Annotated in this window: 57 protein-coding genes (2 of these 57 running past the window's edge); 26 read left to right on the top strand and 31 right to left on the bottom strand. The window is 67.7% G+C overall.

Features of this window, described 5'->3' with window-relative positions:
• Nucleotides 1-33, top strand: the end of a protein-coding gene (locus tag C566_RS0103465; RefSeq protein WP_018772941.1) for an SDR family NAD(P)-dependent oxidoreductase. It extends 1476 nt beyond the left edge of the window; the window shows 33 of its 1509 coding nt (coding positions 1477-1509); its start codon lies beyond the left edge, outside the window; the stop codon is at nt 31-33.
• 96 nt (nt 34-129) lie between these two features.
• The gene (locus tag C566_RS0103470; protein ID WP_018772942.1) at nt 130-597 is read left to right on the top strand and encodes a pyridoxamine 5'-phosphate oxidase family protein; all 468 of its coding nucleotides are present in this window, start codon (nt 130-132) and stop codon (nt 595-597) included.
• 24 nt (nt 598-621) lie between these two features.
• Here C566_RS0103470 and C566_RS0103475 read toward each other — a convergent pair whose 3' ends face one another.
• Nucleotides 622-1071: a universal stress protein gene (locus tag C566_RS0103475; RefSeq protein ID WP_018772943.1), complete on the bottom strand. Its 450-nt coding sequence runs from the start codon at nt 1069-1071 to the stop codon at nt 622-624.
• A gap of 300 nt (nt 1072-1371) precedes the next feature.
• On the opposite strand from C566_RS0103475, the gene C566_RS0103480 reads away from it, so the two are divergent.
• Entirely contained in the window at nt 1372-2103 is a 732-nt protein-coding gene (locus tag C566_RS0103480) for a response regulator (RefSeq protein WP_018772944.1), read from the top strand.
• A 51-nt stretch (nt 2104-2154) separates the two neighbouring features.
• Here C566_RS0103480 and C566_RS0103485 read toward each other — a convergent pair whose 3' ends face one another.
• The gene (locus C566_RS0103485) at nt 2155-3855 is read right to left on the bottom strand and encodes a GAF domain-containing sensor histidine kinase (RefSeq protein WP_051082215.1); all 1701 of its coding nucleotides are present in this window, start codon (nt 3853-3855) and stop codon (nt 2155-2157) included.
• Nucleotides 3856-4012: 157 nt separating this feature from the next.
• Here C566_RS0103485 and C566_RS0103490 point away from each other — a divergent pair, with 157 nt between their 5' ends.
• A complete protein-coding gene (locus C566_RS0103490) occupies nt 4013-4510 on the top strand; it encodes a pyridoxamine 5'-phosphate oxidase family protein (RefSeq protein ID WP_026266337.1) in 498 nt (165 codons plus the stop codon).
• Nucleotides 4511-4604: 94 nt separating this feature from the next.
• On the opposite strand, the gene C566_RS0103495 is transcribed toward C566_RS0103490, so the two are convergent.
• Genes C566_RS0103495 through C566_RS0103505 form a run of 3 tightly spaced genes read right to left on the bottom strand, consistent with a single transcriptional unit; the run spans nt 4605 to nt 7970 of the window.
• Nucleotides 4605-5456, bottom strand: coding sequence for a transglutaminase family protein (locus tag C566_RS0103495; protein WP_018772947.1), 852 nt, complete (start codon nt 5454-5456; stop codon nt 4605-4607).
• Nucleotides 5453-6379, bottom strand: a complete 927-nt coding sequence (locus tag C566_RS0103500; RefSeq protein WP_026266338.1) for an alpha-E domain-containing protein — start codon at nt 6377-6379, stop codon at nt 5453-5455. Before C566_RS0103500 ends, C566_RS0103495 begins: the two co-directional genes overlap by 4 nt.
• Nucleotides 6372-7970 (bottom strand): circularly permuted type 2 ATP-grasp protein, encoded by a 1599-nt coding sequence (locus C566_RS0103505; RefSeq protein ID WP_018772949.1) that lies wholly within the window; start codon nt 7968-7970, stop codon nt 6372-6374. Before C566_RS0103505 ends, C566_RS0103500 begins: the two co-directional genes overlap by 8 nt.
• A gap of 132 nt (nt 7971-8102) precedes the next feature.
• Here C566_RS0103505 and C566_RS0103510 point away from each other — a divergent pair, with 132 nt between their 5' ends.
• Nucleotides 8103-9128 (top strand): YeiH family protein, encoded by a 1026-nt coding sequence (locus C566_RS0103510; RefSeq protein WP_018772950.1) that lies wholly within the window; start codon nt 8103-8105, stop codon nt 9126-9128.
• 34 nt (nt 9129-9162) lie between these two features.
• Nucleotides 9163-11817 carry an aminopeptidase N gene (gene pepN / locus C566_RS0103515; RefSeq protein ID WP_018772951.1) on the top strand — a complete coding sequence of 885 codons (2655 nt, stop codon included), beginning with the start codon at nt 9163-9165 and terminating at the stop codon, nt 11815-11817.
• 133 nt (nt 11818-11950) lie between these two features.
• Here the strand turns inward: pepN and C566_RS0103520 are convergent, their stop codons facing one another.
• From C566_RS0103520 to C566_RS0103540, 5 genes are all read right to left on the bottom strand, one after another.
• Nucleotides 11951-13054: a lipoate--protein ligase family protein gene (locus tag C566_RS0103520; RefSeq protein WP_018772952.1), complete on the bottom strand. Its 1104-nt coding sequence runs from the start codon at nt 13052-13054 to the stop codon at nt 11951-11953.
• Nucleotides 13055-13184: 130 nt separating this feature from the next.
• The gene (locus C566_RS0103525; RefSeq protein WP_018772953.1) at nt 13185-13442 is read right to left on the bottom strand and encodes a type B 50S ribosomal protein L31; all 258 of its coding nucleotides are present in this window, start codon (nt 13440-13442) and stop codon (nt 13185-13187) included.
• A gap of 170 nt (nt 13443-13612) precedes the next feature.
• Nucleotides 13613-14422 (bottom strand): TrmH family RNA methyltransferase, encoded by an 810-nt coding sequence (locus C566_RS0103530; RefSeq protein ID WP_018772954.1) that lies wholly within the window; start codon nt 14420-14422, stop codon nt 13613-13615.
• A 34-nt stretch (nt 14423-14456) separates the two neighbouring features.
• The gene (locus tag C566_RS0103535; RefSeq protein ID WP_018772955.1) at nt 14457-15242 is read right to left on the bottom strand and encodes a sulfite exporter TauE/SafE family protein; all 786 of its coding nucleotides are present in this window, start codon (nt 15240-15242) and stop codon (nt 14457-14459) included.
• 18 nt (nt 15243-15260) lie between these two features.
• Complete coding sequence (locus C566_RS0103540) at nt 15261-16046, bottom strand: ABC transporter ATP-binding protein (RefSeq protein WP_026266341.1); 786 nt, start codon at nt 16044-16046, stop codon at nt 15261-15263.
• Nucleotides 16047-16178: 132 nt separating this feature from the next.
• Here C566_RS0103540 and serB point away from each other — a divergent pair, with 132 nt between their 5' ends.
• A complete protein-coding gene (serB, locus tag C566_RS0103545) occupies nt 16179-17060 on the top strand; it encodes a phosphoserine phosphatase SerB (RefSeq protein ID WP_018772957.1) in 882 nt (293 codons plus the stop codon).
• 97 nt (nt 17061-17157) lie between these two features.
• On the opposite strand, the gene C566_RS0103550 is transcribed toward serB, so the two are convergent.
• From C566_RS0103550 to fabG, 3 genes are all read right to left on the bottom strand, one after another.
• On the bottom strand, nt 17158-17934 hold the full coding sequence (locus tag C566_RS0103550; RefSeq protein WP_018772958.1) for an SDR family oxidoreductase: 777 nt from the start codon (nt 17932-17934) through the stop codon (nt 17158-17160).
• Between the two features lie 181 nt (nt 17935-18115).
• Nucleotides 18116-18535 (bottom strand): Hsp20/alpha crystallin family protein, encoded by a 420-nt coding sequence (locus C566_RS0103555; protein ID WP_018772959.1) that lies wholly within the window; start codon nt 18533-18535, stop codon nt 18116-18118.
• 230 nt (nt 18536-18765) lie between these two features.
• Entirely contained in the window at nt 18766-19491 is a 726-nt protein-coding gene (gene fabG, locus C566_RS0103560) for a 3-oxoacyl-ACP reductase FabG (protein ID WP_018772960.1), read from the bottom strand.
• Between the two features lie 150 nt (nt 19492-19641).
• Between fabG and C566_RS0103565 the strand changes: the two genes are divergently transcribed.
• The 4 genes from C566_RS0103565 to C566_RS0103580 are packed head-to-tail and all read left to right on the top strand — an operon-like array spanning nt 19642 to nt 21743.
• Nucleotides 19642-20091, top strand: coding sequence for a DUF3099 domain-containing protein (locus tag C566_RS0103565; RefSeq protein WP_026266342.1), 450 nt, complete (start codon nt 19642-19644; stop codon nt 20089-20091).
• On the top strand, nt 20088-20381 hold the full coding sequence (locus tag C566_RS0103570) for a hypothetical protein (protein WP_018772962.1): 294 nt from the start codon (nt 20088-20090) through the stop codon (nt 20379-20381). The genes C566_RS0103565 and C566_RS0103570 overlap by 4 nt, the downstream gene beginning before the upstream one ends.
• Entirely contained in the window at nt 20382-21260 is an 879-nt protein-coding gene (locus C566_RS0103575; protein WP_018772963.1) for an SURF1 family cytochrome oxidase biogenesis protein, read from the top strand. It begins immediately after the preceding gene.
• 3 nt (nt 21261-21263) lie between these two features.
• Nucleotides 21264-21743 carry a YbaK/EbsC family protein gene (locus C566_RS0103580; RefSeq protein ID WP_043465694.1) on the top strand — a complete coding sequence of 160 codons (480 nt, stop codon included), beginning with the start codon at nt 21264-21266 and terminating at the stop codon, nt 21741-21743.
• A gap of 70 nt (nt 21744-21813) precedes the next feature.
• Here C566_RS0103580 and C566_RS0103585 read toward each other — a convergent pair whose 3' ends face one another.
• Nucleotides 21814-23412, bottom strand: a complete 1599-nt coding sequence (locus tag C566_RS0103585; RefSeq protein WP_018772965.1) for an ABC-F family ATP-binding cassette domain-containing protein — start codon at nt 23410-23412, stop codon at nt 21814-21816.
• Nucleotides 23413-23727: 315 nt separating this feature from the next.
• Here C566_RS0103585 and C566_RS0103590 point away from each other — a divergent pair, with 315 nt between their 5' ends.
• From C566_RS0103590 to C566_RS0103600, 3 genes are read left to right on the top strand one after another with little or no spacing between them, the layout of a single operon-like run.
• On the top strand, nt 23728-24375 hold the full coding sequence (locus tag C566_RS0103590; protein ID WP_018772966.1) for a biotin transporter BioY: 648 nt from the start codon (nt 23728-23730) through the stop codon (nt 24373-24375).
• On the top strand, nt 24372-25121 hold the full coding sequence (locus C566_RS0103595; protein WP_018772967.1) for an energy-coupling factor ABC transporter ATP-binding protein: 750 nt from the start codon (nt 24372-24374) through the stop codon (nt 25119-25121). The genes C566_RS0103590 and C566_RS0103595 overlap by 4 nt, the downstream gene beginning before the upstream one ends.
• The gene (locus tag C566_RS0103600) at nt 25118-25750 is read left to right on the top strand and encodes an energy-coupling factor transporter transmembrane component T family protein (protein WP_018772968.1); all 633 of its coding nucleotides are present in this window, start codon (nt 25118-25120) and stop codon (nt 25748-25750) included. Before C566_RS0103595 ends, C566_RS0103600 begins: the two co-directional genes overlap by 4 nt.
• Nucleotides 25751-26246: 496 nt before the next feature.
• Here C566_RS0103600 and C566_RS0103605 read toward each other — a convergent pair whose 3' ends face one another.
• Both C566_RS0103605 and C566_RS0103610 read right to left on the bottom strand, forming a co-directional pair.
• Nucleotides 26247-27455, bottom strand: a complete 1209-nt coding sequence (locus tag C566_RS0103605; protein WP_051082252.1) for a thiolase family protein — start codon at nt 27453-27455, stop codon at nt 26247-26249.
• 40 nt (nt 27456-27495) lie between these two features.
• Entirely contained in the window at nt 27496-28908 is a 1413-nt protein-coding gene (locus C566_RS0103610) for a class I adenylate-forming enzyme family protein (protein WP_026266344.1), read from the bottom strand.
• A gap of 58 nt (nt 28909-28966) precedes the next feature.
• Here C566_RS0103610 and ypfJ point away from each other — a divergent pair, with 58 nt between their 5' ends.
• Nucleotides 28967-29854 (top strand): KPN_02809 family neutral zinc metallopeptidase, encoded by an 888-nt coding sequence (gene ypfJ / locus C566_RS0103615; RefSeq protein ID WP_018772971.1) that lies wholly within the window; start codon nt 28967-28969, stop codon nt 29852-29854.
• Between the two features lie 30 nt (nt 29855-29884).
• Here the strand turns inward: ypfJ and C566_RS0103620 are convergent, their stop codons facing one another.
• The 7 genes from C566_RS0103620 to C566_RS0103650 all read right to left on the bottom strand — a co-directional run bounded on the left by C566_RS0103620 (nt 29885) and on the right by C566_RS0103650 (nt 35938).
• Nucleotides 29885-30481: a hypothetical protein gene (locus C566_RS0103620; protein ID WP_018772972.1), complete on the bottom strand. Its 597-nt coding sequence runs from the start codon at nt 30479-30481 to the stop codon at nt 29885-29887.
• Nucleotides 30482-30690: 209 nt separating this feature from the next.
• Nucleotides 30691-31023 (bottom strand): metal-sulfur cluster assembly factor, encoded by a 333-nt coding sequence (locus tag C566_RS0103625; RefSeq protein ID WP_018772973.1) that lies wholly within the window; start codon nt 31021-31023, stop codon nt 30691-30693.
• A gap of 13 nt (nt 31024-31036) precedes the next feature.
• Entirely contained in the window at nt 31037-31834 is a 798-nt protein-coding gene (sufC, locus tag C566_RS0103630) for a Fe-S cluster assembly ATPase SufC (protein WP_018772974.1), read from the bottom strand.
• An 88-nt stretch (nt 31835-31922) separates the two neighbouring features.
• On the bottom strand, nt 31923-32282 hold the full coding sequence (locus tag C566_RS0103635) for a non-heme iron oxygenase ferredoxin subunit (protein WP_018772975.1): 360 nt from the start codon (nt 32280-32282) through the stop codon (nt 31923-31925).
• Between the two features lie 31 nt (nt 32283-32313).
• Nucleotides 32314-33600: a Fe-S cluster assembly protein SufD gene (gene sufD, locus C566_RS0103640; RefSeq protein ID WP_018772976.1), complete on the bottom strand. Its 1287-nt coding sequence runs from the start codon at nt 33598-33600 to the stop codon at nt 32314-32316.
• Nucleotides 33600-35063, bottom strand: a complete 1464-nt coding sequence (gene sufB, locus C566_RS0103645; protein WP_018772977.1) for a Fe-S cluster assembly protein SufB — start codon at nt 35061-35063, stop codon at nt 33600-33602. The genes sufD and sufB overlap by 1 nt, the downstream gene beginning before the upstream one ends.
• Nucleotides 35063-35938, bottom strand: coding sequence for a helix-turn-helix transcriptional regulator (locus tag C566_RS0103650; RefSeq protein WP_043466017.1), 876 nt, complete (start codon nt 35936-35938; stop codon nt 35063-35065). The genes sufB and C566_RS0103650 overlap by 1 nt, the downstream gene beginning before the upstream one ends.
• Nucleotides 35939-36053: 115 nt before the next feature.
• On the opposite strand from C566_RS0103650, the gene C566_RS0103655 reads away from it, so the two are divergent.
• The 5 genes from C566_RS0103655 to C566_RS0103680 all read left to right on the top strand — a co-directional run bounded on the left by C566_RS0103655 (nt 36054) and on the right by C566_RS0103680 (nt 41026).
• Nucleotides 36054-37022 (top strand): ABC transporter ATP-binding protein, encoded by a 969-nt coding sequence (locus C566_RS0103655; protein WP_018772979.1) that lies wholly within the window; start codon nt 36054-36056, stop codon nt 37020-37022.
• Complete coding sequence (locus C566_RS0103660) at nt 37019-37831, top strand: ABC transporter permease (RefSeq protein WP_018772980.1); 813 nt, start codon at nt 37019-37021, stop codon at nt 37829-37831. Before C566_RS0103655 ends, C566_RS0103660 begins: the two co-directional genes overlap by 4 nt.
• A gap of 7 nt (nt 37832-37838) precedes the next feature.
• Nucleotides 37839-38783, top strand: coding sequence for a COX15/CtaA family protein (locus C566_RS0103665; protein ID WP_018772981.1), 945 nt, complete (start codon nt 37839-37841; stop codon nt 38781-38783).
• Nucleotides 38784-39081: 298 nt separating this feature from the next.
• Nucleotides 39082-39585 (top strand): hypothetical protein, encoded by a 504-nt coding sequence (locus C566_RS20685; RefSeq protein ID WP_231386236.1) that lies wholly within the window; start codon nt 39082-39084, stop codon nt 39583-39585.
• A 280-nt stretch (nt 39586-39865) separates the two neighbouring features.
• Nucleotides 39866-41026 carry an acyltransferase family protein gene (locus C566_RS0103680; RefSeq protein ID WP_081627241.1) on the top strand — a complete coding sequence of 387 codons (1161 nt, stop codon included), beginning with the start codon at nt 39866-39868 and terminating at the stop codon, nt 41024-41026.
• A 93-nt stretch (nt 41027-41119) separates the two neighbouring features.
• Here C566_RS0103680 and C566_RS0103685 read toward each other — a convergent pair whose 3' ends face one another.
• Both C566_RS0103685 and C566_RS0103690 read right to left on the bottom strand, forming a co-directional pair.
• Nucleotides 41120-42067: a threonine/serine dehydratase gene (locus tag C566_RS0103685; protein WP_026266345.1), complete on the bottom strand. Its 948-nt coding sequence runs from the start codon at nt 42065-42067 to the stop codon at nt 41120-41122.
• A 134-nt stretch (nt 42068-42201) separates the two neighbouring features.
• Nucleotides 42202-43164, bottom strand: a complete 963-nt coding sequence (locus tag C566_RS0103690; RefSeq protein ID WP_026266346.1) for a heme o synthase — start codon at nt 43162-43164, stop codon at nt 42202-42204.
• A gap of 495 nt (nt 43165-43659) precedes the next feature.
• Here C566_RS0103690 and tkt point away from each other — a divergent pair, with 495 nt between their 5' ends.
• From tkt to pgl, 6 genes are all read left to right on the top strand, one after another.
• Complete coding sequence (gene tkt, locus C566_RS0103695; RefSeq protein ID WP_026266347.1) at nt 43660-45777, top strand: transketolase; 2118 nt, start codon at nt 43660-43662, stop codon at nt 45775-45777.
• Between the two features lie 63 nt (nt 45778-45840).
• Complete coding sequence (gene tal / locus C566_RS0103700; RefSeq protein WP_018772988.1) at nt 45841-46956, top strand: transaldolase; 1116 nt, start codon at nt 45841-45843, stop codon at nt 46954-46956.
• Nucleotides 46957-46962: 6 nt separating this feature from the next.
• On the top strand, nt 46963-48597 hold the full coding sequence (locus C566_RS0103705) for a glucose-6-phosphate isomerase (RefSeq protein WP_018772989.1): 1635 nt from the start codon (nt 46963-46965) through the stop codon (nt 48595-48597).
• 15 nt (nt 48598-48612) lie between these two features.
• The gene (zwf, locus tag C566_RS0103710; RefSeq protein WP_018772990.1) at nt 48613-50175 is read left to right on the top strand and encodes a glucose-6-phosphate dehydrogenase; all 1563 of its coding nucleotides are present in this window, start codon (nt 48613-48615) and stop codon (nt 50173-50175) included.
• Nucleotides 50172-51113: a glucose-6-phosphate dehydrogenase assembly protein OpcA gene (locus C566_RS0103715; RefSeq protein WP_018772991.1), complete on the top strand. Its 942-nt coding sequence runs from the start codon at nt 50172-50174 to the stop codon at nt 51111-51113. Before zwf ends, C566_RS0103715 begins: the two co-directional genes overlap by 4 nt.
• Nucleotides 51103-51915, top strand: a complete 813-nt coding sequence (gene pgl, locus C566_RS0103720) for a 6-phosphogluconolactonase (protein ID WP_026266348.1) — start codon at nt 51103-51105, stop codon at nt 51913-51915. Before C566_RS0103715 ends, pgl begins: the two co-directional genes overlap by 11 nt.
• Here pgl and C566_RS0103725 read toward each other — a convergent pair.
• From C566_RS0103725 to C566_RS0103750, 6 genes are all read right to left on the bottom strand, one after another.
• Nucleotides 51874-52269 carry an RNA polymerase-binding protein RbpA gene (locus C566_RS0103725; RefSeq protein WP_018772993.1) on the bottom strand — a complete coding sequence of 132 codons (396 nt, stop codon included), beginning with the start codon at nt 52267-52269 and terminating at the stop codon, nt 51874-51876. The genes pgl and C566_RS0103725 overlap by 42 nt on opposite strands.
• 118 nt (nt 52270-52387) lie before the next feature.
• Nucleotides 52388-52645, bottom strand: a complete 258-nt coding sequence (gene secG / locus C566_RS0103730) for a preprotein translocase subunit SecG (RefSeq protein WP_018772994.1) — start codon at nt 52643-52645, stop codon at nt 52388-52390.
• A gap of 48 nt (nt 52646-52693) precedes the next feature.
• A complete protein-coding gene (gene tpiA / locus C566_RS0103735; protein ID WP_018772995.1) occupies nt 52694-53509 on the bottom strand; it encodes a triose-phosphate isomerase in 816 nt (271 codons plus the stop codon).
• Between the two features lie 108 nt (nt 53510-53617).
• On the bottom strand, nt 53618-54844 hold the full coding sequence (locus C566_RS0103740) for a phosphoglycerate kinase (protein ID WP_018772996.1): 1227 nt from the start codon (nt 54842-54844) through the stop codon (nt 53618-53620).
• A gap of 10 nt (nt 54845-54854) precedes the next feature.
• On the bottom strand, nt 54855-55865 hold the full coding sequence (gene gap, locus C566_RS0103745) for a type I glyceraldehyde-3-phosphate dehydrogenase (RefSeq protein WP_018772997.1): 1011 nt from the start codon (nt 55863-55865) through the stop codon (nt 54855-54857).
• Between the two features lie 287 nt (nt 55866-56152).
• Nucleotides 56153-56627: the 3' portion of a superoxide dismutase gene (locus tag C566_RS0103750; RefSeq protein ID WP_018772998.1), read on the bottom strand. 149 nt of this gene lie beyond the right edge of the window; 475 of the gene's 624 nt are visible here — the last part of the coding sequence; its start codon lies beyond the right edge, outside the window — the gene reads right to left on this strand; the stop codon is at nt 56153-56155.

Consider the following 56627-nt stretch of genomic DNA (forward strand, 5'->3'; position numbering starts at 1 on the left):
TTCCTGAAGGACTACAAGCCCAGTCCCTGGTGACCGGCGCCGGCGGGCCGCAGCGCGCGTCACTGTGGTGTCCGCTGCGGGACCTATGGCCCTAATCGGGATCCTGGCCGGCCCGTATCGTGGCTCGACATGGACTCAACCACGCCCTCGCCGGAATACTCGCTGACCATGGACCAGTGCTGGGCGCTGCTCGACACCGAAGTCGTGGGGCGCGTAGCGCTGATCGTAGACAACCATCCGGAGATCTTCCCGGTGAATTTCGTACTCGAACGGCGGGCGATTGCCTTCCGCACCGCCGGCGGCACGAAGCTTTGGGGCGCCATCACGGGCAAGCCGGTTGCATTCGAGATCGACGGCTACGACGTCCACGAGGAGACGGCCTGGAGTGTGATGGCGCGCGGCGAAGCCGAGGTCATCGAGAGCCAGGAGGAGAAGGACGAAGTGGACTCCTTGCTCCTGGAGCCCTGGCAGCCCGGGGAGAAGGCTTACTACGTGCGTGTGGCTCCCAAAGCCCTGACCGGACGACGCTTCAAGGTCAACCGGCCCGATATGTGGACCACCCGGCTCTCGGATCCGCGCCGGGCCACGTTCGAATAGGATCCTCCGGGCAGGCGTGCGGGGTCAGTCGTGTTCTGGCGAGTGGACCACCAGCACCGGGCAATGCGCATGTGCCACACAGGCGGAACTCACCGATCCCAGTAGCAGTCCGCCGAATCCCCCGTGGCCGCGACGGCCCAGCACGAGCATGTCCGCGGTTTTGCTCTCCTCGATCAGTGTGCGGCGGGGGTGTCCCTGGATGAGGCGGGTCTCGACGTTGTCCGGGGTGTCCGGGCCGAAGGCCTTCACCACCGCCTCGGCCAGGATTTCGCCGGCCCGGACGTCGAAGTCGTCGATCCCGACGGCGACATAGCCGTCGTACACCGGCGGGTAGTCCCAGCATGCCACCGCGACGACTTTGGCGGCCAGAGGCACCGCGAGGCCCTGCGCATGCCGTAACGCGGACACCGAAGCGTCCGAGCCGTCAACGCCTACCACGATCGTGCGGACGTCCCTGACTTCGTTCATCGCCATCCTTGCCCTCGTACCGGCCGAGCTTCCTGCGCCAGATGGCGACGCTCCCATGATTTCCCTCGGCCGGCACGACGCCTAGGGCCAAAGGGCATGCACCCACGCCGGCCGGCGGCTACCCGGAAACGCTCAGGGCAACTGGCCGGAGCCGGCCTGTCGGGCACTATGACCCTTGTTCGCGCCGCCCCAGTGCAGAAGAATGGCAGAGGCTGGGGTCAGCAGATGAAAACAGTATCTCGATACAAAAATCAGCGTGTTAATAAGAGCATTGAGCGGTCGCGCGAGCGGCCGGACGGGAGAATCATGATTGCCTGGGCAGACGCAGGTCTCACTGCACCTGATGGCGGGCAGGCGGTGATCCGCGTCTTTATACTTGATGACCACGAACTTGTCAGGCGCGGGCTGCAGGAACTTCTCGAAGGCGAGGGGTTTGCCGTGGTCGGCAGTTCCGGATCCGCGGTGGAAGCGACCCGCCGGATTCCCGCACTGCACCCTGATGTCTGTGTGCTGGACGCCCGTCTGCCGGACGGGACCGGCATTGAGGTCTGCCGGGATGTGAGGTCGGTGGACCCGTCCCTGAACTGCATCATCCTGACGAGCTTCGACGACGAACAGGCCCTGCGTGGCGCTGTCCTGGCCGGGGCGCGGGGATACGTGCTGAAGGAGATCGGCGGCACGGACCTGATCGGCGCCCTGCGGCGGGCAGCAGCGGGCGAGTCCCTCTTCGAGGAGGGCGTGGCCGCCGGCGTCGTGGACAGCCTGGTGGAGGCCGAAGAGGTCGACCCGCGCACGTCCTCCCTCACCCCCCAGGAGCGCAAGGTCCTGGAGCTGGTGGGCGGCGGACTGACCAACCGGCAGATTGCCGCCGAAATGTTCCTGGCGGAAAAGACCGTGAAGAACTATGTGTCGTCTCTGCTGGCCAAGCTCGGATTCGAACGCCGCACGCAGGCAGCCGTCTTCATCGCCAGCCCGGCATTTCCGTCGGCCGCCGGCGGGAGAACCGGCGAAGTAATCCGACCGCGCAGCGTCGGGTAGGCTCCGCGGTCACCGGGCCTCCGGGCGCGCCGGCTGCAGGAGCCGCGCCGGCTACAGGGGCACCGACCATTCCAGGCTGGTACCGGAGTCGGGCGCGCTCGTGATGGTGCATTCGCCGTCGAGCATGCGCGCCCGGTCTTCGAGGTTGCTTAGCCCGTTGCGTTTTTCGGGTTGGGCGAACCCGGCGCCGTTGTCACTGATCACCACAGTCACCCGGCCCCTGACGACCGCAACCGAGACCGAGATCGTATCCGCCCCGGAGTGCCGGATGGCGTTGCTGAGCCCCTCGGAAACCACGGCCACGACGTTATCGGCCTTGTCCGGTGTCACGGCATCCACCGGTCCGGTGATGGTCAGGCGCGGCGGGAACGGCATCGACTTCGACGAGCTGCGTGTGACCCGACGGATCCGGCCGCTCAACAGTTCGATCTCGCCTGTGTTGCTCTTGAGCGAGTAAATGGTGTCGCGCAGGCTGCGGATCGCTTCGTCGAGTTCGCCGGTGATGTTGCGGATGCGCTCCAGCGCCAGTTCCTCCTTGGTGAAACGGGTCAGGCTCTGCACGCTCAGCCCGGCGGCGAACAGCCGTTGGATGACGAGGTCGTGCAGGTCCCGGGCGATCCTGTCGCGGTCGGTGAAGACCAGGAGCTCCTCGCGCAGCCGGTGCACGCGGGCCAGTTCCAAGGCGAGGGCCACGTGGGAGCCGAAGACGGCCCCCATTTCGATGTCGGTCCGGGCGTAGCGCACCGACTCCTTGTCCCGTGCCAGCAGCAGGAGGCCGTGGTGGGCGCCCTGGGTACTCAGCGCCACTGCCAGCAGCGGGCCGGTGACGGCGCCGTCGACCTCTCCCAGCACTTCGGATGCGTCGTCGAACAGGACCGGCTCGCCGCCTTCGAGGACATCTTCCAGGAGCTTTGACTTTAAGTGCAGTGACCGTCCTGAAAACGCCGTGCCGCGCTCACCGGCGACGCCGATCACCACGTGGGCCACGCCGTTGGCGGCGGGGGCCACCAGCAGGGCGAGCGAGGACGCGGACTCCTGGAGCGCCCGGCCGGCGATCGGGTCCAGGCCGCCCGACGTATAGTCGCGGTCCGTGCTCAGCATCAGCCCGGAGACGTCCATGCAGGCCTCCAGCCAACGTGCCCGGCGGCGGGCGTCGTCGTAGAGCCGGGCATTTTCGATGGCTACGCCGGCTGCTGCCGCCAAGGCGACGGCCAAGGCCTCGTCTTCGGGGGAAAAGTCCTCCCCGCCTTCTTTTTCCGTGAGGTAGAGGTTTCCGAACACCACGTCCCGGACGCGGACCGGTACCCCCAGGAAGGACTTCATGGGAGGGTGGTGTGCGGGGAACCCGTAGGCCTCGGGGTGCTTGCTCAGTTCATGCAGCCGGAGCGGCCGCGGGTCTGTGATCAGGAGGCCGAGGACGCCGTGGCCGGTTGGCAGCGGACCGATCTGCCGCGCCAGTTTGCCATCGATGCCGACGGTGATGAAGTGGCTGAGAGCGTGGTCATCACCGATGACGCCAAGGGCGCCGAACCGGGCGTGCAACAACCGGCAGGCCGACCCGACCACGCGTTCCAGGACGGCATCAAGGCTCAGGTCCTCTGCCAGGGCGACCACGGCTTCCAGCAGGCCGGCGATGCGTTCCTTGGATTGAAGCAGCTCTTCCGCCCGGGCGCCGAACCCCTTCAGCAACTCCTCAACTACGGGATTTGGCTCGGACACGGTATGGCCTGAGCCCTCACCCGTTGACTGCATGTCATTGCCCCCAATCGCTCCGGCCAATGTAGACGCTGACGGCCCTATGCCAGAATAGCGCGAACGACTCAGGAAAGCCCCGGAATTCGGAGATAAACCCGGCGGCTGGGTCCATTTGCCCTAGCCGCCGTCAGCCCGGCCGCGTACGCTCGCCCGCATGAGCACTGAATCGAGCCCGGGCCGTCACGAGCCAAAGGACCAGACCCACGCCGTCGAAGAACTCGACCACCACACATGCTGGCAGCTATTACGCAGTGTCTCGGTGGGCAGGCTGGCGGTCTGGGTGGACGATCATCCCGACATCTTCCCCATTAACTACAAAGTGGACCACGGCACGCTGGTGTTCCGGACCGCGGAGGGCACCAAGCTGCAGGCGGCCACCGGCGGCACGCCGGTGGCCGTGGAAGCCGACGGCATTAACGCGGACACTGGAGTCGCCTGGAGCGTTGTCATCAAGGGCCAAGCCGCGCCAGTGCAGAACCCCCAGGAGGTCATGGACACGGTGGGCCTGTTGCTGTTCCCGTGGCAGGCCGGAAAGAAGGAACACTTCGTCCGGATCACGCCGGATACCGTCACGGGCAGGCGCTTCAAAGTGGTGCCGCCGCAGACGTGGTGGACACCCTTGGACGACGCCACGCGTTCCGGCCTCGAGTAACCCCCACAAACACCTCTTGCGCTATCAGACCGGGCTGCCCTGAGGGCTTCAGGGCAGCCCGGTCTGATAACGCAACGCGGGGCGTGGGGTGCGCTTACGCGACGCGGGTGATTTCCACGCTGACGCTGAGGGCCGATCCCCCGCCGCCGGACAGGATGCCCTTCAGCGGCGGCACGTCGCGGTAGTCGCGGCCCCGGGCCACGGTGACGTGGAAGTCCCCCGCCGGTTTGTGGTTTGTCGGGTCCCAGCTGCGCCATTCGCCGTCCCACCACTCGAGCCACGCATGCGACTGGCCGGCAACCGTCTCGCCGAGCTCCGCCGTCGAACGCGGGTGAAGGTAGCCGGACACGTAGCGGGCCGGGATACCGCAGCTGCGCAGTGACCCGATGGCGAGGTGCGCCAGGTCCTGACAGACGCCCTGCCGCTGGTTCCAGGCCTGTTCGGCGTTGGTAGTGACGCCGGTGGAGCCCTTCATGTAGGTCATTTCACCGCGCATCCAGGCAAAGATCGCCATGGCGGCCTCGTGCGGCGATTTCCCCTCGACAACCCCGGGAATGATGGCGAGCACTTCGGAGCCGGGACCTGTCAGCTGGGACTGCGGAATCCAGTCACTGAACTGGTTCAGCGTCTCCGGAGCGGACAGGACGTCCCACCCGACGATGTCGGCCTCGGCTGCGATCTTCTCGACCCGGTGCACCTCGACGGTGGTGGTGGACAGGACTTCGAGGTGCTCGTGCGGCATCTGCATGTCGAAGGCGGTCACCCGCGTGCCCCAGTAGTCGCGGTAGCTGCTCAGGGCCGCCTGTGAAGGCGAAACCTTCATGGAGGACTCCAGCACCACCTGCTGCGGGTCCGTCAGCGGGGTCATCCGGGCCTCGTTGTAGGACAGGGTGACGCGCTTGTTGTACTTGTAGGCCGTCTTGTGGACGATGTTCAGCCGGGTCATGAAACTTCTCCCACCCAGGCCAGCTCGTCTGCCTGATTGAAGTACTTACGGGAAATGGCGTCCGAGGCCTGCGACACGGCTTTTTGCACACGCTCCATGTGCTCCGGCAGCTCCGACATGAGGTCATCGGTGCGGTGGAACTCCAGGAAGGTGCGGGCCTGGCCGACGATCCGGCGGGCGTCGTTGATGAAGCCGACGCGCTGGGCCGAGGGGTCGAGCTTCGCCAGGCACTCGTCGGCGTCGCGCAGGGCGTAGACGATGGACCGCGGGAACAGCCGGTCCAGCAGCAGGAATTCGGCCGCGTGCTGGTCCCCGAACGCCGCCCGGCGGGTCCGCAGGAACGATTCGTAGGCGCCGGCGCAGCGGAGCATGTTCACCCAGGACATGCCGGCCGAGAGGACATCGCGGGTGGAGAGCATGCGCGCGGTCATGTCGGCACGCTCCAGCGACCGGCCCAGGACCAGGAACTGCCAGCTCTCATCATGGCTGACGGTGGTGTCGGCCAGGCCGCTGACCATGGCGGTACGCTCCAGGACCCAGTTGCAGAAGCGGTAAGTGCCCACCACGTCCTTGCGGTGCTGGTTCAGCCCGTAGTAGGTCGTGTTGAGGCTTTCCCAGAGCCCGGAGGAGACGGTCTCGCGGGCTCGGCGGGCGTTTTCCCGGGCGGCACCGAGGGAACCTGCAATGGAGGTGGCACTCTGCTTGTCGTAGGCGAGGGCGTTGAGCAGTTCGGGCAGGCCGAAATCATCGCTTTGTGCGCGGGCACCCATGACGGCCAGGAGTTCCTGCGCCACGCTGCGCTGTTCCTCCATGGGCAGATGGTTGAGCCGTTCGAGGTGGACGTCGAGGATCCGGGCGGTACCGTCGGCCCGTTCCACGTAGCGGCCGATCCAAAACAATGACTCGGCAATACGGCTAAGCATTCGCGGTTACCTCCTGCGCATCAGAAATCTGCTGCTGCTGTTGCTGCTCTTTCTGGCTGTCGCGCCAGTTGCTCTCCACCGGCCAGACCGAAACCCGCTCGCGGACTGCGATGGTGGGCCGCGGGATCACTTCGACGGGGACCTGCGGGGAGTCGGCCAGGACCCAGGTGTCCTTGGAGCCGCCGCCCTGGCTGGAATTGACGATCAGCGAGCCCTCCTTGAGCGCCACACGGGTCAGTCCGCCGGGGAGGACCCAGACGTCCTCGCCGTCATTGACGGCGAAGGGGCGCAGGTCCACGTGCCGGGGGCCGAACTTGTCGCCGCTGAGCGTCGGCACCGTGGACAGCTGCAGCACAGGCTGGGCGATCCATCCGCGGGGGTCGGCGATGATCCGCTTGCGCAGGGCATCGAGTTCGTCCCTGGAAGCGTCCGGGCCGATCACCAGGCCCTTGCCGCCCGAGCCGTCCACCGGTTTGACCACGAGCTCGTCCAGGCGGTCCAGGACGTGTTCCCGGGCCTCCTTCTCTTCGAGCCGGAACGTGTCCACGTTGGCGATCACGGGCTCTTCGTTGAGGTAGTACCGGATGAGGTCGGGCACGTAGCTGTAGACGAGCTTGTCATCGGCGACGCCGTTGCCCACGGCGTTGGCGATCGTGACGCCGCCGGCGCGGGCGGCGTTGACCAGGCCGGGGCAGCCGAGCATGGAGTCGGCACGGAACTGCAGCGGGTCCAGGAATTCGTCGTCGATGCGTTTGTAGATGACGTCGACACGCTGCTCGCCCGCCGTGGTGCGCATGTAGACCCGGTTGCCGCGGCAGATGAGGTCGCGGCCCTCGACGAGTTCGACACCCATGAGGCCGGCGAGCAGGGTGTGCTCGAAGTAGGCGCTGTTGAAGACGCCGGGGGTCAGGACGACCACGGTGGGATCGTCGACGCCGGAGGGCGCCGTCTTCCGCAGGGCGGACAGGAGCCGGCGGGGGTACTCCTCGACCGGGCGGATGAGCTGCTGGCCGAAGGCTTCGGGCAGGCCTTTGGCCATGGCCCGGCGGTTTTCGAGGACGTAGCTGACGCCCGAGGGCACGCGCACGTTGTCTTCCAGAACCCGGAATGTGCCCTCGGCGTCGCGGACGACGTCGATTCCGGAAATGTGGACCCGGACGCCCCCGGCCGGTTCAAAGCCGTGCACCTGGCGGTGGAAGTGGGCGCTGGTCGTGACGAGCTGGCGCGGGATGACGCCGTCGGACACCACCGTCATCTTGTCGTAGACGTCATTGAGGAAGGCTTCAAGAGCACGGACGCGCTGGGCCACACCGCGTTCGAGGACGCTCCATTCGTCGGCGGGGATCACCCGGGGGACGATGTCCAGGGGGAAGGGCCGTTCCTCACCGGCAAAGTCGAACGTCACGCCGCGGTCCAGGAAGGTCCGTGCCATGGAATCGGCACGGGCGCTGACGTCAGCCAACGAGAGTTCGCGCAGGGCCAGGGCCACCTGCCCGTAGGATTTCCGGGCCTGCTGGCCGGGGGCAAACATCTCGTCGTAGGCGCCGGTGCGGCCGGCGGCCTCGGAGTACTCCTGGAATAGGTCAGACATGGTCACTAGCCAACCACTTTTTCGTTACGAAATCATTTCGACGGCCCGCGCCGCTGTTCCCGGTGGCACGTAGCCGCCTGCCGGGATGGCGGCGGTTACGGCTTTTCCGGCCGGGTACGGCAATGTAGGGGCGTGCCCCCGAAGAGATCCGCCGCCGCGTCAGGCCTAACAGCGGCCGCGCCTGGCCTGACCGGCGCTGCGGCGGCCGTCGCCGTTGCCGTCGCCGTCCACCTGCTCCTCCCCGCGCTGCCGGCGATGACCCTGGCCGTCCTCCTGGGGCTGCTGGCGGCCAACCTGCCGGGCGTATCTGGCTGGACCGCCGGGCCGGCGCGGCCCGGGCTGGACTTCGCCGGCAAACACCTCATGCGGGCCGGAATCGTGCTGCTGGGCCTGAAAGTCAGCCTCGGCGACGTGCTGGGCCTGGGCTGGGCGGCGCTGCTGCTCGTGACCGCCGTGGTGCTGGCCGCCTTCGCCGGCACATACGGGATCAGCAGGCTTTTCCGGCTGCCTCCCCGCGTGGCGCTGCTGGTGGCCACGGGCTTCGCCATCTGTGGGGCCTCCGCGATCGGGGCGATGGCCGCCGTGCGCAAAATCCGGCAGGAAGAAACCGTGTTGCCCGTGGCGCTCGTAACCCTGTGCGGAACGCTGGCAATCGGCGTGCTGCCGTTGCTCGCGCGGCCGCTGGGCCTGGGGCCGGAGCTCTTCGGGGCGTGGACCGGCGCCTCGGTGCACGACGTCGGACAGGTGGTCGCCACCGCCCAGACCGCGGGCACCGCGGCCCTGGCCGTCGCCGTCGTCGTCAAACTCACCCGGGTGATCCTGCTGGCGCCGATGGTCGCCGCCGCGGGCTTCCACCACCGGCTGGGCACCGCGGCCGACGGAGCCAAGCGCCCCCCGGTGATCCCGCTGTTCGTCATCGGATTCGTGGCCCTGGCGGCCCTGCGAACCACCGGGTGGCTGTCCCCCGCGGTCCTGGATGCGGCCGCCGCCCTTCAGGACCTGCTGCTGGGCATGGCCTTGTTCGGGCTGGGCTCCGCCGTCCGGGTGCGGCAACTGGTGCACACCGGCGCACGCGCGCTGCTGGCCGCGCTGGCGTCCTGGCTGCTGATCGCCCTGCTGGGCCTGGCGGCCGCCTTTCTGATGTTCCCGCCGGCGTGACCGGGCGCACACGCTCCCGTGATTAGATAGCTGGGTGTCAAACCAGAATCTGCGCCGCGACGAGGCCGCGGCCCGCGCCGCCCTCATCACCACTCACAGCTACGATGTCTCCCTCGACGTCCGGCAGGCGGCCGACCCGAACGTCGCCGGCTACACGAGCCGCAGCATCATCTCCTTCTCGGCCAGCGAACCCGGGGCGACGACCTTCGTGGATTTCATCGCCGGCAGCGTGCACAGCGTCTTCCTCAACGGCAAGGGGCTCGCCGTCGCCGATGTCGTGGACGGATCCCGGATCCGGCTTGAGAACCTGCAGCCGGAGAACCAGGTCACCATCACGGGGACGGCCCTGTACAGCACCTCTGGTGAAGGCATGCACCGCTTCGTGGACCCCGCCGACGGCCAGTGCTACCTCTACACGCAGTACGAACCCGCCGACGCCCGCCGGGTGTTCGCGAACTTCGAACAGCCCGACCTGAAGGCCGAGTTCACCTTCCACGTCATGGCCCCCTCGGACTGGCAGGTGTCCTCCAACGGGGCGGAGGTGCTGCGCACCCAGCTCACGAGCGATCCCGCCACGAGCCGCTGGGACTTCGCGCCCACCAAGGCGATGTCCACCTATATCACCACCGTCCTCGCCGGACCGTACTTCAAGGCAGAGGACACCTGGCGCGGGACACTCGGCGACGGCACCGTCCTGGACGTGCCGCTGGCGCTCTACTGCCGCGCCTCCATGGCCGCGTCCTTTGACACCGACGCCCTGTTCCGACTCACCAGGAACGGGCTGTCCTTCTTCAACGAGCTCTTCGATTTCCCCTATCCGTGGGGCAAATACGAGCAGGCGTTCGTCCCCGAGTACAACCTCGGCGCCATGGAAAACCCCGGCCTGGTGACCTTCACCGAAAGCTACGTCTTCACCTCCCGGGCCGCCGACTCGCAGTACCAGGCCCGCGCCAACACGCTCCTGCACGAGATGGCGCACATGTGGTTCGGCGACCTCGTCACCATGAAGTGGTGGGATGATTTGTGGCTCAAGGAATCCTTCGCGGACTACATGGGCACCCTCGGCGTGGACCGGACCACGGACTGGGACACGGCCTGGGTGAACTTCGCCAACAACCGCAAGGCGTGGGCCTACGTCCAGGACCAACTGCCCACCACGCACCCCATCGTCGCCGACATCCCGGACCTGGAAGCCGCGAAGCAGAACTTCGACGGCATCACCTATGCCAAGGGCGCGTCGGTGCTGAAGCAGTTGGTGGCCTACGTCGGGTTCGAGGCCTTCATCGCCGGGTCCCGGCAGTACTTCCGGGACCACGCCTACGGCAACACCACCCTCGCTGAACTGCTGGCCGCCTTGAGCGCGGCGTCCGGCCGCGACCTCAGCGAATGGGCCCGCCAATGGCTCCAGACCTCCGGCATCTCCACCCTGTCCAGCGAGATCACCACGTCCACCGAGGACACCAGCGCGTTCAGCTCCGTCGCGGTCCTGCAGGACGCCGTAGATCCCGCCAACGGCCGGCAGGAGCCCCGGCCGCACCGCCTGCGGATCGGCCTTTACAATTTTGACGACGCCGGCGCCCTGGTTCGCACGGACAGCGTCGAGACCGATATCCGCGGTGCCAGGACCGACGTGACCGCGCTGGCCGGCAAACCGCGGCCTGCGCTGCTGCTGGTCAATGACGAGGACCTCAGCTACGCCAAAGTCCGGCTGGACTCGCGTTCCGAGGCCACTGTCCGCGGCTCCCTGGACAAGCTGGAGGACCCCATGGCGCGGGCGCTGTGCTGGACGGCGCTGTGGGACTCGGCCCGCGATGCCGTCACACCGGCCGCCCTCTACGTCGACGCCGTCCAGCGCTTCGGACCCGCCGAGCCGGGTATCGGCGTCCTCCTCAACGTGCTGGGCAACGCCTCGACGGCGGTGGAACGCTACGTGCCCCGGGGCCAGCGGGACGCCGTGCGCCACGGCTTCCTCACCACGGCCGCCGAACAGCTGCAGGCGGCAGCGCCGGGTTCCGACCAGCAATTGGCCTGGGCCCGGACCCTCGCCGCAACCAGCCGCTACGACGCCGGCCGGCTGGACCTGCTCCGGGGCATCCTGGACGGCAGCACCGTGATCGACGGCCTTGCGGTGGACGCCGAACTGCGCTGGAATCTCTGGCATGGCCTGGCGGCCAACGGCCAGGCCTCACAGGAGCAGCTCGACCAGGAACTCGCCCGGGACAACACGGCGGCAGGCAAGTCCGGGCACGCCACCGCCCTCGCCGCCCGCCCCGAGGAGACCGTCAAGGCAGCCGCCTGGGAGGCCGCCGTCCACGGCACCGGTCTGTCCAACCAGCTCCTCGGCGCCACAATTGCCGGGTTCAACACCGGCGCGGCCTCCCTGTTGGCCGGTTTCATCGACCCGTACTTCGAATCCCTCGAACACGTCTGGGCGGACCGCAGCATTGAGATCGCCAGCCGGATTGTCCGCGGCTTCTACCCCGCGGGACAGGACCTGGACGGCGGAACGCCCGAAACCAACGCCGTGATTGTGCGCACCGACCATTGGCTGGCCGCCCACCCGGATGCGCCGCGCGCCCTGCGCCGGATCATCATCGAACAGCGCAGCCAGCTGCACCGCTCCCTCACTGCGCAGGCCCTGACGGTACCGGCCCTGGCGGCGCACGCTCAGGCTGCGAACCCACGATAAACCCGCGATCGATTGCTCCGTAGCCGCCCTTCTGGCGGCCCAGCACGGCAGTTGGGCCCACGCCGGCAGGGTTCCCTGGCCGAGCTTGCGAGGCGAGGGGCCGCTAGGGGAAGGGCCGTTAGGGAACGGGCCGCTAGGGAACCCTGTGCAGCCACTCCGTGGTGCCGAACTTGGTCTCCACGCGGCGGCGGGCTGCCTCCAGCTCGGCGTCGGTGAGGACCGAGGGAGTTGCGCCGTAGCGTTCGGCGAAGACGTCCATCATCGCTGCAACGATTTCGGCGCGGGCCAGGCCGGTCTGGCGGCGGAGCGGATCGACGCGCTTCTTGGCGCTCCTGGTGCCTTTGTCGGACAGTTTCTCCTTGCCGATCCGCAGCACCTCCACCATCTTCTCGGCGTCGATGTCGTAGCTCATGGTGACGTGGTGCAGCATCCCGCCGTTGGCGAGCCGCTTCTGCGCGGCCCCGCCGATCTTGCCGTGCTCGGTGGCGATGTCATTGAGCGGCACGTAGAAGGCGCTGATGCCGACCTTTTCCAGGGCCGCCATCACCCAGGCGTCCAGGAAACGGTAGGAGTCAGCAAAGCTGATGCCGTCCACGAGGGTCTGCGGGAGGTACAGCGAGTAGGTGATGCAGTTCCCGGCCTCCATGAACATCGCTCCCCCGCCGCTGATCCGCCGGACCACGCTGATGCCGTGCCGGGCCACGCCTTCGGGATGGAGTTCGTTGCGGACTGACTGGAAGCTGCCGATCACCACGGAGGGCTCCTCCCAGTCCCAGAACCGCAGGGTGGGATTGCGCCGCCCGGCGCCCACTTCCTCGGTCAGGACCTCATCCAGGGCGACGTTGACGTGGGTGGGCAGGACGGACGGGGCGATGATGTTCCAGTGGTGGTCCGCCCAGCCGGTGGCCTTCGCCAGGGCGCGGCGGACGGTGACGGCGACGGCGTCGGCGGAAAAGCCGAACAGCACGGTGCCTTCGGGCAGCGCCGCCGTCACGGCGTCCGCGATATCCGCGGCGCTGGCGTCCATGGGCAGCCCGGTGAGCGCCCGGTTGATCTCCGGGAGCGCCTCGTCGGGTTCGAGGAAGAAGTCCCCGCTCAGTGAGACGTTGGCCAGGACGCCATCGACGACGTCGAAGTCGGCGACCACGAGCTTGCCACCCGGGACCTTGTACTCGCCGTGGTGGCGGCCGCCGTCGTCGTCGGTGCTGGGAGTGGTGGCGGCGGGATGGGAAGTCATGACCTCCATCCTGCCGCATGCGGCAGGGAACCCGGGAAACCGGAACCCGGTTAGCCGGAACAGCAGCAGAGACGCAGAAAGCCCGCACCGTTGCCGGTGCGGGCTTTCCATAAGACCTGGGGGAAGAAGGTTACTTCTTGCCGCCGAAGCCCTTGAAGCGAGCGTTGAAGCGCTCGACGCGGCCTGCGGAGTCCATGATGCGCTGCTTGCCCGTGTAGAACGGGTGGGACTCAGAGGAGATTTCGACGTCGATGACCGGGTAGGTGTTGCCGTCTTCCCACTCGATGGTCTTCGAAGAAGACACGGTGGACTTGGTCAGGAACTTGACGCCGGAAGCCAGGTCGTTGAAAACAACAGCTTCGTACTTCGGGTGAGTATTAGACTTCATAATTGGACCTTTGTTCGCACAACTGGATTTTGCCAGTTGCCAGGTATGAATGGGATGGCCGGCGGAAAGCACCGGACGGCCAGCTATCAATCATAGCCGATCCCCGGACCGCTGACGAACACCGTTGGCGCACGTCAGCGCGGCGCGGCCGCCGCACGATCCAGGTCGCCTCAGTCCTTCGGGCGGAGCTCCCAGAACGCCACCGCCGACGCCGCGGCGACGTTGAGCGAATCGACGCCCGGGCGCATCGGGATCTTCACGGCGAGGTCGACGGCGGCCAGGGTTCCTTCGCTCATGCCCGCGCCTTCCGTGCCCAGCACCAGGGCCAGCCGCTCCGGGCGGCGGGCTGCGAGCACGTCGAGGTCCACCGCGTCATCCGTCAGTTCCATGGCCGCGACGGTGAAGCCCTGCTGCTGCAGGACGGCCAGGCCTTCCGCCCAGTCCTCCAGCCGGGCCCACGGCACCTGGAATACGGTGCCCATGCTGACCCGCACGCTGCGGCGGTAGAGCGGATCCCCGCAGCGCGGCGAGACCAGGACGGCGTCCACGCCCAGGGCTGCGGCCGAACGGAAAATGGCCCCGACGTTTGTGTGGTCCACGATGTCCTCCAGCACCGCAACCCGGCGGGCTCCGGCGAGGAGGTCCGCCAGCGGCACCGGGGCGGGCCGGTGCATGGCGGCCATGGCGCCGCGGTGCAGGTGGAAGCCGGTGATTTCCTCCAGCAGCGCCGCGGAGCCGATGTAGGCCGGGACGTCCGGGAACTGCTCAAAGACATCGGCGAGGTCCCCGGCCCACTTCTCGGCCAGGAAGAAGGACCGCGGCCGGTGCCCGGCGGCCAGGGCCCGGCGCAGGACGCGGGAGGACTCGGCGATGTACAGGCCCTCGGCGGGTTCCCGGACTTTGCGCAGGTGCACGTCCGTGAGCTGCGTGTAGTCCGCAACCCGCGGGTCGTCGGCGGATTCGAGAAAGTGAAAGGTCACGGGCAGGTCATTCCTGTGAGGCTGTTGGAAGGGGCTATTTGAACAGGTTGGCGATCATGAATCCCAGTGCCACCAGGCCCAGGGTGAAGATGACCCCGCGCAGGACCGCCGGGGAGAGCCGGCGCCCCACCTTGGAGCCAATCACGCCGCCGATCAGGGAGCTGACGGCGATCAGCCCGACCACGCCCCAGTCGATCCGGTCGAAGGCGAACAGGAGGTAGGAGGCGGCGGCCACCACGTTCACGCCCAGGACCAGGAAGTTCTTCATCGCGTTGGCGTTCTGGATGGTCCCGGTCATGAACACGCCCAGGATGCCGACCAGCAGGATGCCCTGGGCCGCGACGAAGTAGCCGCCATAGACGCCGGCGAGGTACACCAGCACCACCAGCAGGACACTGTGGCGGCGGTCCCTGATCGCGTGCTCGGGGTTCTCCTCGCGGTTCCTCACCCACCGCTGCAGCCGCGGCTGGAACACCACCATCAGCAGGGCCAGCACGATCAGGACGGGGGCGGCGTAGTAGAAGACCTTCTCGGGCAGGTGCAGGAGCAGGTAGGCCCCGGTGACGGCACCCAGCAGCGAGGCCGGCAGGAGCCGGAGCAGCTGCTTGCCGCGGCCTTCGAGTTCCTTCCGGTAGCCCCAGGCGCCGGTGGCGTTGCCGGCCACGAGCCCCATGGCGTTGCTGATGGAGGCCGTGACGGGGGCGTAGCCGAGGGCGATCAGCACCGGGAACGTGACCAGGGTGCCGGATCCGACGACGCTGTTGATGGTGCCCGCCCACAGCCCGGCGAAGAAAATGAGGGCGCTATTGAGGAGCTCCACGCGCGGTCAGCGGCCCCGTCAGCGGCTGGCGGTCGCGGTGTACCGGCCCGCGTTGACGCTGACGTCCAGCGGCAGGCCAAACGTTTCACTCAGGTTTTCCGCCGTGAGGACCTCCGGCAGCGGGCCGGAGGCCACCACGCCGCCGTCGCGCATGAGCATCGCGTGCGTGAAGCCCGGCGGCACTTCTTCGAGGTGGTGGGTGACCAGGACGATCGCCGGGGCGGCGTCGTCGCGGGCGAGTTCGCTCAGGCGCTGGACCAGGTCCTCGCGGCCGCCGAGGTCGAGCCCCGCGGCCGGCTCGTCCAGGAGCAGGAGCTCGGGATCGGTCATGAGGGCGCGGGCAATCTGGACGCGCTTGCGCTCCCCTTCGGAAAGCGAGGCGAAGGGACGGTTGAGCAGCGGGCCCATCCCCCACTCGTTCAGCAGCCCGAAGGCGCGCCGCTCGTCGTCCTTCTCGTAGCCCTCGCGCCAGCGGCCGGTCACGCCGTACGCGGCGGTGACCACCACGTTGAGGACCTTTTCGTGCTCGGGGATCTGGCTGGCCAGCGCAGCGGAGGACAGGCCGATCCGGGGGCGGAGCTCGAAGACGTCGACGGCGCCGAGGACTTCCTCGAGGATGCCCGCCATTCCGGACGTCGGGTGGATGCGGGCCGCGGCCAGCTGGAGGAGTGTGGTCTTGCCGGCGCCGTTGGGGCCCAGGATCACCCAGCGTTCGCCCTCCTTGACCTGCCAGTCGACCTTGTCCAGGAGCGTCTTTGCCCCGCGTACAACACTGACCCCGGCCATTTCAAGAACATCACTCATAGGAGTAGACACTAGGACAAAAAAGCGGACGACTGATAACCGGCGCCGCGCCCTGCCGTGGAGCGTCACGCGGCGCCTGCCGGGGCGCAACGAATTCGGGCCGCCCGCCGCCCGCTCGCTAGGATTGAGGCCATGAGTTCGAACGTGACCGCAGTGAGCTACGGCCTGAAACTGTCCCTTCCCGACATCCAGCGGCTGCGTTCGCTCCTGACGGCCGCCGGGTTGGGCGTCGGGGCGGAAACCCGCACCGGCGACGCCCGCTTCGAGGTGTATGCGGCGGACTGCGCGCTGGATGCCCGCTTGGACGGTGCGCGCCGCGCGCTGGCGGCCGCCGGCATCGAGGGCGTCGACACGGCGCTGGTACCGGCAGCATTGCGCAGCGCGCCGCGGAAGTTCCTCATCATGGACGTGGACTCCACCCTCATCCAGCAGGAGGTAATCGAGCTCCTGGCCGCCTACGCCGGCAAGCGCGAGGAGGTGACGGCGGTGACCGAGGCGGCCATGCGCGGGGAGCTGGACTTCGCCCAGAGCCTGCACGCCCGGGTGGCGGTCCTCGCAGGGCTGCCCGCGGACGTCGTCGAGTCGGTCCGCTCCGAGGTCAGGCTGACCGAGGGCGCCGCCGAGCTGGTGGCGGCGTTCCAGTCCGCCGGCCATGCCGTGGCCGTCGTGTCCGGCGGTTTCAACCAGATCCTCCGGCCGATCGCCGAAGACCTGGGTCTGCACTACTGGATCGCCAACGAACTCGAAATCGTCGACGGCGCACTGACCGGGAAGGTGCTCGGCGACGTGATCGACCGGGCGGCCAAGGAGAAGTACCTGCGCGAATGGGCCGCGGCCGAGGGCATCCCGATGGAACACACCATCGCCGTGGGCGATGGCGCCAATGACCTCGACATGCTGGGCGCGGCCGGGATCGGCATCGCCTTCAACGCGAAGCCGGCCGTCCGGGCTGCCGCGGACGCCGCCGTCAACCTTCCCTATCTCGACGCCGTGCGGTACATCGCGGGAGTCTGATGCATTAACCGAGAAGGCACGTCCCGGCAATGCTTAGTGAAAACATTGCCGGGACGTGCCTTCTCGACGCGCCATTCCGGCGCTTGGCGGCCTGTCCCTAGCTGGAGCTCGTGTCCGCTGCCTGCTCTGCGGTCTTACCGAAATAATCCGCACCGCCGACGTATTCGGTGTGGCCGGTTTCGACGTCGGCCGAGGCCATCTTGGCGACCTCCGCGGCAAACTCCTTGACCGAGTACAGCTTGCCGGCTTCTGCACGGCGGGCCTCGATGGCGCCGGGGTTGGACCGGTCAAGCAGGGTGGCAGTGACGGTGCCCTCGATCATGTCGCCGGAGACCACCACGAGGGTGATCCCCTTGTCCGCCAGGCTCGGGACGAGGGCGCGGAGTGCGTCCTCGCCGGCCCGCTTGCTGCGGGCCACGGGCTCGTACTCGGGCATGGTGGGCACCGTGTCGATGAAGTGGGCCTGGTGGCTGGTCACGAAGACCACGCGCGAGCCTTCAGGCATGAGCGCGACGGCGGCGTTGAGCATGTTCACCTGGGCGTCGCGGTTCAGCTTCAGGGCGTAGCCCTCTTCCATGCCGGTCTCCATGCCGCCGGAGGCGTTGAGGACCAGGAGGTCGAGCGAGCCGAAGTTCTCCATCGCGGCGCTGGCCAGGGCCTGGACGCCTTCCTGGGTGGTCAGGTCCGCCCCGACGGCCGCAGCACGGCCGCCGTCGGCTTCGATCTCGGCGACAACCTTGTTGGCGCGCGGCGCCTTCTGGCGGTAGTTGACGACGACGGCCGCACCCTCGGCGGCGAGAATTTTGGCCACTTCGGCGCCGATTCCGCGCGACGAACCGGTCACGATCGCTGTCTTGTTCTCCAGCAGTCCCATACGAGCTCCTTTGTTCCAAACGTCCAAATACTGTGGGTCTGCAATCCATCATGCCAGCGGATCACGCCATTACAGTTGTTCAGCATCCACAAAGAAGCCCCGGCAGTGTAGTTCCGCCGTGCCGTGCCGGAAAGGCGCCGCGGCCGTTAGGAGCCATGGCGGGAACGTGGCGGCGACCGGGTCAGCCGCGGTCGATCCGGATCTTCGTCGTCGCTTCGCCGGTCACAACCTTGGGTGCCGGTGCGCGGACTTCCAGGACGCCGTCCTTGTACGTGGCGGTGATGTCTTCTTCCCTCACCCCCGCGGGCAGCGCAATGCTCCGGGCGGCCCGGCCGTAGCGGAACTCCGAGCGGTAACCGTCCTTGCTCTTGTGCTCGGACGACTCCCGCCGCTCCACCGCAATATTGAGCACGCCCTCGCCGACCGAGACGTCGACGTCCCGGTCCGGGTCGATGCCCGGCACTTCCGCCCGCACCACCAGGGTGGTGCCCTCCTGGAACTGTTCGATCTTGATCCCTGGCGCTATGGACAGATCACCGTCAAGGAAGCGGCGGACCGGTTCCAGCATGTCCGAGGGCGTCCATTTGCTGAGATCACTCATGATTTCCTCCTGCGTCCACGCCCCTGCCACGGCATGGTCAGGGGCTGTGAGCCCATTACACGCTCCCGAAGCCCCGGAGCCAAGGGCAAAAAGGCCCGGCGCGGAAAACTGCGGGTCCCTTTGTCGCCGGTTGCCGTTGCGGCGGATAGAACACAACGGACGACGGCGGAAGCCGCCGTCGTCCGTTGTGTTCTATCCGCTATGTCAGGAGGGCTCCGGCGTGGTCCGGGCTAGTGGCCCATTCCGAGGCCGCCGTCGACCGGGATGACCGCGCCGGAAATGTAGGACGCCTCGTCGCTTGCGATCCAGCGCACGACGTTGGCGACCTCGGAGGCCTCGGCGAAGCGGCCGGCGGGAACCTTCGTCAGGTAGTCCTTCTGCGTGGCCTCGGGCAGCTCGGCCGTCATGTCGGTGTTGATGAATCCGGGCGCGACCACATTCGCGGTGATCCCGCGCCCGCCGAGCTCGCGGGTGAGCGACCGGGCGATGCCCACCAGGCCTGCCTTCGAGGCAGAGTAGTTGATCTGGCCCGGCGCGCCGTACAGGCCGGAGACGGAGGAAATCAGCACCACACGGCCCTTGCGCGCCCGGATCATGCCCTTGGATGCGCGCTTGATGACCCGGAAGGCGCCCGTGAGGTTCGTGTCGATCACCGAGGTGAAGTCGTCTTCGCTCATGCGCATCAGGAGCGTGTCCTTGGTGATGCCGGCGTTGGCCACGAGTACTTCCACCGGGCCGTGCGCGGCTTCGACTTCCGCGAACGCAGCGTCAACCGAAGCTTCGTCCGTGACGTCCGCCTTGACGCCGAGGATACCCTCCGGCAGCGACGATTCACTGCGGAAGGTCACGGCCACTTTGTCGCCGTTGGCCAGGAAGGACTCGGCGATGGCCAGGCCGATCCCGCGGTTTCCGCCGGTGATCAGAACGCTGCGGCCGGTGGTGGATGTGTCAGTCATATGGGGCTCCGGGATTCTGCGGCAGGGAGGGCCGCGCTGGGGGCTGGATTTTTCCTGCCTCCGATCTTAGCGCCCGGTTCGCTTCCGTTTGGGCGGCTCCGCCGATGGTGAGAGAATCGAAGTAAGCCTTGGGAGCGTGATCTGACAGCCGTGACACTCAAAAACCGACCCGGTGCGCATGTACCCGGGAGGCCGGACTCCGAGTCCGGCGGTACCGAGGTGCACAGCATCACCGACGCCGCTGCTGCCCACTCGGACGAGATGCACCAGCGGATGGTCAAGTACGCCGTCGCCATGGGCATCCGCATGGTCTGCCTGATCCTGATTTTTGTCGTGGATGGCTGGTTCAAGCTCCTGCCGATTGCCGGCGCCGTCTTCCTGCCCTGGGTGGCCGTGGTGATCGCCAACGGCAGCGACAAGGCGGAAATCCACAGCGACTCGCTCCTGGACTACGCTCCGCTCGCAGAGCTGGACGCCCCGGACACCGCAGAGCCGGCCGGGCAGGATATCGATGACGGCGCAGACGGCGCGGGGACGCTGCTGCAAGGTGAGCTGATCGAAGATGAGAACGACGACGACCACGGACGGGCAGCTTCATGAACCTCTTTGACCTGGCCGGGACCGGTGGCGACACCGCCGCGGCCCCCGGCACCGTCTGCTCGCGGAAAGCCTGCCGCGCGGCGGCCGAATGGCAGCTGCTGTGGAACAATCCCAAGATCCACACCCCGGAGCGGCGCAAGATCTGGCTGGCGTGCGGTGAGCACCGGGCCTGGCTTGAGGACTACCTCCAGACGCGCGGCCTGTGGAAAGAGACTGTGGTCCTCGGCGCCGAGACCGTCCCCCTCCCCGGAGCGACCGCCCCGCTCGACCCGTCAGGCAGGATCGGCTGAATGTACCGCTTTCTCTTCTCCAGTAAATGGCTGGGGTACTTGTTGCTGGCCGCGGTCTTCGCTGCCGGCTGCGTTGGGCTGGGCCGGTGGCAGATGGACCGCCGCGCCGAGACCCTGGCCGAAATCAACCGGGTGGTCTCCAACTACTCGGCCACCCCTGTGCCGTTCGCCGGGGTCCGGGACGAGTTCAGCCGGCTGGACCCGGAGCGCGAGTGGACCCAGGTGGAACTGAAGGGCAGCTACGACGCCGCCGGCCAGCGCATCGTCCGCAACCGGCCGCTCAACGGCCAGCCCGGCTACGAGGTGGTGGTTCCCTTCAAGCTCCAGACCGGCGAAACCGTGGTGATCGACCGCGGCTGGCTGCCCATCGGCAACAACACGCCGGGACGGCCCGACTCGGTGCCGGCCCCGCCGCAGGGTCCGGTGACGGTGGTCGCCCGCCTCAAGCCGGCCGAGCCCGAGCTGCAGCGCGGCGCCCCTGACGGCCAGCTGGCCTCGATCGACCTCGCCGCCTATTCCGCGCAGCTGGGCTACCCGCTGCTGACGGGCGCCTACGGACAGCTGGCATCAGAGTCGCCGTCGGTGCAGGACATGCCGTTCCCGTTCCCCAAGCCGACCACCGATGAAGGCACCCACCTGTCCTACTCCCTGCAGTGGTTCGCGTTCGGCGTGCTGATGTTCGTCGGGTTCGGCTACGCGGCCAGGCAGCAGGCCCGCAACGCCGCGATCGACGCGGAGGACGCCGAAGCCGAGGCTGCGGCCGGCGGATTCCTGCACTCCAGCGGCCCGGCCGTGCGGCGCCGCCCCGCTCCGCGCAAGCGCAAGAACGCGACAGCGGAAGAAGAGGAAGACGCCATCCTCGACGCCCAGGGGTTCTAAACCATGAGCCCTGAGGCATATCCCCGACCGGTGGCAAACGTCAAGCGTGCCCTTACCGCCCTCGGCGCCCACGACACCGTCACAGTGTTCGATTCAAAAGTCCCGACGGCGGCAGCAGCGGCCGCCGCGCTGGGCTGCGACGTCGCGGCGATCACCAACAGCCTGGTGTTCGACCTCGAGGGCACCCCGCTGCTCATCCTGGCCAGCGGCGCGGCCAAGGTGGACGTCCGCAAGGTCGCGGACCGGCTGGGCGCGGGCAAGATCCGCCGGGCCTCCCCCGAGTTCGTCCTGGCGCACACCGGCCAGGAGGTAGGCGGGGTCGCCCCGGTAGGCCACCCGGAGAAGATCCGGACCCTGCTGGACGAGTCGCTGTCGGCCCACCGCGTGCTCTGGGCAGGGGCAGGGGACCACAACTCGATGTTCTCCATCAGCTACGAGGACCTGCACCGGATCACGGGCGCGGAAGAGATGCCGGTCCGCTGACCCGACTGACTCGCAGCAAAGGCCGTCGTGAGCGCTCACGACGGCCTTTGCTGCGAGTCAGCTCGGTGGCTTACGCCAGCGTGATGAGGTCCAGGTAGTCTTCGTTCCAGTGGTCCTCGATGCCGTCGGGAAGCAGGACAACGCGCTCCGGGTTGAGCGCCTCGACGGCGCCCTCATCGTGGCTCACTAGGACGACGGCGCCGGTGTAGTTGCTCAGGGCCCCGAGGATTTCCGCGCGGCTGGCGGGGTCGAGGTTGTTGGTGGGCTCATCGAGGAGCAGCACGTTTGCGCTCGAGGCCACGATGGTGGCCAGCGCCAGCCGGGTCTTCTCGCCGCCGGAGAGCACACCGGCGGGCTTGTCGACGTCGTCGCCGGAGAACAGGAACGAGCCCAGGATGTTGCGGACTTCCGCGTCGTTCATGTCCGGGGCGGAGGAGCGCATGTTCTGCAGGACGGTGCGGTCCACGTCGAGCGTCTCGTGCTCCTGCGCGTAGTAGCCCACCTTCAGGCCGTGGCCCGCAACGACTTCGCCGGTGTCCGGCTTGTCGACGCCGGCCAGCATCCGCAGCAGCGTGGTCTTGCCGGCGCCGTTGAGGCCCAGGATGACCACCTTGGAACCGCGGTCGATGGCAAGGTCGACGTCGGTGAAGATCTCCAGCGAGCCGTAGGACTTGCTGAGGCCGTCCGCGGTGAGCGGGGTCTTGCCGCAGGGTGACGGATCCGGGAAGCGCAGTGCTGCCACGCGGTCGGTCGCGCGCACGGCTTCGAGGCCGCCGAGCAGGCGTTCGGCACGCTTGGCCATGTTCTGGGCGGCGACGGCCTTGGTGGCCTTGGCGCGCATTTTGTTGGCCTGGTCGATGAGGACCTGGGCCTTCTTCTCCGCGTTGGCCCGCTCACGCTTGCGGGCGCGCTCGTCCGTTTCACGCTGCGTGAGGTAGCGCTTCCAGTCCATGTTGTAGAAGTCGATCTGGGCGCGGTTGGGATCGAGGAGGAAGACCTTGTTGACGGTCGCTTCAAGCAGCTCGGTGTCGTGGCTGATGACGATCAGCCCGCCCTGGTGATTCTTGAGGAACTCGCGAAGCCAGGAGATGGAATCGGCGTCGAGGTGGTTAGTGGGCTCATCGAGGAGCATGGTTTCGGCATCCGAGTACAGGATGCGCGCCAGCTCCACGCGGCGCCGCTGTCCACCGGACAGGGTCTTGAGCGGCTGGTTCAGCAGCCGGTCCGGCAGGGCGAGGTTCGAGCAGATCGCTGCCGCCTCGGCTTCCGCGGCGTAGCCGCCGGCGGCCAGGAACTCGGATTCCAGCCGGTCATAGCGGTTCATCGCCTTGCGCTGGACCGCGGGGTCATCGCTGGCCATCTCTTCGTGCGCCACACGGAGCTTGCCCACGGCAATGTCCAGGCCGCGGACGGACAGGATCCGGTCCCGCGCGAGCTGCTCCATGTCCGGGGTGCGCGGATCCTGCGGCAGGTAGCCGATTTCGCCGCTGCGGGTTACCTTGCCGGCGGCGGGCAGGCCCTCGCCCGCGAGCACCCGGGTCAGCGTTGTCTTGCCTGCACCGTTACGGCCGACCAGACCGATCTTGTCTCCCTTGTCGATCCGGAAGCTCACCTGGTCCATGAGGAGGCGGGCGCCGGCGCGCAGTTCGAGATCCTGGACGGTAATCAATGCAGCTAAGGCCTTTCACAACAGGGAATGCCGCGGCACAACGGGTGGAGTCTGGGCGGGGCCGGGGCAGGGCGGTGCGAGAGCACGGCCTCCCCAAGTCTACCGGCACTGCCCCGGCTCCATGACATGGGCACCTTTGGCAGTGGCCAGCCGCCGGCGCGATGCTGGTCCGGCCCGCTGGCAGTGTTCATTGGCGGCGCCCTCCAGCTTCCGGGCCGCCGGTTAGTGGGGCGCCTACAAAAAACCGTCCCCGCCGCGACCGTACAGTCAATATCACAGTCCATATTTCCGCCGCAGCACCCCGACAGGAACATCATGACGCAAACCGACCGTCCCGCCACAGCCAGGACCCCGCGCCGCCGGGGCCGCTGGAATGCCACCGACCTTGGCCTCATCGCCGTCTTCGCCGCCCTTGTGGCCGCTTCTGCCCTGATCGCCGCCATCCCCGTCGGCGGGCTCGGTGTCCCCATCACGCTGCAGACCCTCGCCGTCATGCTCACGGGGCTGGCCCTCGGCCCGGGCCGGGCCTTCGCCGCCGTCGGCCTTTACATGCTTCTAGGCTTTGCGGGCCTGCCGATCTTCAGCGGCGGCCGCAGCGGCCTGGGTGTGCTCGCCGGCCCCTCCGCCGGCTACATCATCGGGTTCCTGCTGGCCGCCACGGCCGTCGGCTGGCTGACCGTCGTCGTCCTCAAACGCACCGCCCACCGCACCGGCAGGCTGCGCGCCATCCTCCTGTTCGCCGCCGCCATGCTGAGCAGCATCATCTTCATCCACGGCCTGGGCATCCTGGGCATGATGGTCAACGCCAAGCTGGACTTCTCCAAAGCCTTCCTGGCCGATCTCGTGTTCTACCCCGGCGACATCATCAAGAACGTCCTGGCCGTCAGCATCGCCTTGGCCCTGCACAAGGCCTTCCCGGACCTGCTGCTGCGCCGCGTCCGGACGGTTGACCCCCGCCCGTGAGCATCATCGTCCTGGACCGGGTTTCGGTGCGGGTGCCGGTCGACGGCCGCCCCGCCCCCAAGACGCTGCTCCAGGAGCTCTCGCTCGACCTCACGGAACGGCGGATCGGGGTTATCGGGGCCAACGGCTCGGGCAAGTCCACCCTCCTGCGGCTCCTGAATGGGCTCGTGGCACCCAGCGGCGGCACCGTGAGAATCGACGGCGCCGATACTGTCCGGGCCGTCCGGGAGGTCCGCCGCCGGGTGGGCTTTGTCTTCACCGATCCGCTCTCCCAGCTCGTCATGCCCACCGGACGCGAGGATGTGGAACTGTCCTTGCGCCGCTCCATCCGCAACGCTACTGAGCGCCGGGTCCACGCGGAGTCGGTGCTGGAACGGTTCGGCCTCCTGCCGCTGGCGGACCAGAGCATCTACGAGCTCTCCGGCGGCGAACGCCAGCTCCTGGCGCTGGCCGCGGTCCTGGCCGTCGAGCCGGAGGTGCTGGTCCTGGACGAGCCGTCCACGCTGCTGGACCTGCGCAACCGCGAACTCCTGCGGCGCACCCTCGCCGGGCTCCGCCAGCAGGTGATTCTGTCCACCCACGACCTTGACCTGGCCCGGGACATGGACCGCGTCCTGGTGGTGGACGCCGGGAAGGTGGTGTTCGACGGCGAACCGGCGGCCGCCGTCGCGCATTACCGCGCCCTGAGCGCGGCGGGTTTGCCCTCGGCCGGCGGACCTGCGGGCGGCCGGCTGGAGCAGGCGTGAGCGGCCACGGCTTCCTGCTGGCGGCGTATGTGCCGGGCACGTCCCTGGTCCACCGGGCGCCGCTGTGGCTGAAATTCCTGCTGGTCGTTGGGTGTGGAATGACGTCGTTCCTGATCGCAGACTGGGCCGTGTCGGCCGCCATGCTGGTGCTGCTCTGCGGGCTGTTCCTGCTCAGCGGGGCCGGCCCTGCCCGGCTGTTTCGCGCGGTGCGTCCGGTCCTTCCGGTTCTCGTGGCGATCGGGCTCTTCCAGTGGTGGCAGCTGGGCGCACCGACCGCCGCCCGGATCGTGCTGAACGTCCTGGTCTGCGTCGTCGCGGCCTCAATCCTGACCGCCACCACCCCTGTGCAGGCACTCCTCGACGGTGTGGCCTCGCTGGCCCGGCCGTTCCGGCGCTTCGGTGCGGACCCGGAACGCTTCGCCCTGACCATCGCCATCATGCTCCGCAGCATCCCGTTCGTTGCCCAGGCCTACACGGACGTGCGCGACTCCGCCCGGGCCCGCGGACTCGAACGCAACCCGCGGGCTCTTGTGTTGCCCGTCTTCATCAGCACGGTGGCCTTCGCCCGGCAGACCGGCGAAGCCCTCGCCGCCCGTGGACTGGGCGAGCCGGAGGACCCGGAGGACTAGGCAGACTGGCCCCGTTCCCGCGGTCTTGCTCCCACGCGGGGTCGGTAACTAGACATGCCCTCCCGTGGCCGCAGCCAGTGGACATATGGCCGATATGTCCACTCCTCACGCCGAGGACTGGACATGTCCTCCTCCGGCTCCGGGCACGGGCATGTCCTTTCCCCTGCGCCCGGCCTGGACATGTCGCTTACCTAGTGCCAGGGCAGGGCATGTCCGCACTGGGCAAATGGGCCTCCCCTCCGTTGGCCGCAGCCAGTGGACATGTGGCCGATATGTCCACTCCTCGCGCCAGGGACTGGGCATGTCCCCTTCCGGTGGCTTGCATGGACATGTCGCTTACCTGGTGCCGGGGCAGGGGATGTCCGCATCGGGCAGATGGGCATGCCCTCCCCTGCCCGCAGTCAGTGGACATGTGGCCCAAATGTCCACTCCTCACGCCAGGGACTGGGCATGTCCCCCGCCGGCGCCGGGCATGGGCATGTCCCCCGGCGGGGGGTTACGTGAGGCGCGCGTAGCCCAGCAGTGCGGCCGTGCCCATGCCGCCTGCGATGCTGATCATCGCCAAGGCAAGCTGCCCTGGCTCCGGGGACCTGCGGGCCTGGGCCAGCAGCCGGGTGACCAGGACCGCGCCCGAGGCTCCATAGGCGTGGCCGAGGGCCAGGGCGCCGCCGTCGAGGTTGGCCCGCTCCGGGTCGATTCCCAACTGGTCAAAGCACGCGAGCGTCTGGGCGGCGAAGGCCTCGTTGAATTCCACCAGGCCCACGTCCGCGGCCGTCAGGCCGTGTGCCGCCAAGAGCCGTTCGGCCGCCGCGGCCGCGCCAATGCCCAGCAACTGCGGCGCCACCCCGGCGGTGTCGGTTCCCAGGACCAGCAGCCCGTCCGCGGCGCCCAGCTGCCGGGCCCGTTCCAGGGACGTCATGACGACGGCGGCGGCACCGTCGGCGTCGAAGCAGGAGTTCCCCGCCGTGACCGTGCCGCTGCTGGCAAAAACGGGCGGGAAACGGGCCATCAGGGCCGCGCCAAGGCTCGGCCGCGGCCCGTCGTCGGCTGCCGCGGACGCCCCGGGGCCGGCGGTGAGGGGTACGATTTCGCCGTCGAACTTCCCGGCCGCCGCTGCAGCGAGGGCACGGTGGTGGCTGCGGAGCGCGAAGGCGTCCTGGCGTTCCCGGCTGATGCCGAAGCGGCCGGCGACGTTCTCGGCCGCCACGCCCATGTCGGGGTCGCCGAAGCTCAGCGGGGCAAACTGGGCCCGGCTGTAAAAGTCCGGGCTGCCGTCTTCGTTGCGGTGCGCCCGGAGCGGAGCCGTGCTGATGCTCTCCACGCCGCCTGCGAGGTACAGGCCGCCGCCGCCCGCCGCGACCAGCCGGGAGGCCAGGACGATCGCGTCCAGACCAGAGCCACATTGGCGGTCCACGGTGACGCCGGGGACGGTGACGGGCAGGCCGGCCTCCAGCGCGGCGAGCCGGGCCACGTTTCCGCCGCCGCCCACGGCGTTGCCGATCACGACGTCGGTCACGGAGCCCGGCGCGGGGCCGGCACCGGCACCGGCACCGGAGAGCAGGCTGCGGAGCACCGGAGCCAGGAGTTCGTGGGCGCGGAGCTTCTTCAGGGCCCCGTTGGCCCGGCACAGCGGTGTCCGGCGCGCGGCAATGATCACCGGCTGCCTGTCCTCCGGCAGCAGCCCGGGGAAGGACAGCCCGGGGATCGGCCGCCCGGGTGGTGTCGGCGCCGTGCCCGCGCGCGGCTCAGCCAAGACGCCGGATCCTGGGATCGTTCCGGGCTACCCAGTCCAGCAGCAGCTGCCGGCTGATTTTGCCCCGGTCCGTCAGGGGCAGCTCCGTCAGCACGAAATACTCCAGGGGTCGCTTGTTCCGTGCCAGCACATCGTCGATCCCGGACCGCAGCTGGGTGGCGGTGACCGCCCCGTGTGAGGGCACGACGCCGGCCACGACGCGCTGGCCGCGGAGATCGTCAACCATGCCGGCCGCCACGGCCGCCGCGACGCCCGGGACGGAGGCCAGCGCCATCTCCACCTCATGCGGGTAGACGTTGGTGCCGGCGGTGATGATCATGTCGGAGCGGCGGCCGAGCATGTGCAGGGTCCCGCCGGAGAGGTAGCCCTGGTCGCCCACGGTGTACCAGCCGTCGAAGCAGCGCAGCGCCTGGCCGTCGTCACCCCACAGGTAGCCGTTGCTGACCATGCCGCTGCGGACGCAGATGTTGCCGTCGCTGCCGTCCGGGAGATCCGCGCCGCCGTCGTCGAGGATGCGGATAGCGACGCCGGGAAATGGCTTCCCGATGCCGGTGCCGCCCGGCTCAACGGGCTCGCCCGGACGCAACCCGGCGCCCGAGACGAAGCTGAGCTCGGAGGCGCCGTAGTACTCAAAAATGGTTGCGTTGGGGGCCCAGCGCCGGGCCGCCTCCAGCGTCCGGGCATCCAGCTTGGAACCGGCGCAGATGATGCTGCGGATGCCGGAGGCATCGACCCCGCCGGCCAGGCCCCGCTCGCTGAGCAGCCGGAGCATGGTGGGCACCAGGACCAGGCGGGTGATGCCGTCGTGGCTGACGGCCGCGTGGGCGGCGCCGACGTCGAAGTGGTCCAGGCTGTGGAACTCCGCGCCGGCATACAGGCATTCGGCGAGGGCATAGAGGTTCAGGCTTGCCGCGAGCGGGCCGGGAGCCAAAGACTTGTCGTCCTGCGTCAGTCCAAAGAACTCGATGGAGGCCTCGAACGATTCCTGCCAAGACCGCCGCGAGCGGGTGAACGCCTTGGGCACCGAGGTGGTGCCGGACGTCAGGCCGATCAGGAACGAGGTGTCAGGCGGCCCGTCAACCAGCTCGGTCCCCAGCCCGGGAAGTGCATGCGCCGGCCCCGTCTCCGTCCCGGCGATGCGGGCGGTGATGCCGTCCTGGAGTTGCTGCGGCCAGGCCGGGTCCAGCACGGCGCACTGCCGCTCACCAGCGATGGCCGCGGCGAACGCTACGGCGAAGCGGGTTGAATTTTGTTCGGACAGGACGGTGATGGCGGGAGCCGCGGGCACCAGGGCTGCCGCTGCGTCCCGCAGGCCGGACCAGCTGAGGTGTTCTCCGGCAACGACGACGGCTGTCTCGTCGGGACGGTCATCGGCCCAGCGCTGGAGTCTGTCGAGATAAGGCATCGAACCAACTTTACCGTTGCTGGCCGCGGCCGCGGCCTGTGCGGGATATTGTGACTCCATGAGCTTTAACGACAACGCCCCGCTGGATCCGTCGCAGGTCCAGGACCGCCGCGGGATGGGCCGCGGCCCGATGATCGGCGGCGGGATCGGCGGCGGCATCATCCTCCTGCTGGCAGCCCTCTTTGGCATCAATCCCCAGCTTCTCGAGGGTCTGGCCGGCACCGTCCAGGACCCCCAGACGCAGAGCCAGGGCTCTGCCCCCGCCTGCCAGACCGGCGCCGACGCCGACGCCCGCCTCGACTGCAGGATCACCGGCACGGTCAACAGCCTGAACGCCTTCTGGCCGGCCTATCTGGCCCAGTACAACACCAAGTACCCGCGGCCGAAGGCGGTGATCTTCGCCGGCGGAACCAACACCGGCTGCGGCGCCGCCACATCGGACGTGGGGCCGTTCTACTGCCCCGTCGACACCACGGCGTACTTCGATCCCGGCTTCTTCCAGGAACTCGTGGACCGGTTTGGCTCCTCCGGCGGCCCCCTGGCGCAGGAATATGTGGTGGCCCACGAATTCGGCCACCACGTCCAGAACCTGCTTGGCGACCTCGACCGGGCACAACAGGACCCCCAGGGCCCCGGTTCCGGAGGTGTCCGGGTTGAGCTCCAGGCCGACTGCTACGCAGGGCTGTGGGCCCACTATGCAACGACGCAGGCAGATCCCAAGACCGGCCAGCCCTACCTCGAACCCTTCACTGACCAGGATGTGAAGGACGCCCTGTCGGCGGCCTCGGCCGTCGGCGATGACCGCATCCAGAAGGCCGCCACGGGCCGCGTCTCACCGGAGGCATGGACCCACGGATCAAGTGCCCAGCGGCAGAAGTGGTTCTACCAGGGGTACACCACCGGGGACATCAACAAGTGCGACACGTTCGCGGTGGCAACGCCCTAGCCCCAGCGCTCCAGCCCCAATCCCGTGCCCTCACCCGCGGGGCCGGCGCCGGGCAGGGACCTCGACATAGCTGAAGAATCCGGCATGGCCCAGGTGCCGGTGCTTGGGATGCCACACCGGGCGGTACTGGTGCCCGAACGGGTCGGTCACCAGGACCGTGTCCAGCCGGTTGTTTCCGGCCAGGAGGCGGTCGACGTCGGCCAGCGCATTGCGCCGCGTGGCCAGACCGTCGATGTTCAGGCTCCAAAGCCCCAGCTCGACGTCGGTTCCGCGCTCCAGCTGCAGCGTTTCGAACAGGCCGGCCACGAGCCCGGCGAGCCCGACGGGATCAACACGTTGCAGCCGGTGAGACTCGGGATGCACGTCGCGTGCCTCGGCGAGGGCCTGGCGCAGCCAGTGGAACTCCACGGATCCCAGGGGCGGTCCCAGGCGCAGGTGGCGGTTCTTGTCCAGCTCCAGCCGGTACGTGGTGGCGCCGCGGTCAAGGATGCACGGAGCTTCGCCGACATATTCGAAGTCGGCCAGGAGGGCTTCCCGGGAGCGGTAGTAGGAGAACTCGCCGCTGTCCTCGACAACCACGAAGTCCCCGCTGGCACCGGAAGGCCGCGGCGGTGGAGTGGCATCCATATCCGTGTGCCTCCTGTTCGACGGCGTGCCCGGCCCGAAGCGTGTGGAGCCGTTGTCTTTATCAGACCACCGCCAGGACCATATGGGAACGGCGGCGGGAACACCGGAACGAAATGACGACGGCGGCCCCACCTCAATGAGGTGGGGCCGCCGTCGTACACGGTCCGGGCCATGCCGGCCCGCCGTGCGGTCCTGCTATGTGTGCGGATCTAGATGTTGAAGCCCAGGGCGCGCATCTGGTCGCGGCCGTCCTCGGTGATCCGTTCCGGACCCCATGGCGGCATCCACACCCAGTTGAGCCGCCAGTCGTCGACGATCCCGTCCAGGGCCTTGCCGACCTGCTCCTCGATCACGTCGGTGAGCGGGCAGGCGGCGGTGGTGAGCGTCATGTCGATGAGCAGCGCGCCGTCGTCGTCCGAGTACTTCAGACCGTACAGCAGGCCCAGGTCAACGATGTTGACCCCGAGTTCCGGGTCGATCACATCCTTGAGCGCCTCTTCGACATCCTCGAGGCCCGTGCGGGCCACATTGAGTTCGGTCATTGCGGAGTCCTAACTACGCCTGGGCTGCCGCCGAGGCGGCAGCGATGGTGGCCGCCCCTGCGCCGGTGGCGTAGCGGTCGTAGCCTTCGTCTTCGAGGCGGTCGGCGAGCTCCGGGCCGCCCTCTTCCACAACCTGGCCATCGACGAACACGTGCACGAAGTCCGGCTTGATGTAGCGCAGGATCCGGGTGTAGTGCGTGATGAGCAGGGTGCCCATGTTGCCTTCGCCGTGGGCGCGGTTGACGCCCTCGGAGACAACCTTGAGCGCGTCGACGTCCAGGCCGGAGTCGGTCTCGTCGAGGATGGCGAACTTCGGCTTGAAGAGCTCGAGCTGGAGGATCTCGACGCGCTTCTTCTCGCCGCCGGAGAAGCCTTCGTTGACGTTGCGCTGGGTGAAGTCGGCGTCGATGCGCAGCTGCGCCATGGCAGCCTTGACGTCCTTGGTCCACGTGCGCAGCTTGGGGGCTTCGCCGTCGATCGCGGTCTTGGCAGTGCGCAGGAAGTTGGTCATGCTCACGCCCGGGACCTCGACGGGGTATTGCATGGCAAGGAACAGGCCGGCGCGGGCACGCTCGTCGACGCTCATGGCGAGGACGTCTTCACCGTCGAGGGTGATCGTGCCGGAGGTGACCTTATAGCGCGGGTGTCCGGCGATGGTGGACGCCAGCGTGGACTTGCCGGAACCGTTGGGGCCCATGATGGCGTGCGTCTCGCCGGTCCTGATGGTCAGGCTGACGCCCTTCAGGATTTCCTTGGTGCCCTGCTCGGTGTCAATGCTGACGTGCAGGTCCTTGATCTCAAGAGTCGACATGTGTCTTGTTCTCCTCTGCACCGTGCCCTCGGCACTGTGCGTTTTCTTGGCGATAAGTTTTCTTGTGCGGGTTGCCGGCTGCAGGCAGCTAGCTGAAGGTTGGAGCCTCGGCGCCGTTCAGGACGTTGGTGAAGTCCACGTAGACCTCGTCATCCACGACTGTCACGGCAAACACGGGAACAGGATCATAGGCTGGCAGCTGGAGCGGCTCGCCGCTGCGCAGGTCGAACTGGGATCCGTGGCCCCAGCACTCGATCTTGCAGCCTTCGACCTCCCCTTCGGAGAGGGAGATGTCCGCGTGTGAGCAGGTGTCGCCGATGGCGTGGATCTCCCCCATCGAGTCCTTCACGATCGCTACCGGGTAGTCGTCGATGAGGATCCGCAGCGCCTGCTTGAGTTGGATCTCGCTGGCGTTGCAGACCAGCTCGCCCTTTGGCTGTTCAGTCATTGATGTAGTCCGTGTTCTCTAGTGCTGGGCACTAGTGGTTGGTCGCCGCGAGTTCGCGCTCGACGGCTTCCGTGAGGCGCTCTTCGATGGCCGGAACGTTGATCTTCTGGATGATCTCGTTCAGGAACCCGCGGACCACCAGGCGGCGGGCCACCTCTTCCGGGATGCCACGGGCCATCAGGTAGAACAGGTGCTGGTCATCGAATCGTCCGGTGGCGCTGGCGTGGCCGGCGCCGGCGATCAGGCCGGTCTCGATCTCAAGGTTCGGCACGGAATCGGCGCGGGCACCGTCGGTCAGGACCAGGTTGCGGTTGGCCTCGTAGGTGTCGGTGCCTTCTGCTTCCTTGCGGATCAGAACGTCACCGACCCACACGGTGTGCGCGTTACGGCCCTGCAGGGCGCCCTTGTACAGGACGTTGGACTTGCAGTTGGCCACGGCGTGGTCCACGAACAGGCGCTGCTCGAGGTGCTGGCCGGCGTCGGCGAAGTACAGGCCGAACAATTCCACTTCGGCGCCCGGGGCGGTGAAGCGTGCCGAGGGCGTGACGCGCACGAGGTCGCCGCCGAGGCTGACCACGATGTGCTTGAACTTCGCGTCGCGGCCGAGCTTCGCCTGCTGGGAGGAGGCGTGTACGGCGTCGTCGTTCCATTCCTGGAGCGAGATGACGGTCAGCTGCGCGCCGTCCTCAACGAGGATTTCAATGTTTTCCGAGACGACGGCGGTGCCCTGGTGGTCCAGGACGACGACGGACTTGGAGAACTTTTCCGCGACGATCACGACGTGCTGCGCCGAAGCGTCGGTGCCCTGGCCGGTCAGCAGCACGCTGACCTCGCCGTCCACCTGGACCTCGGACGGGACCGTGATGACGGTGGCCTCGGTGAAGTTCTCCCAGGCGTTCGCGGAGACGCGGTCCTCGGGGATGGCGGCGGAGCCGATCCGGCGGTCGTCACGGCCGACGGTCTCGACCTTGACGCTGTCCGGAGCGGTGACGCTCACGGCCGGTGCCGCACCGGTTAGGACCTCCGTGTGCAGGCCGCGGAGGCGCTTGAGCGGGGTGAAGCGCCAGTCCTCCTCCATGCCGGTCAGCGGTTTGAAGTCCGCCAGCTTGTACGACGTCAGGCGGCCGGCGCGTGAGCTGTCCGGTACGCCGACGCCGCCGCCGTGCGAGTGGCGCTTGACGGCTTCGCCGGCCAGCGGCGCCTTGGACTCAGCGGCGTTCAGCGGTGAGAGGCTTTCGCCTTCCTCGGTGAAGCCGTTGATAAACGGCTGGGCTGAGGGCGCGCCGATGCGGGCCTTTTCAGTAGTGATGTCAGTCATTAACCGACCGATCCTTCCATCTGCAGTTCAATCAGTCGGTTCAGCTCGAGGGCGTATTCCATCGGCAGTTCGCGGGCAATCGGCTCGATGAAGCCGCGGACGATCATCGCCATGGCCTCGTCTTCGCGCATGCCGCGGGACATCAGGTAGAACAACTGCTCTTCGCTGACCCGCGAGACCGTGGCCTCGTGGCCCATCGTGACGTCGTCCTCGCGGATGTCGATGTACGGGTAGGTGTCAGACCGGCTGATGGTGTCCACCAGGAGCGCGTCGCAGCGGACCGTGTTGGCCGAGTGCTTGGCGCCTTCGCGGACCTGGACCAGGCCGCGGTAGGCGGCACGGCCGCCGCCGCGGGCCACGGACTTGGAGATGATCGAGCTCTTGGTGTTGGGCGCGATGTGGACCATCTTGGAGCCGGTGTCCTGGTGCTGGCCTTCGCCGGCGAACGCGATGGACAGGGTCTCGCCCTTGGCGCCTTCGCCCACGAGGTAGACGGCCGGGTACTTCATGGTGACCTTGGAGCCGATGTTGCCATCGATCCACTCCATGGTGGCGCCCTCTTCGCAGATGGCGCGCTTGGTGACCAGGTTGTACACGTTGGTGGACCAGTTCTGGATGGTCGTGTAGCGGACGCGGGCGCCCTTCTTCACGATGATTTCCACGACGGCGGAGTGCAGCGAGTCCGAGGTGTAAATCGGCGCGGTGCAGCCTTCGATGTAGTGGACGTAGGAGTCCTCGTCCGCGATGATCAGCGTGCGCTCGAACTGGCCCATGTTTTCCGTGTTGATGCGGAAGTAGGCCTGCAGCGGGATGTCCACGTGGACGCCCTTGGGCACGTAAACGAAGGAACCACCGGACCAGACGGCCGTATTCAGCGACGCGAACTTGTTGTCGCCCACCGGGATGATGGTGCCGAAGTACTCCTGGAAGATCTCCGGGTGCTCGCGCAGCGCGGTGTCCGTGTCCAGGAAGATGACGCCCTGCTGTTCCAGGTCCTCGCGGATCTGGTGGTAGACCACCTCAGACTCGTACTGGGCGGCGACGCCGGAGACGAGGCGGCTGCGCTCGGCTTCCGGGATGCCCAGCTTCTCGTAGGTGTTCCGGATGTCCTCGGGCAGGTCTTCCCAGGTTGCGGCCTGCTTCTCGGTGGAGCGCACGAAGTACTTGATGTTGTCGAAGTCGATGCCGGACAGGTCCGCGCCCCAGGTGGGCATGGGCTTGCGGTCGAAGTACTTCAGGCCCTTGAGCCGGAGGTCGAGCATCCATTCCGGCTCGTTCTTCTTAGCCGAAATATCGCGGACAACGTCTTCATCGATGCCGCGCCGGGCGTTGGCCCCGACGTCGTTCTTGTCGGCCCAGCCGTACTCATAGGTGCCGATTCCGTGGAGCTCGGGATTCTTTTCCAGAATCTCCGAAATCACAGTAGAGTCAGCAACCTTCTTCTCTGATAGTTGGTCCGTCATCACGGCCTTTCTTGGAGATGGTTGGATACTTCGTCCGGGTTGACCGGTGCTGCGGGACTGGGAGTCCCGACGGCGGCCGGACGGCCCGTAGGTATGTGGGTGGTGCAGACGTGCCCGCCGCGCGCCAGAGTGGACAGCCGGCGCACGTCGACGCCGACCAGCCGGGAGAACACTTCGGTCTCCACGTCGCAGAACACGGGGAACTGGGCAGCCAGGTGCTGGATGGGGCAGTGCCCCTGACAGAGCTGGACGCTGGAGAGCGCGGCCGGGAGCGGGGCCTTGGCTTCGATCGACTGCGCCGAGGCCACGAACCCGTCGCGACTCAGGGCCGCGGAGAGAGCCTGGGCGCGGGCGGTGATGTCCGGTCCGGCCTGCTCGATCTCCGGTGCGTAGCGGCGCTCCATGTCGGCGAACCGCTCGACGGCGAACTGCCGCACGGCCTCGGGGCCTGCCGCCTCGCCCAGGCGGCGCAGCGCCACGGAGGCGATGTCGAGGTAGTCGTTGCCCAGGTTCGACTGGCCCTGGGAGCTCAGGACGTAGCGGCGGGCGGGCCGTCCGGCGCCGGCACCGGCGCGGGCAACCCGCTTGACCTCAATCACTCCGCTGCGCGCGAGGTGGTCCAGGTGTCGGCGCACGGCTGCCGGGGTGAAGCCCAGAAGATCGCCGAGTTCGGCTGCGCTGATGGGTCCATGCTCCAGCACCGCGTTCAGGACGCGGTCACGCGTGCGCTCTTCGGCGTCGTGCGTGTGGGTGCCGGCCGCCGCGGGAACTACGTCCGGAACGGCCGCCACGTGTGCCCGGGCGGACCCGACGCGCGCGGCGCCGCGGCCGGAGGGGACTGCGGACGCAGCGGCTCCGGACACAGAGGGGGTCATGGAATACACAACACAATCATGTCGTAATTTACTCCGGCATTCCAGTAAGGCATGGCTTGCCTGCGCGACCAGCCCCTCCGGGGGGCCGGCGTACTACATCGCGTAGAATGCTGTGGTGCGATCTCCCGAATCCCCCGTTCTGACCATCAACGGGCTTGTCAAGGATGTTGGTCCACTGCCCACCCTCGACGGCAAGATGCTGCGCGTGGTCAGCGGCCTCTCCCTCATCGCCGAACGCGGCCAGGTCACGGCCCTGCTCGGCGCCAATGGCGCGGGCAAGACCACCACCATCGAATGCGCCCAGGGGCTGCAAAAGCGCACCGCCGGCGCCATCAGCCTACTCGGCCACGATCCGGATTCGGCCGGCGCGGGCCTCCGCGCCCGGGTGGGGGTGATGCTGCAGGACGGCGGCCTGCCGCCGTCGGCCCGGCCCATCCCCCTGCTGCGGCACATCGCCGGCATGTACCAGGACCCCTGGCCGGTGGATGAACTCATCGGACGCCTGGGGATCGACTCTTTCAGCCGCACCAACGTGCGGCGCCTGTCCGGCGGGCAGAAACAGCGCCTCGCCCTGGCCGCGGCGCTGGTCGGCAATCCGGAGGTCCTGTTCCTCGACGAGCCCAGCGCGGGCCTGGACCCGCAGTCCCGCCAGATGGTCTTCGATCTCATCTCCGAACTGCGGAACAGCGGCATGGGCATCATCCTGACGACGCACCTCATGGACGACGCCCAACGCCTCGCGGACTACGTCTACATCATCGACGCCGGCCGCAACGTCGCCGAAGGCACCGTCGCCCAGCTCCTGCGCCACCAGCTGCCCGCCGGCGACACGTCGCAGCACATCCGCACCTTGCTCTTCGAAACCGAACCCGGCCTGGACTTCGCCGGCGTGCTGCCCGACGGCGTCGACGTCACTGAGGCGCGGGCCGGGAGTTATGCCGTAACCGGAGCCCTGACCCCCGCCGACCTTGCCGCGATCACCGCGTGGTGGGCCCAGCGCGGGATCATGCCCAGCTCCCTGAGCCTTGAAGCGCGCAGCCTCGAGGACGTCTTTTTGGACATCTCCGGAAGGGAGATCCGATGACCCGCGTAACAGGTGGCGCCCCGCTGGAGAGCGCGCGCCGTGCCGGCGCGCCCCCTGCCGCGCACGGCAGCGCCCCCGCTTCCCTGCTGCGCCGCATCCTGCTGCAGGGGCAGTACGAAACCGTCACCATGCTCAGGAACGGCGAGCAGCTGATCCTCGCGATCGTGCTGCCGCTGCTGGCCATGGTCGGCCTGACCGTGACGCCGCTGCTGGACGGGCTTGGTGCGACCCGCATCAACGTCGCCGTTCCCGGCATCCTGGCCTTGTGCGCCATGTCTACGGCCTTCACGGGGCAGGGCATCTCCACCGGCTTCGACCGCCGCTACGGCGTGCTGCGCTTTCTGTCCACGACGCCCTTGGGCCGCACCGGCCTGATCGCGGGGAAGGTTCTGGCCGTCCTGGCGGTGCTGTTCCTTCAGGTGCTCATCGTGACCGCGGTGGCCGTGGTGCTGGGATGGCAGCCCAACCCCGCGGGCTGGCTGCCCGGGCTGGCCATCCTGGTCCTCGGCGCCGCCGCCTTCACGGCACTGGGGCTGCTGGTCGCCGGGACGGTCCGGCCGGAGGCGACCCTGGCTATCACCAACCTGCTCTGGATCCTGCTTGGCGCGCTGGGCGGAATCGTGATCCCGGCCGAACGGCTCCCGGCGCTGGCCCAGGCCGTGGTGCATTTCCTTCCCTCCGGCGCGCTGGGCCAGGCGCTGAGGGATGCTTTCCTGTACGGCAGCGTCAATGGTGCCGCCGTGCTTGTCCTGCTGCTCTGGACGGCGATCGCCGGCGGCGCAGCAACCCGTTGGTTCAAGTGGAATTGAGAAAACTGTGAGCACGGCGTCACGAACTCCCCGGATTGTCTCCGGAATCACCTCCCGGCTGCCAGTCCGCGTCGACAAGACGATCAGGCGGCTCGCCGTGCTGTCCCTCATCGGCCAGATCGTCCTGGTGGTGACCGGCGGCGCCGTCCGCCTGACGGCCTCGGGCCTTGGCTGCCCCACCTGGCCGCGCTGCACGGAAGCGTCCCTGGCCACCACCCCGGAAATGGGGATCCACGGCATCATTGAATTCGGCAACCGGCTCCTGACGTTTGCGCTGGCGGCCGTCGCAGTGATGATGCTGGTCTACCTGTGGAACCTCCGCAAGGAGCGCCGCGACCTGTTCCTGCTCGCCCTCGGCCTGCTCGCCAGCATCCCGGCCCAGGCCGTCATCGGCGGCATCACGGTGCTGACCGGGCTGAACCCGTGGGTCGTGGGCCTGCACTTCCTCGTGTCCATGGCCCTCGTGGTCCTCGCGACCCTCCTCGTGAACCGAGCCTACGGGCGCACGGGCAAGGCCCGGACCGTGCAGCTTCCCGCCCTGCCGGGGGCTGCCCGCCCGGTGATGACCGCCGTCGCGGTCCTCTCCGCCGTCGCCGTCTGCCTCGGCGTGGTGGTGACCGGCGCCGGCCCGCATGCCGGCGACGCGAACGCCCCGCGCAACGACCTCGACTGGGACCTGTTCGCGCACATCCACGCTGCGCCCGCCTACCTGGTGACCGCCGGCGCGCTGTTCGCGTTGGTCCTTGTGGTCCGCGGCCGGATCCAGGGGCCGTTCCGCTCCGCGGTGTTCATGCTCCTGGGCGTCACGGTACTGCAGGCCGTTATCGGCTTTACGCAGTACTACAACGGCATCCCGGCGCTGCTCGTCGGCGCGCACATGCTGGCGGCGGCGCTGCTGATGAGCGCAGCGACCAACGCCGCGGACCTCGCCCGCTACAGCCCGGTGGACTAACCCGGTGGACTAATCAGCCGCAGCACCCCTGAACAAAGCATCGCGGGGTCACTTACCGCCCATCCGGCACGTCCGGACGGCCCGTAAGTGACCCCGCGTTTGCTGTCTGTGCACCCGTCCGGGCGCTGTGGCAACGATGTTCAGTACCGCATTCACTTCCCGGGGGCTGGCCATGACGGGATTTCCGGGTGGACTATGGGATGGCATGGACAAGGATCGTCGCGGCAGTGGGCTTTCCTCGTTCGTTCCCGTGACGCTGACCGGAAGGCCTTCTCTGATGCAAGCGACAGAACCGACCGTGCCTCCTTCACCCTCAGCCCGCCAGCGCGCGGCCAGCCTCAAAGAACGCGTCTACATCATCTTCACGAGCCTGGCCGTGGTGTTGGCGCTTCGGAGTCACGCGGACGAGACCACGCCGCTAGCAGCGGCGGCGACGCTCAGCATCGTGGTGATCGGTTCCCTGCTGGGGATCTTCGTCGCCGATCTCCTGAGCCACCTGACAGTTCATTCGAAGCTTCCCACCGGTGACGAGCTGCACCACATGATCGCGGTCAGCGCGGACGGCCTCGGCGTCCTGGTCACACCGTTGCTCCTCCTCACGGCAGCCGGCCTCGGTCTGTGGTCGACGGCCGTCGCCTTGGCGTGGGCGATCGTGGTCCTGGTTGTCTCGCTCGCCGTCGTCGGGTTCCTCGCGATCCGGCGCCTCGAGATCCCTCTGCGTCACAAGGCCGCCATCATGTTCGCTGAAGTCGTGTTGAGCCTGCTGGTAATCGGGCTGGAGCTGGTGGCCCACAATCTATAGAGAGGCCCAAGGCCTCCCCCCATTCGACCTCGGGTTACTGGCCGGTCACTTGTCCAAACGGGAAGGCGTTCGGAATACTGGATGGTGTGGCCCCTTTTTGGGCCTGCCCATTGGCCGGGCAGCCGCAGAGCCGGCGTCAGGTTTCGTCCAGCCAAGGCGGGAATACTTGGATAGGGCGCAGGACTGGCGCCGTAATCGCATCCATGGATAGAAGGACGGCTCGGTTTTGCCTTGATGCAGCTGGAATTGAAACCGGCCAGATAGAGGCACCGGAGGATATGTGGCGTTACTAGTCGGCGAAAGGCCCGCACAGGCGGTCCAACATACTGCAAAGCGCCCACGGCTGGACGGCCTGGACGTTCTGCGCGGTGCCGCTGTGGGCGCCGTCCTCCTCGGACATTCCTGGCCCGGCATATTCCAAGGCGCCGGCATCGTGGGTGTCATTGTCTTCTTCGTGCTGAGCGGCTACTTGATCACCAACGTGCTGGTCGGCGACATCGAACGGCACCGAAAAATTCGTTACGGACGCTTCTATGCGCACAGGGCCTTCCGGCTGGTGCCGGCCCTGGTCTCTCTCCTGGGCGTCTACGCGATCGTCGAATTGGCCACCGACGTCCTCGGTGACCGGTCCAAGGGAATCGTTGGGTACACCGTCCTCGCCGGTCTTGGCTACCTCAAAGACCTCCCCCTGCCCTTCGACGTCAGCATGGCGATCGGACCGCTCTGGACGTTGGCGGTGGAAGAACAGTTCTACCTGATCTGGCCCGCGCTGCTGGTGCTCGCCCTGCGGCGCAACCGCCAGGGACGGCTGGTTGGCTGGTCCGCCGCCGTCGCCCTCTTCCTCATGTCCGCCAGTGTGCTGGCAATGGTGACCCTGGCCCCGCAACTTCACTCGCTGGTTTACGCGCTGCCGACAACCTGGGGCCTGGGCCTGATCATCGGTTCGGCCCTGCGGCTCTACAGGGTCCATGTGTTCAGCTGGTTCACCGGCCGCTGGCCCAGGCGTGCGGCCCTGCTCGGTTCCGTGGCCGTCCTGGCCGCGCTGATCTTCTTCCCGAAGGCCAACGAAACGCCGGCCTTCATGTTCATTGGCGGCCCGCTGGCCATGGCCGCCTCAGCCGTCCTGGTCGCACTGGCCGCCTCCCGCACCGCAGTGATGCCCAAGTGGACGCGCCCGGTGCAGCTGCTGGGCACCGTCTCGTACGCCGCCTACCTCTGGAACTACGCCGTCATTCTCTGGCTCAACGGCGGCTCCACGGCCGATCTGCCGCCGTTCATCGCGGTGTCGGCGATCGTGGTGACCCTGCTCATTGCGGTCATCAGCTGGCACACTGTCGAACGGCTCGGCCGGATCGCGCGGGCCCGCTTCGACCAGCACTATTCGGCCCGGTACTATCCGGACCGGCAGCAGGCCGGCAGCGCCGCTTCCCGGCACGGTTAGGCGGGACTGTTCAGGCGGCAGGATTCACGCGGGACGGTTCCGCGGCACTGTTCAGTCGGCACTCTTCAGCCGGCAGAATTCAGTCGGCCCTGGTCAATCGCTGCCCGGGTCGTTCTCCAGCGTGCAGGCATCGGTGTTCGCCCCGCAGACGATCACCGCGACGCGTTCCCCTGCGGCGGGTGTGTATGCCCCTGACGTGAGCGCCGCGAACGCAGCCGCAGCCCCGTACTCGGCGGGGATCCGGTAATCGCTCCACAACCGTGACCTGGCGGCGACGATGGCGGCGTCGTCGACCAGCACAGAGGCCGGCGGGACGCGTGAGGCGATGCTGAAGGCGATCCCGCCCACGCGCCGGGCCCCGAGGGAATCCGCGGCGACGCCCGAAACGGCCACATCGACCGGGCGCCCGGCGTCGAGGGCCGCGTGCAGCGTGGGGATGGAGAAGGGCTCAACCGCGACGACGCGGGCCCGTCCCTCGGCAGCTGCCGCCACGCCCGCATAGAGTCCGCCGCCGCCGACGGCGACGACGATCGTGTCGATGCCGGGCTCGTCCTCGAGAATTTCCTCGGCCAGGGTGCCTGCGCCTGCCGCGATTTCCAGCTGGTCGTACGCATGGCAGAACAAGGCACCGGTATCTTCCACGTAGTCCATTGCGGCCGCGAAAGCCTCCGCGTATTCGGCGCCGATCTGCCGGACCGTGGCGTTATACGCGAGGAGTCGCTCGACCTTTATCCGCGGGGCGTTCTTCGGGATGAACACCGTCGCCGGCAGGCCGAGAGCCGCGGCGGCGTATGCGTTCGCCAAACCCGCGTTGCCGCCCGACGCCGCCACCACACCGACGGCCGGGTCAAGCTCCCCGCGCTCCAGGGCAGCGAGCTGCCGGTTGAAGGCACCCCGGGCCTTGAAGACGCCCGTGTGCTGCAGGAACTCACATTTGAACCAGAGCGGGGCGGCAGCGGTACCCCCGCGGAGCAATGGTGTGCGCCGCACGTGGCCACTGATGCGGTTCTGTGCCTGAAGTACATCGCTGCGGTTGATCACGGTCTCCCCTGGGGTTGTGGCGCCTGGCCGGTTCGTAAGGATACCCCGGGACCGAAAAGGACCGCCCCTCCCCTGATACAGCTGACGCTCCCCCACCACTGGTGAGGGAGCGTCAGGCACACGAACGGGGGGAATCAGCCGCCCATGATGGCCGAGCCGACGAAGGGGTCGACGGCCAGGGCAATGAAGAGCAGGGTCAGGTAGCTGATGGAGCCGTGGAAGACCTTCATGGCTCCCTTGTTCGACACGTCGCCCGCCTGGGCGCGGTTGTACAGGGCGTGCGACTCGTACAGGAACCAGGCACCGGCGCCCACGGCGGTCACCGTGTAGACCCAGCCGGCACCGCCGGCCGGGATCATCAGCAGCGAACACGCCACCATGGCCCAGGCGTAGAGGACCACCTGCACCGAAACCACTTTCGCGCCGGCTATGGCGCCCAGCATCGGCACGTTGGCGTTGCGGTAGTCCTCGCCGTAGCGCATCGACAGCGGCCAGTAGTGCGGCGGGGTCCAGAGGAAAATCACCATAAACAGCACGACGGCGGGCCACTCGACAGTGTTGGTGACGGCGGCCCAGGCAATCAGGACCGGGAAGCACCCGGCGGCGCCGCCCCAGACAATGTTCTGGGCTGTGCGCCGCTTCAGGATCATGGTGTAGATGACCACGTAGAAGACGATGGCGCCGAGTCCGAGCCACGCGGCGAGCGGGTTGGCCCCGAACCAGAGGATGGCGATCGCTGCCGCGCCCAGCAGCCAGGAGAAGATGAGGGCTTCGCGGGGCGTGACCTCACCGGTGACCAGCGGCCGGTTCTCGGTGCGGTGCATGAGCTTGTCGATATCGCGGTCGATGTAACAGTTGAAGGCGCCGGCTGAACCTGCCGCGAACGCGCCGCCCACAAGCGTCGCCAGGATCAGGCCGATCGACGGGAAACCACGTTCGGCATAGATCATGGTGGGCAGCGTGCTGACGAGCAGGAGCTCGATGACGCGGGGTTTCGTGAGCGCCAGGTAGGCCTTGGCTTTGCGGCCGAAGCCCATTCTTCCCGAGGCCGGGGAGGCGTTCAGCGGCGTATTAGTTGTGCTCACGGTGGCAGTCACTCTGTTCTGTCTGGCTGTGCAGTTCTGTCTGGCTGGGCAGCCCCGGGTGGATTTCGCAACGCACTGTGCGGCAGACCGGGCTCCGCGCTCGGCGCACGCCCGTGTCCTTGCCCCAGTCGAAGGCCACCACCCATCATACCGTGGAGCTCCGGGGCGGACGGCCGCCGAACGGCGCCCCATGATTCCGGCGCGTTAACGCCGGCTCACCGGCCCCACGGCGGACGGTGATTCATATAAGCGAAATCAGGTCCAATTGGTGAGATATACGCTGACCACAAAGTGGAATGGGACTAGGCTGTCCTTAGATCAGCGCACACGGGCACGCATACAGGCACTTGCCGGACACGCGGCTCTGCATCTGCGTCTGAATGATAGATCAACGTTTCGATGGTGAACGGCTGGTACGAACCGCAGCGGGCACCGAACTGTGCCCGGGCGGAAAAGAGCGTACCGCCGGCCGTCAGCACAGAGAGGGGCCCGGTTTTCGTGCCACATTTGGAAGAGCAAGAACTGTCATGGACTGACTTGGACCAGCGCGCGGTGGACACCGTCCGTGTGCTGGCCGCGGATGCGGTGGAGAAGGTCGGAAACGGCCACCCGGGAACGGCGATGAGCCTGGCTCCGGCCGCGTATTTGTTGTTCCAGAAGCTGATGCGCCACGATCCGGCGAACCCGGACTGGCTGGGCCGCGACCGGTTCATCCTGTCCCCCGGACACACGTCCCTGACCCTGTACATCCAGCTGTTCCTCTCCGGCTACGGCCTGGAGCTGAAGGACCTGGAGGCGCTGCGGACCTGGGGCTCGCTGACCCCGGGCCACCCGGAGTATAAGCACACCAAGGGTGTGGAGATCACCACCGGCCCGCTCGGCCAGGGCCTGGCCTCCGCGGTCGGCTTCGCCTATTCCCAGCGCCGGATGCGCGGCCTGTTCGACGCCGACGCTCCCGCCGGCACGAGCCCGTTCGATCACACCATCTGGGTGATCGCCTCCGACGGCGACCTGCAGGAAGGCGTCACCTCCGAGGCGTCCTCACTCGCCGGGCACCAGGAACTGGGCAACCTCGTGGTGATCTACGACGAGAACCACATCTCGATTGAGGACGACACCGATGTGGCGTTCACCGAGGACGTCCTGGCCCGCTACGAGGCCTACGGCTGGCACACCCAGCGCGTCGATTGGACCCGGACCGGCGAATACGTCGAAGACGTGCAGGAACTGCACGCCGCGCTGCTTGCCGCGAAGGCCGAAACCGGCAAGCCCTCCATCATCTCCCTGCGGACCATCATCGGGTACCCGGCGCCGAAGAAGCAGAACACCGGCAAGATCCACGGCTCCGCCCTGGGCGCTGAGGAAGTCGCGGCCCTGAAGAAGGTCCTGGGCTTCGACCCGGAACGCGCCTTCCAGGTCGACGAGGACGTCCTGGCCCACGCCCGGGCCGTCCAGGACCGCGGCGCGGCTGCCCGCACCGACTGGCAGGCCTCGTTCGAGGCGTGGCAAGCCGGCAACCCCGAGGCCGCTGCATTGCTGGAACGCGTCGAGGCGAAGAAGCTCCCGGGCGACTTCGAGGCCGCCCTGCCGGTCTTCGAGGCCGGCAAGGACGTCTCCACCCGGGCCGCCTCCGGGAAGGTCCTGAACGCGATCGGCCCGGTCATGCCCGAACTCTGGGGCGGCTCCGCCGACCTCGCGGAGTCGAACAACACCACGATCGAAGGCTCGCCCTCGTTCATCCCCACGTCCCGGTCCACCGCGGCGTGGAAGGGCAACCCCTATGGCCGGGTCCTGCACTTCGGCATCCGCGAGCACGCCGCGGCATCGATCGTGAACGGCATCTCCCTGCACGGGCGCACCCGGGCGTTCTCCGGAACGTTCCTGATCTTCTCCGACTACCAGCGCCCCGCGATCCGGCTCGGCGCCCTCATGGGCGTCCCGTCGCTGTACGTCTGGACGCACGACTCGATCGGGCTGGGCGAGGACGGCCCCACGCACCAGCCCGTCGAGCAGCTCGCCTCCCTGCGTGCCATCCCGGGCCTGGACGTCGTCCGCCCGGGAGATGCGAACGAGGTTGCCGCGGCCTGGAAGGCCATGCTGGAAAACCACGAAAACCCCGCCGGGATCGTCCTGACCCGGCAGAACATCCCCACGTACGCCCGCGGCACCGGCGTGGCCGACGGCGACACCTTCGGCTCCACGGCCGGCGTCGAGAAGGGCGGCTACGTCCTGGCTGAGGCGTCGAAGGACGGCAACACCGTCGACGCCCAGGTCATCCTGATTGGCACCGGCTCCGAGGTCCAGCTCGCCGTCAACGCCCGCGAAGTGCTGCAGGCCGAGGGCATCCCCACCCGTGTGGTGTCCATGCCCTGCGTGGAATGGTTCAACAAGCAGGACGCCGCCTACCGCGACGCCGTGCTGCCCCCGGCCGTGAAGGCACGCGTTTCGGTCGAGGCCGGACTGGCCCTGGGCTGGAAGGAATTCGTCGGCGACGCCGGCCGTTCCATCTCCCTGGAGCACTTCGGCGCGTCCGCGGACTACAAGCGCCTCTTCCAGGAATTCGGCATCACGGCAGAAGCAGTCGCCGCCGCCGCGAAGGAATCCCTCGCCGGCCTCACCAACTGATCCACCACCACGGTTCCGGGGGACGCTGTGCCCCCGGAACCCATGATTTCCAGGAGTTATGAAATGACTACCCCCACCCAGCAGCTCTCCGACGCCGGCGTCTCGATCTGGCTCGATGACCTCTCCCGCGGCCGCCTGCAGACCGGCACCCTGCGCAAGCTGATTGAAGAGAAGAACGTCGTTGGCGTCACCACCAACCCGTCGATCTTCCACGCCGCCATCACCGCCGGCCACGACTACGACGCCGTGATCGCCGCCCAGGCCGCGGCAGGCGCCACCGTCGAGGAGACCGTCTTCGAAATCACCACCACCGACGTGGCCGACGCCTGCGACCTGTTCGCCCCCGTCGCCGCGGCCACCAAGGGCGTCGACGGCCGCGTTTCCATCGAGGTCGACCCCCGCCTGGCCTGGGACACCGCCGGCACCATCGCCGAAGCGAAGCACCTGTACAAGAAGGTCAACAAGGACAACGTCCTGATCAAGATCCCGGCAACCCTCGAAGGCCTCGAGGCGATCACCGCCACCCTGGCCGAGGGCATCAGCGTCAACGTGACCCTGATCTTCTCGCTGGAACGCTACCGCGCCGTGATCAACGCCTTCCAGTCCGGACTCGAGCAGGCCAAGGACAACGGCCACGACCTGTCCACGATCCACTCGGTCGCGTCCTTCTTCGTCTCCCGCGTCGATGCCGAAATCGACAAGCGCCTCAACGCCATCGGCACCGAGGAAGCCAAGGCACTCAAGGGCAAGGCCGGCCTGGCCAACGCGCGCCTGGCCTACCAGGTCTACGAGGAGCTGTTCTCCACCGAACGCTGGGCCCTGCTGGCCGAGGCCGGCGCCCTGCCGCAGCGCCCGCTCTGGGCCTCCACCGGCGTGAAGGACCCGGCCTACCCGGATACCCTCTACGTCACCGAACTCGTCGCCCCCGGCGTCGTCAACACCATGCCGGAGAAGACGCTCGACGCGACGTTCGACCACGGCACCGTCACGGGCGACACCGTCACCCGCGGCTACGACGACGCCAACGCCACGCTGAACTCCCTCGACGCACTGGGGATTTCCTACAACGAGGTCGTCGCTCTGCTCGAATCCGAAGGCCTGGACAAGTTCGTGGCCAGCTGGAAGGAACTGCTGGGCGACGTCGAAGGCGCCCTGGCCTCTGCACGGAAGGCTTCCTAACCCACCATGAGCACACTCAGCTACGACGCCACCGGCGCAGCCCGCCAGGCACATGAGCAGCACCTCCCGGCACTGCTGGAAGACCGCATTGCCACCCGGATCTTCGCGAAGGACCACACCCTGTGGGGTCCGGACGCAGAGCAGGAATCCGCTGTCCGGCTGGGCTGGGTCGAGGCGGCCACCGTCTCCCAGCCGCTGGTCGGCGACATCCTCGAACTCCGCGACGCGCTGAAGGCCGAGGGCGTAACGCGGATCGTCCTCTGCGGCATGGGTGGCTCCTCCCTGGCGCCCGAAGTCATCGCGGGCACCGCTGGCGTCGAGCTGACTGTGCTGGACAGCACCGACCCCGAACAGGTCAGTGCCGCGGTGGCGGACCGGCTGGCCGAAACCGCAATCGTGGTTTCGTCCAAGTCCGGCTCCACCGTGGAAACGGATTCCCAGCGCCGGATCTTCGAGCAGGCGTTCACCGATGCCGGGATCGACGCGAAGAGCCGCATCATCATCGTCACCGACCCGGGGTCGCCGCTGGACAAGGCCTCACGGGAGGCCGGCTACCGCGCCGTCTTCAATGCAGACCCCAACGTCGGCGGCCGCTTCTCGGCCCTGACCGCTTTCGGGCTGGTCCCGTGCGGGCTGGCCGGAGTGGACATCCAGGCTTTCCTGGATGAGGCCGAAGAAGCCGCCGAGATCCTCAATGAGGACTCGGAGGACAACATCGGTCTCGCCCTCGGCACCGCACTGGGCGGCACCACCCCGCTGCGCAACAAGATCGTCATCGCGGAGGACGGGTCCGGGATCGTGGGCTTCGCCGACTGGGCCGAACAGCTCATCGCCGAATCCACAGGCAAGCTCGGCACCGGCGTGCTGCCGGTCGTGGCCGGTCCTGCCTCCCCGGAGGCCACCCTGGGCGCTCCCGACGTGCTGGTCATCCGGCTCGTCGCAGCGGACGCCGACGTGCAGCTCGGCGAGAACGAGGTCGCCATTGCCGGCGGCCTGGCCACGCAGATGATGGTGTGGGAATTCGCCACCGCCGTGGCCGGCCGCCTGCTGGGCATCAACCCGTTCGACCAGCCTGATGTCGAGGCAGCGAAAATCGCCGCCCGCGGCCTGCTGGACGCACAGCCCGAACCGACGCCGGCGAATTTCACCGACGGCGCCATCGAGGTCCGCGGCGGAGCATGGCTCGGCGACGCCGCCACCGCGGCAGAGGCCGTCGGCGCGCTGCTCGCCGAACTCGGCCCGGACAACTACCTCAGCGTGCAGGCCTACTTCGACCGGCTCGCCTACGCCAGCTTCGAAGGCGTCCGGGACGAACTGGCCGCTGTCAGCGGACGCCCGGTCACCTTCGGCTGGGGCCCGCGGTTCCTGCACTCCACCGGCCAGTTCCACAAGGGCGGACCCGCGATCGGCGTCTTCCTGCAGGTCACGGCCGCGTCCGCGGCTGACCTGGCCATCCCGGACCGGCCATTCACGTTCGGCGAGCTGATCTCGGCGCAGGCCGCGGGCGATGCCCAGGTCCTCTCCGAGCACGGCCGTCCGGTCCTCCGGCTGCACCTCACCGACCGCGCCGCGGGCGTGAAGCAGCTCCAGGAGCTCGTCACGTCCCTCGCCGGCCAGGCCGCATCCTCCACTGAAAGCTAAGGCACCCACGCAACCATGCCAGAAACCTACAACGGCGGCAGGAACACGGCCGGCCGGGGGCGCAATCCGCTCCGGGACCCCCGTGACCGCCGTCTGAACCGTATTGCCGGGCCGGCGTCGCTGGTCCTGTTCGGGGTGACCGGGGACCTCGCCCGCAAGAAGCTCATGCCAGCCGTGTATGACCTCGCCAACCGCGGGCTGCTGCCGCCGAGCTTCGCGCTGGTGGGCTTTGCCCGCCGCGAGTGGGAGAACGAGGACTTCGCGGCGGAGGTCAAGGAGTCCGTCAAAACCTACGCCCGCACCCCGTTCGATGAAACGGTCTGGAAGCAGCTCTCCGAGGGCATCCGCTTCGTGCAGGGCGAGTTCGACGACGACGAGGCGTTCAAGCGGCTCTCGGACACGATCGATGAACTCGACGAACAGCGCGGGACGCGGGGAAACCACGCGTTCTACCTCTCGATCCCGCCGAAGGCCTTCGAACAGGTTTGCCGCCAGCTCTCCAAGCACGGCCTGGCCCAGGCCGCGGGCGACAACTGGCGCCGCGTGGTGATCGAAAAGCCGTTCGGCCACGACCTCGAATCGGCCCGCCAGCTCAACGACATCGTCGAGTCGGTGTTCCCGCCGGACGCGGTGTTCCGGATCGACCACTACCTGGGCAAGGAGACGGTGCAGAACATCCTGGCACTGCGCTTCGCCAACCAGCTCTTCGAGCCGCTCTGGAACGCCAACTATGTGGACCACGTCCAGATCACCATGGCCGAGGACATCGGCACGGGTGGCCGGGCAGGCTACTACGACGGCGTGGGCGCGGCCCGCGACGTCATCCAGAACCACCTGCTGCAGCTGCTGGCCCTGACAGCCATGGAGGAGCCGATCTCCTTCAACGCCGATGACCTGCGTGCCGAGAAGGAAAAGGTCCTCGCCGCCGTCAGGCTCCCCCACGACCTCTCCACCCACTCCGCCCGCGGTCAGTTCACCGGCGGCTGGCAGGGCGGCGAGGAAGTCCTCGGGTACCTGGAGGAAGAGGGCATCCCCGCCGATTCCAAGACCGAGACGTTCGCCGCGATCCGGGTGGACATCAACACCCGGCGCTGGTCCGGTGTGCCGTTCTACCTGCGTGCCGGAAAGCGGCTGGGGCGCCGGGTGACGGAGATCGCCGTCGTGTTCAAGCGCGCACCGAACCTGCTCTTCACCGACCACGGCGAGGACGACTTCGGCCAGAACGCCGTGGTGATCCGGGTCCAGCCTGACGAGGGCGCCACGATCCGGTTCGGTTCCAAGGTCCCGGGCACCCAGATGGAGGTCCGCGACGTCACCATGGACTTCGGCTACGGCCACTCCTTCACCGAGTCCAGCCCCGAAGCCTACGAACGCCTCATCCTGGACGTGCTCCTCGGCGAACCGCCGCTGTTCCCCCGGCACCAGGAAGTCGAGCTGTCCTGGAAGATCCTGGATCCCTTCGAGAACTACTGGGCCGGCCTCGACGAACAGCCCCAGCCCTACGCTCCCGGCAGCTGGGGCCCTGCCTCGGCCGACGAGCTCCTTGCCCGCGACGGACGAACCTGGAGAAGGCCATGATCGTAGATCTTCCCGACACCACCACCTCCAAGATTTCCAAGAAGATCATGGCCCTGCGGGAGCAGGGCGGCGTGATCGCCCTGGGCCGGGTCCTGACCCTTGTGGTCGTCACCCGCTCCGGGCTCGAAGAGGAAGCCATCGAGGCAGCCAACGAGGCAAGCCGCGAACACCCGTGCCGGATCATCGTCCTCGCCGACGCCGGGGCCTCGGCCCCGACCCGGCTGGACGCCCAGATCCGCGTCGGCGGCGACGCCGGGGCCTCCGAGGTGATCCTGCTGCGCGGCTACGGCGAACTCGCCGAGGAAAGCGAATCCCTCGTCGCGGCCCTGCTGCTCCCGGACGCCCCGATCGTGGCGTGGTGGCCGCACGGCGCACCCAGGAATGCGTGCCAGACCTCGATCGGGGGCATCGCGCACCGCCGGATCACCGACTCGGCCAACGAAGCGGACCCGGTCGCGGCGCTGGAAAACATCCGCCGCACCTACAAGGCCGGCGACACAGACCTGGCCTGGACCCGGCTGACCAACTGGCGCATCCAGCTGGCTGCGGTCCTGGACCAGGTGGACGACTCGCCGGTGACGGCCGTGGCCGTCGAGGGCGCCTCGGACTCCCCCAGCACCGTGCTCCTCGCCGCCTGGCTCACCCTGGCCCTGGACGTTCCCGTGACGATCGTGGCGGATCCGGCCGGAACCGGCATTCGGCGCGTCCGGCTGACCCGGCCCGGCGGCGACATCCAGCTTTTCCGGCCCGGGCTCACCATTGCGGAACTGACCCAGCCCGGCCAGCCCGCGCAGCGGATCTCACTGCCCCGCCGCAGCCTCAAGGACTGCCTGGCCGAGGAACTCCGCCGCCTGGATCCGGACGAAGTCTTCGGTGAAGTGATTACTATGGGACTGCCGCGTACCAATCTAAGGAGTGTCCGTCCCAGTGAGCGCTGACCCGAGAGTAAGCATCCATCCTGATTCGACCGTTCTGATGGCTGCGATCGCAGCCCGCCTGATTACCAAGCTCGTGGATATCCAGGACCGGCACGGCGAGGCCACGGTGGTGCTTACCGGGGGAACGATGGGCATCGGCTCGCTCAAGGCCGTGGCCGAGTCGCCGGCGGCGCGGGCCGTCGACTGGTCCAAGGTGAATTTCTGGTGGGGGGACGAGCGCTTTGTGGCGGCAGACGACGCCGAGCGCAACGCCCGCCAGGCCCAGGACGCCCTCCTGTCCCATATCGGTGTTGATCCGGCGCGCGTCCATGTGCCCGGTTCCACCGATGACTTCGACAGCCCGGACGACGCGGCGGCCGACTATGCCCGCCGTCTCGCCGAGGCAGCGGCCGCCGAGCACGCCGCGGACATGTCCGACGACAGGCCGGAAATGCCGGCGCGGCTCCCCCGCCTGGATATTGTCCTCCTCGGCGTCGGGCCGGATGCGCACGTCGCCTCGCTCTTCCCGGAGCAAGCCGGCATCCGGGAGAAGGAACGGACTGTCGTGGGTGTCCACAACTCCCCCAAGCCGCCGCCGGCGCGGGTGTCGCTGACGTTGCCGGCGATCAATACGGCGTCCGAGGTGTGGATGGTGGTGGCCGGTGACGACAAGGCCGGCGCCGTAGGGCTCGCCCTGGCCGGCGCCAATCCGGTGCAGGTTCCCGCGGCGGGCCCGCGCGGCCGCCGGGAAACCCTGTGGCTGATTGACGAGAACGCGGCCTCACGGGTCCCGGAGCAGCTCGTCCGGAAGGGTGCGTCCTGAGCGTAGCCGTTCCAGCGCTCCGGCCAGCACGTCTTCGGCGTCCTGGCTGGAGCGCCGCTCTTTAACGTATTCCAGGTGCGTCTTGAAGCCCTCTGTCGGTGCTTCCTCCAGGGCAAACTTTGATTCGTCGCGGGTTGCGGTGCCGCCGCAGCGCCGGCAGTCCCAGACTCCGGGGATCTGTTCCTCCGGCAGCTGGGCGAACACGAGCGCGGTTTCATGGCCCTTGGCGCACCGGAAGGAGACACGAATACGGGGCTGGCGTACGCCGGCCCCGTTCAGTGGTTCATGGCGGGGAGATGCCCCCTCGGTGGCGCCCACGCGGATTCCCTTGAATCCGGAAGCAGAATGCAGCATCGGGAACTCCTGGCTACTTAGCTGGTGGAAGTGCAAGACGACAGCCACAGTGTAGTTCGTGAGTTCCCGATGCCGGGAGGGCCATAAGGACCCCATATGGAGTTTTCGGACGGGCGTCCTAGGAATCGGCACCCGTGCTGAACCGCATGAGCAGGCCGAGGGCGATGATCACCACTCCCCAGGTGATTCCCAGGATGACGGTGAACCTGTTGAGGTTCCGTTCCGCGACCCCGGAGGAGCTCAGCCCCGAGCTCATGCCGCCGCCGAACATGTCGGACAGGCCGCCTCCGCGTCCCTTATGGAGCAGGATGAGCAACGTCAGCAGGAGGCTGGTGATGCCCAGGAGGACCTGCAGAATGACATGAAGAACGTCCACGACGGCCTTTCAGAAGGATTGGATTGCGGGGGTCAGGCTGTGTCCGGACTAATCCGTCAACAGGTGACTCTCGAACCTGACAATATTAGCAAACTCGGCAGCGTCCAGGCTGGCACCGCCGACCAGCAAGCCGTCGACGTCGCGCTCCTTGAGGATCGACGCCGCGTTGTTGGCCTTGACCGAGCCGCCGTAGAGCAGGCGGGTCTTGGCTGCCACGTCGGCTCCGAAGAGGGTGGACAGTTCGGCACGGATAGCTGCACACATTTCCTGGGCATCTTCCGGGCCCGCGACCTCGCCGGTGCCGATGGCCCACACGGGCTCGTAGGCAACCACGAGCTCGGCGGCCTGCTCCGGGGTGAGGCCTTCGACGCCGGCGCGCAGCTGGGCGAGGGTGTGGTCCACGTGGGTGCCGGCCTGCCGGATCTCCAGGCCTTCACCGACACAGAGGACCGGGGTGATGCCGTGCCGGAAGGCGGCCTTGGTCTTGGCGTTGAGCACGGCGTCGGACTCGTTGTGGATGGTGCGGCGTTCGCTGTGGCCAACCAGGACGTAGCTGCAGGCAAGCTTCGCGAGGAACTGGCCGGAAATGTCGCCCGTGTAGGCGCCGGAGTCGAACTGGGAGAGGTCCTGGCCGCCATAGACGACGGCGAGCTCGTCGCCCTGGACCAGCGTCTGAACGCCGCGGAGATCCGTGAACGGCGGGAAGACGGCGACCTCCACCCGGCTGTAGTCGTGCTTGGCGTCGGACAGGGTCCACGCCAGCTTCTGCAGGAGGGTGATGCCCTGGACGTGGTCCATGTTCATCTTCCAGTTGCCGGCGATGAAAGGCTTGCGGTCGAATTTACCGTTGGTTGACGTGGTCACGTGATCTCCAGGAGTTCTTGGTGTGTGGGAGCAGCCGGCAGGGTGCCCGGTTCGTTGCGGAGGGCACCCTGCCGGCTCAAATGCCGGTGCTTTTAGCGGTCTGTGCTTCTAACGGTCGAGGACGCTCAGGCCGGGGAGTTCCTTGCCTTCAAGGTACTCCAGGCTTGCGCCGCCGCCGGTTGAAATGTGGCCGAACGCCTCATCGGCGAAGCCGAGGGTCCGGACCGCTGCCGCCGAGTCGCCGCCGCCAACGACGGTGAACGCGTCCGTCTCGGTCAGGGCCTGCGCGATGGCCCGGGTACCGCCGGCGAAGGCCGCGAATTCGAACACGCCCATGGGCCCGTTCCAGAACACGGTCTTGGCGCCCTTGATCCGTTCCGCGAACGCCGCTGCCGATACCGGCCCGATGTCCAGCCCGATGCCCTGCGCTCCGAAGCTGCCCGACTCGATGGCGTCGGCCGCGACGGTCTCGTGCTCGGCATCGGCGGCGAACTTGCTCGCCACCACAACATCGGTGGGCACAACGAACTCGGTGCCGGCGTCGGCGGCCCGCTTCAGGTAGTCCTGGACGACCGGGATCTGGTCCTCTTCGAGCAGGCTGCCCGCGACCTTGTGACCCGCGGCGGCGAGGAAGGTGAACAGCATGCCGCCGCCCACCAGAATCGTGTCCGCCTTGCCCAGGAGGTTGTCGATGACAGCGAGCTTGTCGGAGACCTTGGAGCCGCCGAGGACAACGACGTAGGGCCGCTGGGTGTCGGTGGTGAGCTTGCGCAACACTTCGACCTCCGTGCGGACGAGGTCGCCCTGGTAGGACGGCAGCCGCGTGGCGACGTCGTACACGCTGGCGTGCTTGCGGTGCACGGCACCGAAGGCATCGTCGACGAAGGCGCCGTTATCACCGGTGAGCGCGACGAGTTCGTCCGCGAAGGCGCCGCGTTCGGCGTCGTCCTTGGAGGTCTCCCGCGCGTCGAAGCGCACGTTTTCAAGGACCAGCACTTCGCCGTCCTGCAGCGCGGCGGAGAGCTCCTTGGCCGACTCGCCGACGGTGTCGGTGGCAAGTGAGACCTTGAACCCGGCAAGCTCGGCCAGCCGTGCGGCTGCGGGCTTGAGTGAGTACTTCTCCTCCGGGGCGCCCTTGGGGCGGCCGAGGTGTGCTGTGACCAGCACGCGGGCACCGGCGTCCGTGAGCTTCGCCAGCACTGGCAGGGAGGCCTTGATGCGGCCATCGTCAGTCACTGTAGAGCCGTCGAGCGGCACGTTCAGGTCACTTCTGACCAGAACGTACCGCCCGCGGACACCATCAGCGATCAGTTCGTTGAGGGTGTGAAATGTCATGAGTCTTACCCTAGCCCAGCTTGGACGCGACAAGCTCCGTGAGGTCCACGAGGCGGTTGGAGTAACCCCACTCGTTGTCATACCAGGACACAACCTTGACCTGGTCGCCGATCACCTTGGTCAGGCCGGAATCGAAGATGGACGATGCCGGGTCACCGACGATGTCCGAGGAGACGATCGGCTCGTCGGTGTAGGTCAGCAGGCCCTTGAGCTCCTCGGTCTCCGACGCTGCCTTGAGGGCGGCGTTGACTTCAGCGACCGTGGTCTCGCGGGAGACCGTGACGGTCAGGTCCGTGGCGGAACCGGTGGGGACGGGCACGCGGATGGCGTAGCCGTCGAGCTTGCCCTTGAGTTCCGGCAGGACCAGGCCGATCGCCTTGGCGGCACCGGTGGAGGTGGGCACCATGTTGATGGCGGCGGCGCGGGCGCGGCGGAGGTCCTTGTGCGGGCCGTCCTGCAGGTTCTGGTCGGCGGTGTAGGCGTGGATGGTGGTCATCAGGCCACGCTCGATGCCGAAGGCGTCATTGATGACCTTGGCCAGCGGGCCGAGGCAGTTGGTGGTGCAGGAGGCGTTGGAGATGATGTGGTGCGTGGCGCTGTCGTACAGGCCGTCGTTGACGCCCATCACGATCGTGATGTCCTCATCCGACGCGGGGGCGGAGATCAGGACCTTCTTGGCGCCGGCGTCGATGTGCTTCTGCGCATCGGCGGCCTTGGTGAAGAAGCCGGTGGACTCGATGACGATGTCGACGCCGAGCTCGCCCCAGGGCAGCTTCGCGGGATCGCGTTCGGCCAGGACCTTGATGATGTTGCCGTCGACGACGATGTTGCCGTCTTTGACCTCGATGGTTTCGGCCAGGCGGCCGCCCACGGAGTCGTACTTGAAGAGGTGAGCGAGGGCTTCCGGGCTGGTGAGGTCGTTGACCGCAACGATCTCAAGGTCTGCGCCCTGTGCGAGGGCGGCGCGGAAGTAGTTGCGGCCGATACGGCCAAAGCCGTTGATGCCAATACGGGTCGTCACGTTTTCAGTCTCCTTGGTGCTCTTGCGAGCACGACTAGTTGAGAAGGCGTTCAAGCCAACTAACAGATCCCGCACGCCATTGGGCAGAGATAATTACCAGATCGGAGGGCGACCAGCCACATTGCTGAAGGCTAACCGCCTTCCGTGATCCATCTTACGTTTAACCGGGACTGCCCCCGCAAGTGCAGGGGCAGTCCGTCCACATTTCGGGCCGACCGGCCCGTAATGTGAGGTTTGTTACAAACGGAAGTCGATTCCGTCACCCTGTGCAGGGTAATGGGACCTGCCTAGAGGGTAATGAGGCCCGTCGCGTTCTTGCGGGCGGCGTCGAAGCGCTTGGCGACGTCGGCCCAGTTCACGATGTTCCAGAAGGCCTTGACGTAGTCAGCCTTGACGTTGACGTAGTCCAGGTAGAAAGCGTGCTCCCACATGTCCAGCATCAGCAGCGGGGTGGTGCCGAGTGCGACGTTGCCCTGCTGATCGTAGAGCTGCTCGATGACCAGGTTGCCGCCGATGGGTTCGTAGGCCAGGAAGCCCCAGCCGGAGCCCTGCAGGCCCAGCGCCGCGGCGCTGAACTGGGCACGGAATGCGTCGAACGAGCCGAAGGCGTCGTCGATGGCCGCGGCGAGCTCGCCCTCGGGCTTGTCGCCACCGTCCGGGGAGAGGTTCTTCCAGAAGACGGAGTGGTTGATGTGGCCGCCGGTGTGGAACGCGAGGTCCTTGGAGAGGCGGTTGATGTTGGCGAAGTCGCCCTTTTCGCGC

It is taken from the genome of Arthrobacter sp. 131MFCol6.1 (assembly GCF_000374925.1).
In the GTDB taxonomy this organism is placed as follows: Bacteria; Actinomycetota; Actinomycetes; order Actinomycetales; family Micrococcaceae; genus Arthrobacter.

Excerpts from the sequence above, each read along its gene's own strand:
- C566_RS0103580 (WP_043465694.1), top strand. The coding sequence starts at position 21,264 with ATGAGCCCTGAGGCATATCCCCGACCGGTGGCAAACGTCAAGCGTGCC.
- ypfJ (WP_018772971.1), top strand. The coding sequence starts at position 28,967 with ATGAGCTTTAACGACAACGCCCCGCTGGATCCGTCGCAGGTCCAGGAC.
- sufB (WP_018772977.1), bottom strand. The coding sequence starts at position 35,063 with ATGACGGACCAACTATCAGAGAAGAAGGTTGCTGACTCTACTGTGATT.
- serB (WP_018772957.1), top strand. The coding sequence starts at position 16,179 with ATGAGTTCGAACGTGACCGCAGTGAGCTACGGCCTGAAACTGTCCCTT.
- C566_RS0103485 (WP_051082215.1), bottom strand. The coding sequence starts at position 3,855 with ATGCAGTCAACGGGTGAGGGCTCAGGCCATACCGTGTCCGAGCCAAAT.
- C566_RS0103520 (WP_018772952.1), bottom strand. The coding sequence starts at position 13,054 with ATGACTTCCCATCCCGCCGCCACCACTCCCAGCACCGACGACGACGGC.
- C566_RS0103505 (WP_018772949.1), bottom strand. The coding sequence starts at position 7,970 with ATGTCTGACCTATTCCAGGAGTACTCCGAGGCCGCCGGCCGCACCGGC.
- C566_RS0103575 (WP_018772963.1), top strand. The coding sequence starts at position 20,382 with ATGTACCGCTTTCTCTTCTCCAGTAAATGGCTGGGGTACTTGTTGCTG.
- C566_RS0103590 (WP_018772966.1), top strand. The coding sequence starts at position 23,728 with ATGACGCAAACCGACCGTCCCGCCACAGCCAGGACCCCGCGCCGCCGG.
- C566_RS0103540 (WP_026266341.1), bottom strand. The coding sequence starts at position 16,046 with ATGAGTGATGTTCTTGAAATGGCCGGGGTCAGTGTTGTACGCGGGGCA.
- C566_RS0103555 (WP_018772959.1), bottom strand. The coding sequence starts at position 18,535 with ATGAGTGATCTCAGCAAATGGACGCCCTCGGACATGCTGGAACCGGTC.
- C566_RS0103475 (WP_018772943.1), bottom strand. The coding sequence starts at position 1,071 with ATGGCGATGAACGAAGTCAGGGACGTCCGCACGATCGTGGTAGGCGTT.
- fabG (WP_018772960.1), bottom strand. The coding sequence starts at position 19,491 with ATGACTGACACATCCACCACCGGCCGCAGCGTTCTGATCACCGGCGGA.
- C566_RS0103550 (WP_018772958.1), bottom strand. The coding sequence starts at position 17,934 with ATGGGACTGCTGGAGAACAAGACAGCGATCGTGACCGGTTCGTCGCGC.
- tal (WP_018772988.1), top strand. The coding sequence starts at position 45,841 with ATGACTACCCCCACCCAGCAGCTCTCCGACGCCGGCGTCTCGATCTGG.
- C566_RS0103525 (WP_018772953.1), bottom strand. The coding sequence starts at position 13,442 with ATGAAGTCTAATACTCACCCGAAGTACGAAGCTGTTGTTTTCAACGAC.
- C566_RS0103715 (WP_018772991.1), top strand. The coding sequence starts at position 50,172 with ATGATCGTAGATCTTCCCGACACCACCACCTCCAAGATTTCCAAGAAG.
- C566_RS0103620 (WP_018772972.1), bottom strand. The coding sequence starts at position 30,481 with ATGGATGCCACTCCACCGCCGCGGCCTTCCGGTGCCAGCGGGGACTTC.
- sufD (WP_018772976.1), bottom strand. The coding sequence starts at position 33,600 with ATGACTGACATCACTACTGAAAAGGCCCGCATCGGCGCGCCCTCAGCC.
- C566_RS0103610 (WP_026266344.1), bottom strand. The coding sequence starts at position 28,908 with ATGCCTTATCTCGACAGACTCCAGCGCTGGGCCGATGACCGTCCCGAC.
- C566_RS0103495 (WP_018772947.1), bottom strand. The coding sequence starts at position 5,456 with ATGACCCGGCTGAACATCGTCCACAAGACGGCCTACAAGTACAACAAG.
- C566_RS0103705 (WP_018772989.1), top strand. The coding sequence starts at position 46,963 with ATGAGCACACTCAGCTACGACGCCACCGGCGCAGCCCGCCAGGCACAT.
- C566_RS0103500 (WP_026266338.1), bottom strand. The coding sequence starts at position 6,379 with ATGCTTAGCCGTATTGCCGAGTCATTGTTTTGGATCGGCCGCTACGTG.
- C566_RS0103725 (WP_018772993.1), bottom strand. The coding sequence starts at position 52,269 with ATGCTGCATTCTGCTTCCGGATTCAAGGGAATCCGCGTGGGCGCCACC.
- C566_RS0103490 (WP_026266337.1), top strand. The coding sequence starts at position 4,013 with ATGAGCACTGAATCGAGCCCGGGCCGTCACGAGCCAAAGGACCAGACC.
- C566_RS0103635 (WP_018772975.1), bottom strand. The coding sequence starts at position 32,282 with ATGACTGAACAGCCAAAGGGCGAGCTGGTCTGCAACGCCAGCGAGATC.
- C566_RS0103650 (WP_043466017.1), bottom strand. The coding sequence starts at position 35,938 with ATGACCCCCTCTGTGTCCGGAGCCGCTGCGTCCGCAGTCCCCTCCGGC.
- C566_RS0103660 (WP_018772980.1), top strand. The coding sequence starts at position 37,019 with ATGACCCGCGTAACAGGTGGCGCCCCGCTGGAGAGCGCGCGCCGTGCC.
- C566_RS0103625 (WP_018772973.1), bottom strand. The coding sequence starts at position 31,023 with ATGACCGAACTCAATGTGGCCCGCACGGGCCTCGAGGATGTCGAAGAG.
- C566_RS0103570 (WP_018772962.1), top strand. The coding sequence starts at position 20,088 with ATGAACCTCTTTGACCTGGCCGGGACCGGTGGCGACACCGCCGCGGCC.
- sufC (WP_018772974.1), bottom strand. The coding sequence starts at position 31,834 with ATGTCGACTCTTGAGATCAAGGACCTGCACGTCAGCATTGACACCGAG.
- C566_RS0103480 (WP_018772944.1), top strand. The coding sequence starts at position 1,372 with ATGATTGCCTGGGCAGACGCAGGTCTCACTGCACCTGATGGCGGGCAG.
- C566_RS0103470 (WP_018772942.1), top strand. The coding sequence starts at position 130 with ATGGACTCAACCACGCCCTCGCCGGAATACTCGCTGACCATGGACCAG.
- zwf (WP_018772990.1), top strand. The coding sequence starts at position 48,613 with ATGCCAGAAACCTACAACGGCGGCAGGAACACGGCCGGCCGGGGGCGC.
- C566_RS0103740 (WP_018772996.1), bottom strand. The coding sequence starts at position 54,844 with ATGACATTTCACACCCTCAACGAACTGATCGCTGATGGTGTCCGCGGG.